51 protein-coding genes and 1 pseudogene (1 of these 52 cut by a window edge) are annotated in these 57,671 nt (G+C 66.5%); 34 read left to right on the forward strand and 18 right to left on the reverse strand.

What is annotated here, in order from left to right; translation table 11 throughout:
- From HWX07_RS14070 to HWX07_RS14100, 7 genes are all read left to right on the forward strand, one after another.
- Nucleotides 1-1,177: the 3' portion of a bifunctional 3-(3-hydroxy-phenyl)propionate/3-hydroxycinnamic acid hydroxylase gene (locus tag HWX07_RS14070; protein ID WP_244129981.1), read on the forward strand. 518 nt of this gene lie to the left of the window's left edge; only the last 1,177 of its 1,695 coding nucleotides appear in the window; its start codon lies beyond the left edge, outside the window; it ends in the stop codon at nucleotides 1,175-1,177.
- Between the two features lie 7 nt (nucleotides 1,178-1,184).
- Complete coding sequence (locus HWX07_RS14075) at nucleotides 1,185-2,255, forward strand: VOC family protein (RefSeq protein ID WP_175876608.1); 1,071 nt, start codon at nucleotides 1,185-1,187, stop codon at nucleotides 2,253-2,255.
- 36 nt (nucleotides 2,256-2,291) lie between these two features.
- Entirely contained in the window at nucleotides 2,292-3,248 is a 957-nt protein-coding gene (locus HWX07_RS14080; protein WP_175876609.1) for a fumarylacetoacetate hydrolase family protein, read from the forward strand.
- Nucleotides 3,245-5,206: an acyl-CoA synthetase gene (locus tag HWX07_RS14085; protein WP_175876610.1), complete on the forward strand. Its 1,962-nt coding sequence runs from the start codon at nucleotides 3,245-3,247 to the stop codon at nucleotides 5,204-5,206. The genes HWX07_RS14080 and HWX07_RS14085 overlap by 4 nt, the downstream gene beginning before the upstream one ends.
- 215 nt (nucleotides 5,207-5,421) lie before the next feature.
- The gene (locus tag HWX07_RS14090; RefSeq protein ID WP_175876611.1) at nucleotides 5,422-6,147 is read left to right on the forward strand and encodes an OmpW family outer membrane protein; all 726 of its coding nucleotides are present in this window, start codon (nucleotides 5,422-5,424) and stop codon (nucleotides 6,145-6,147) included.
- Nucleotides 6,148-6,577: 430 nt separating this feature from the next.
- Entirely contained in the window at nucleotides 6,578-7,069 is a 492-nt protein-coding gene (locus HWX07_RS14095; RefSeq protein ID WP_175876612.1) for a DUF2844 domain-containing protein, read from the forward strand.
- A 17-nt stretch (nucleotides 7,070-7,086) separates the two neighbouring features.
- The gene (locus tag HWX07_RS14100) at nucleotides 7,087-8,322 is read left to right on the forward strand and encodes a DUF3443 domain-containing protein (RefSeq protein ID WP_244129982.1); all 1,236 of its coding nucleotides are present in this window, start codon (nucleotides 7,087-7,089) and stop codon (nucleotides 8,320-8,322) included.
- A gap of 132 nt (nucleotides 8,323-8,454) precedes the next feature.
- Here the strand turns inward: HWX07_RS14100 and HWX07_RS14105 are convergent, their stop codons facing one another.
- The 3 genes from HWX07_RS14105 to HWX07_RS14115 are packed head-to-tail and all read right to left on the reverse strand — an operon-like array spanning nucleotide 8,455 to nucleotide 10,925.
- Nucleotides 8,455-9,189, reverse strand: a complete 735-nt coding sequence (locus HWX07_RS14105; protein ID WP_175876614.1) for a polysaccharide deacetylase family protein — start codon at nucleotides 9,187-9,189, stop codon at nucleotides 8,455-8,457.
- 24 nt (nucleotides 9,190-9,213) lie between these two features.
- Complete coding sequence (locus HWX07_RS14110; RefSeq protein WP_175876615.1) at nucleotides 9,214-9,774, reverse strand: hypothetical protein; 561 nt, start codon at nucleotides 9,772-9,774, stop codon at nucleotides 9,214-9,216.
- The gene (locus HWX07_RS14115; protein ID WP_175876616.1) at nucleotides 9,771-10,925 is read right to left on the reverse strand and encodes a glycosyltransferase; all 1,155 of its coding nucleotides are present in this window, start codon (nucleotides 10,923-10,925) and stop codon (nucleotides 9,771-9,773) included. The genes HWX07_RS14110 and HWX07_RS14115 overlap by 4 nt, the downstream gene beginning before the upstream one ends.
- A 519-nt stretch (nucleotides 10,926-11,444) precedes the next feature.
- Here HWX07_RS14115 and HWX07_RS14120 point away from each other — a divergent pair.
- From HWX07_RS14120 to HWX07_RS14135, 4 genes are all read left to right on the forward strand, one after another.
- Nucleotides 11,445-12,743 (forward strand): dicarboxylate/amino acid:cation symporter, encoded by a 1,299-nt coding sequence (locus HWX07_RS14120; RefSeq protein ID WP_175876617.1) that lies wholly within the window; start codon nucleotides 11,445-11,447, stop codon nucleotides 12,741-12,743.
- Nucleotides 12,740-12,940 (forward strand): hypothetical protein, encoded by a 201-nt coding sequence (locus HWX07_RS14125; RefSeq protein WP_175876618.1) that lies wholly within the window; start codon nucleotides 12,740-12,742, stop codon nucleotides 12,938-12,940. Before HWX07_RS14120 ends, HWX07_RS14125 begins: the two co-directional genes overlap by 4 nt.
- A 257-nt stretch (nucleotides 12,941-13,197) precedes the next feature.
- Entirely contained in the window at nucleotides 13,198-15,132 is a 1,935-nt protein-coding gene (locus HWX07_RS14130; RefSeq protein WP_175876619.1) for an SMP-30/gluconolactonase/LRE family protein, read from the forward strand.
- A gap of 279 nt (nucleotides 15,133-15,411) precedes the next feature.
- On the forward strand, nucleotides 15,412-16,242 hold the full coding sequence (locus HWX07_RS14135) for a peptidyl-prolyl cis-trans isomerase (RefSeq protein ID WP_175876620.1): 831 nt from the start codon (nucleotides 15,412-15,414) through the stop codon (nucleotides 16,240-16,242).
- A gap of 31 nt (nucleotides 16,243-16,273) precedes the next feature.
- Here the strand turns inward: HWX07_RS14135 and HWX07_RS14140 are convergent, their stop codons facing one another.
- Nucleotides 16,274-16,711, reverse strand: coding sequence for a GNAT family N-acetyltransferase (locus HWX07_RS14140; RefSeq protein ID WP_175876621.1), 438 nt, complete (start codon nucleotides 16,709-16,711; stop codon nucleotides 16,274-16,276).
- A gap of 148 nt (nucleotides 16,712-16,859) precedes the next feature.
- Entirely contained in the window at nucleotides 16,860-17,738 is an 879-nt protein-coding gene (locus HWX07_RS14145; protein WP_175876622.1) for a LysR substrate-binding domain-containing protein, read from the reverse strand.
- A gap of 161 nt (nucleotides 17,739-17,899) precedes the next feature.
- On the opposite strand from HWX07_RS14145, the gene HWX07_RS14150 reads away from it, so the two are divergent.
- Nucleotides 17,900-18,400: a lipocalin-like domain-containing protein gene (locus tag HWX07_RS14150; protein WP_175876623.1), complete on the forward strand. Its 501-nt coding sequence runs from the start codon at nucleotides 17,900-17,902 to the stop codon at nucleotides 18,398-18,400.
- 40 nt (nucleotides 18,401-18,440) lie between these two features.
- Here the strand turns inward: HWX07_RS14150 and HWX07_RS36955 are convergent.
- Nucleotides 18,441-18,557, reverse strand: a pseudogene (locus tag HWX07_RS36955) (GNAT family N-acetyltransferase); the annotation flags it as partial.
- A 42-nt stretch (nucleotides 18,558-18,599) separates the two neighbouring features.
- Entirely contained in the window at nucleotides 18,600-19,556 is a 957-nt protein-coding gene (locus tag HWX07_RS14155) for a hypothetical protein (protein WP_023474899.1), read from the reverse strand.
- Nucleotides 19,557-19,861: 305 nt separating this feature from the next.
- Here HWX07_RS14155 and HWX07_RS14160 point away from each other — a divergent pair, with 305 nt between their 5' ends.
- The gene (locus tag HWX07_RS14160) at nucleotides 19,862-21,154 is read left to right on the forward strand and encodes an MASE1 domain-containing protein (protein ID WP_175876624.1); all 1,293 of its coding nucleotides are present in this window, start codon (nucleotides 19,862-19,864) and stop codon (nucleotides 21,152-21,154) included.
- Between the two features lie 13 nt (nucleotides 21,155-21,167).
- A complete protein-coding gene (locus HWX07_RS14165; RefSeq protein WP_175876625.1) occupies nucleotides 21,168-21,983 on the forward strand; it encodes an alpha/beta fold hydrolase in 816 nt (271 codons plus the stop codon).
- Between the two features lie 7 nt (nucleotides 21,984-21,990).
- On the opposite strand, the gene HWX07_RS14170 is transcribed toward HWX07_RS14165, so the two are convergent.
- From HWX07_RS14170 to HWX07_RS14205, 8 genes are all read right to left on the reverse strand, one after another.
- Complete coding sequence (locus HWX07_RS14170; RefSeq protein WP_175876626.1) at nucleotides 21,991-23,013, reverse strand: MerR family transcriptional regulator; 1,023 nt, start codon at nucleotides 23,011-23,013, stop codon at nucleotides 21,991-21,993.
- 91 nt (nucleotides 23,014-23,104) lie between these two features.
- Nucleotides 23,105-24,571, reverse strand: coding sequence for a xylulokinase (xylB, locus tag HWX07_RS14175; protein WP_175876627.1), 1,467 nt, complete (start codon nucleotides 24,569-24,571; stop codon nucleotides 23,105-23,107).
- Nucleotides 24,568-25,509 (reverse strand): AraC family transcriptional regulator, encoded by a 942-nt coding sequence (locus tag HWX07_RS14180; RefSeq protein ID WP_175876628.1) that lies wholly within the window; start codon nucleotides 25,507-25,509, stop codon nucleotides 24,568-24,570. Before HWX07_RS14180 ends, xylB begins: the two co-directional genes overlap by 4 nt.
- Before the next feature lie 29 nt (nucleotides 25,510-25,538).
- Nucleotides 25,539-26,732, reverse strand: a complete 1,194-nt coding sequence (gene ugpC, locus HWX07_RS14185) for a sn-glycerol-3-phosphate ABC transporter ATP-binding protein UgpC (RefSeq protein WP_175876629.1) — start codon at nucleotides 26,730-26,732, stop codon at nucleotides 25,539-25,541.
- A gap of 3 nt (nucleotides 26,733-26,735) precedes the next feature.
- Nucleotides 26,736-27,770 (reverse strand): NAD(P)-dependent alcohol dehydrogenase, encoded by a 1,035-nt coding sequence (locus HWX07_RS14190; protein ID WP_126368303.1) that lies wholly within the window; start codon nucleotides 27,768-27,770, stop codon nucleotides 26,736-26,738.
- Between the two features lie 10 nt (nucleotides 27,771-27,780).
- A complete protein-coding gene (locus HWX07_RS14195; RefSeq protein WP_023474891.1) occupies nucleotides 27,781-28,608 on the reverse strand; it encodes a carbohydrate ABC transporter permease in 828 nt (275 codons plus the stop codon).
- Nucleotides 28,596-29,555, reverse strand: a complete 960-nt coding sequence (locus tag HWX07_RS14200) for a sugar ABC transporter permease (RefSeq protein ID WP_226210441.1) — start codon at nucleotides 29,553-29,555, stop codon at nucleotides 28,596-28,598. Before HWX07_RS14200 ends, HWX07_RS14195 begins: the two co-directional genes overlap by 13 nt.
- Entirely contained in the window at nucleotides 29,539-30,813 is a 1,275-nt protein-coding gene (locus HWX07_RS14205; protein WP_175876630.1) for a sugar ABC transporter substrate-binding protein, read from the reverse strand. Before HWX07_RS14205 ends, HWX07_RS14200 begins: the two co-directional genes overlap by 17 nt.
- Nucleotides 30,814-31,085: 272 nt before the next feature.
- On the opposite strand from HWX07_RS14205, the gene HWX07_RS14210 reads away from it, so the two are divergent.
- Nucleotides 31,086-31,772, forward strand: a complete 687-nt coding sequence (locus HWX07_RS14210; protein ID WP_175876631.1) for a hypothetical protein — start codon at nucleotides 31,086-31,088, stop codon at nucleotides 31,770-31,772.
- Nucleotides 31,773-31,798: 26 nt separating this feature from the next.
- Here HWX07_RS14210 and HWX07_RS14215 read toward each other — a convergent pair whose 3' ends face one another.
- Nucleotides 31,799-32,884, reverse strand: a complete 1,086-nt coding sequence (locus tag HWX07_RS14215) for an ATP-binding protein (RefSeq protein ID WP_175876632.1) — start codon at nucleotides 32,882-32,884, stop codon at nucleotides 31,799-31,801.
- Nucleotides 32,881-33,618, reverse strand: coding sequence for a response regulator (locus HWX07_RS14220; RefSeq protein ID WP_175876633.1), 738 nt, complete (start codon nucleotides 33,616-33,618; stop codon nucleotides 32,881-32,883). The genes HWX07_RS14215 and HWX07_RS14220 overlap by 4 nt, the downstream gene beginning before the upstream one ends.
- Nucleotides 33,619-34,058: 440 nt before the next feature.
- Here HWX07_RS14220 and HWX07_RS14225 point away from each other — a divergent pair, with 440 nt between their 5' ends.
- From HWX07_RS14225 to HWX07_RS14315, 19 genes are all read left to right on the forward strand, one after another.
- Nucleotides 34,059-35,543 carry an FAD-dependent oxidoreductase gene (locus HWX07_RS14225; protein WP_175876634.1) on the forward strand — a complete coding sequence of 495 codons (1,485 nt, stop codon included), beginning with the start codon at nucleotides 34,059-34,061 and terminating at the stop codon, nucleotides 35,541-35,543.
- A 10-nt stretch (nucleotides 35,544-35,553) separates the two neighbouring features.
- Nucleotides 35,554-36,213 (forward strand): c-type cytochrome, encoded by a 660-nt coding sequence (locus tag HWX07_RS14230; protein ID WP_175876635.1) that lies wholly within the window; start codon nucleotides 35,554-35,556, stop codon nucleotides 36,211-36,213.
- Between the two features lie 35 nt (nucleotides 36,214-36,248).
- Nucleotides 36,249-36,923: a hypothetical protein gene (locus HWX07_RS14235; RefSeq protein WP_175876636.1), complete on the forward strand. Its 675-nt coding sequence runs from the start codon at nucleotides 36,249-36,251 to the stop codon at nucleotides 36,921-36,923.
- A 73-nt stretch (nucleotides 36,924-36,996) separates the two neighbouring features.
- Nucleotides 36,997-37,599, forward strand: coding sequence for a TetR family transcriptional regulator (locus tag HWX07_RS14240; RefSeq protein ID WP_175876637.1), 603 nt, complete (start codon nucleotides 36,997-36,999; stop codon nucleotides 37,597-37,599).
- Between the two features lie 244 nt (nucleotides 37,600-37,843).
- Complete coding sequence (locus tag HWX07_RS14245; RefSeq protein ID WP_175876638.1) at nucleotides 37,844-38,677, forward strand: phytanoyl-CoA dioxygenase family protein; 834 nt, start codon at nucleotides 37,844-37,846, stop codon at nucleotides 38,675-38,677.
- A 16-nt stretch (nucleotides 38,678-38,693) separates the two neighbouring features.
- Nucleotides 38,694-39,107 (forward strand): RidA family protein, encoded by a 414-nt coding sequence (locus tag HWX07_RS14250; protein ID WP_175876639.1) that lies wholly within the window; start codon nucleotides 38,694-38,696, stop codon nucleotides 39,105-39,107.
- A gap of 215 nt (nucleotides 39,108-39,322) precedes the next feature.
- Nucleotides 39,323-40,690, forward strand: coding sequence for a DUF1329 domain-containing protein (locus HWX07_RS14255; RefSeq protein WP_175876640.1), 1,368 nt, complete (start codon nucleotides 39,323-39,325; stop codon nucleotides 40,688-40,690).
- A gap of 78 nt (nucleotides 40,691-40,768) precedes the next feature.
- Nucleotides 40,769-42,613, forward strand: coding sequence for a DUF1302 domain-containing protein (locus tag HWX07_RS14260; protein ID WP_175876641.1), 1,845 nt, complete (start codon nucleotides 40,769-40,771; stop codon nucleotides 42,611-42,613).
- A 47-nt stretch (nucleotides 42,614-42,660) separates the two neighbouring features.
- On the forward strand, nucleotides 42,661-45,021 hold the full coding sequence (locus tag HWX07_RS14265; RefSeq protein ID WP_175876642.1) for an efflux RND transporter permease subunit: 2,361 nt from the start codon (nucleotides 42,661-42,663) through the stop codon (nucleotides 45,019-45,021).
- Between the two features lie 31 nt (nucleotides 45,022-45,052).
- Nucleotides 45,053-45,337: a hypothetical protein gene (locus HWX07_RS14270; protein WP_175876643.1), complete on the forward strand. Its 285-nt coding sequence runs from the start codon at nucleotides 45,053-45,055 to the stop codon at nucleotides 45,335-45,337.
- A 32-nt stretch (nucleotides 45,338-45,369) separates the two neighbouring features.
- Nucleotides 45,370-46,338 carry a YCF48-related protein gene (locus HWX07_RS14275; protein WP_175876644.1) on the forward strand — a complete coding sequence of 323 codons (969 nt, stop codon included), beginning with the start codon at nucleotides 45,370-45,372 and terminating at the stop codon, nucleotides 46,336-46,338.
- Between the two features lie 43 nt (nucleotides 46,339-46,381).
- Entirely contained in the window at nucleotides 46,382-47,863 is a 1,482-nt protein-coding gene (locus tag HWX07_RS14280; RefSeq protein WP_175876645.1) for an FAD-dependent oxidoreductase, read from the forward strand.
- The gene (locus tag HWX07_RS14285) at nucleotides 47,864-48,535 is read left to right on the forward strand and encodes a c-type cytochrome (protein WP_175876646.1); all 672 of its coding nucleotides are present in this window, start codon (nucleotides 47,864-47,866) and stop codon (nucleotides 48,533-48,535) included.
- Nucleotides 48,536-48,708: 173 nt separating this feature from the next.
- Nucleotides 48,709-49,839, forward strand: coding sequence for a DUF5938 domain-containing protein (locus HWX07_RS14290; protein WP_011548639.1), 1,131 nt, complete (start codon nucleotides 48,709-48,711; stop codon nucleotides 49,837-49,839).
- Nucleotides 49,840-49,881: 42 nt separating this feature from the next.
- Nucleotides 49,882-51,435: an AMP-binding protein gene (locus tag HWX07_RS14295; protein WP_175876647.1), complete on the forward strand. Its 1,554-nt coding sequence runs from the start codon at nucleotides 49,882-49,884 to the stop codon at nucleotides 51,433-51,435.
- Between the two features lie 25 nt (nucleotides 51,436-51,460).
- Nucleotides 51,461-52,702: a thiolase family protein gene (locus HWX07_RS14300; protein WP_175876648.1), complete on the forward strand. Its 1,242-nt coding sequence runs from the start codon at nucleotides 51,461-51,463 to the stop codon at nucleotides 52,700-52,702.
- An 11-nt stretch (nucleotides 52,703-52,713) separates the two neighbouring features.
- Nucleotides 52,714-54,198 carry an FAD-dependent oxidoreductase gene (locus HWX07_RS14305; protein WP_175876649.1) on the forward strand — a complete coding sequence of 495 codons (1,485 nt, stop codon included), beginning with the start codon at nucleotides 52,714-52,716 and terminating at the stop codon, nucleotides 54,196-54,198.
- 167 nt (nucleotides 54,199-54,365) lie between these two features.
- Nucleotides 54,366-55,043, forward strand: coding sequence for a TetR/AcrR family transcriptional regulator (locus HWX07_RS14310; protein ID WP_244129983.1), 678 nt, complete (start codon nucleotides 54,366-54,368; stop codon nucleotides 55,041-55,043).
- 173 nt (nucleotides 55,044-55,216) lie between these two features.
- Entirely contained in the window at nucleotides 55,217-56,506 is a 1,290-nt protein-coding gene (locus tag HWX07_RS14315) for an acyl-CoA dehydrogenase family protein (protein ID WP_175876651.1), read from the forward strand.
- Between the two features lie 62 nt (nucleotides 56,507-56,568).
- Here HWX07_RS14315 and hchA read toward each other — a convergent pair whose 3' ends face one another.
- On the reverse strand, nucleotides 56,569-57,450 hold the full coding sequence (gene hchA / locus HWX07_RS14320; protein ID WP_175876652.1) for a glyoxalase III HchA: 882 nt from the start codon (nucleotides 57,448-57,450) through the stop codon (nucleotides 56,569-56,571).
- Nucleotides 57,451-57,671: the final 221 nt, after the last annotated feature.

Here is a 57,671-nt window from a genome sequence, read left to right on the forward strand (position 1 = left end):
CGCGCGGCACGTCGTGCGCGCTCGCTACGTCGTCGGTGCCGATGGTGCCAGCTCGATCGTGCGCCAGTTGATCGGACAGGATTTCAAGGGCAAGACGTTCGCGGAAGACTGGTTGATCGTCGACGCGCGAAACGTGCGCCGACCCATCGACCATGTCGAGTTCATCTGTGACCACCGGCGGCCGACGCCTCATATGACCGCTCCCGGTGGGCGTGAGCGTTGGGAATTCATGCTCCATCCCGGCGAGACGCGAGAGGAGATGGAATCCGACGAACGCATCCGCGAGCTGCTCGCGCCGTGGGGCGGCATCGAGGACATCGTGATCGAACGCAAGGCCGTGTACCGTTTTCATGCCCGAACCGTCAGGACCTTCAGCAAAGGACGCGTTTTTCTTGCAGGCGACGCCGCCCATATCACTCCGCCGTTCGCTGGCCAGGGGCTCGTCGCCGGTCTGCGTGATGCCGCGAATCTCGGCTGGAAACTGGCGTGGGTCGTCAAAGGCCGCGCAACCCAGAAAATTCTGGACTCCTACGATCGGGAACGCCGACCGCACGCGAAGGCGATGATCGGCGTCGCGAAATTCATGGGGAAGCTCGTGATGCCGCGAAATGCCGGGATCGCGTTGTTCACGCATGGTCTGATGCGATTGACACGGCTCGTTCCGCCGCTACGGAATCACTTCGACGAGCTCGGGATCAAGCCGAAGAATGCGTTCCGGAGCGGTCTGTTCGTCCCCGGCCATTCATCCACGCGGCTCGTACGCGGCGCAGCGCTGCCGCAGGGATGGCTGCGCAGCCACGATGGAGCGATCCGCCTGAGCGACGACGTGTTCGGTAGCGGTCTCGCGTTGATCGGATTCGGACGGGACCCAGGCGTCGAACTCGACGCCGGCGCGCGAGCCGCGTTCATTGCGGCGGGTGGCGTCGTGGTGCGGGTCGCGCACCGCGGGCAGCGCCTTCATCGCGTCGACAACGACGGATGGGAGGACCTGGACGGTACGTTCATGCCGCGTGTCGTGCGGTTTGGCTGGGCGGCCGTGATTCGGCCGGACAAAACGGTCCTGAACGAAGGCCCGGTAGCCGACTCGACCCGTCTCGTTCTCGAATCCCTGCGATTGCTTGGTGCGCGCACGTCGTTGTCGTCGCTAACCGATCACATTGCCCAGCCGATTTCCTGAGGCCCCCATGAAGCTCACTACTGCACAACCCGCACGGAGTCCCCAGCCGACGACGAAGGCCTGGGCGCTTTCCTATCTGATGTTCGAGCGTCCCGATCTCGAGCGGGCCGAACGATTTCTCAACGATTTCGGCCTGCGGACAGTATCCCGTGACGGCGACCATCTGTTCCTTCGGGGCACGGCCGCGACACCGTTCTGCTACGTCGTCCGGCGGGCGGAAAAAAGCCGCTTCGTCGGCTTCGGGCTCGAAGTCGACGGCATCGACGCACTGCGAAAGCTTGCCGACGTGCCGGGCGCGTCGGACGTGGAGCCGTCGCCGTGGCCCGGTGGCGGGCATCGCGTCACGCTCGTCGATCCGTCGGGTTTTCGTGTCGATGCAGTCGCGGGACAAGCGCGGGCCGGCGCCCTGCCGCACCGGTCGGCGTTACCGTTCAACTCGCCCGATTCCGTCGTTCGCGTGAACGATACCCAGCGTCCGCCGCTGGAGGCGCCGGAAGTGATTCGCCTCGGTCACGTCGTGCTCGAACTCGCCGATTTCCAGGCGACCTGCGCGTGGTACACGTCTCACTTCGGCTTCATCCCGAGCGACGTTCAGGTGTTGCCGGATGGATCGCCCGCCGTCGCGTTCTTGCGACTCGACCGCGGAGCGACGCCCACGGATCACCATACCCTGGCATTGGCACAGGGATTCGCAGCGCTGTACAGCCACTCGGCATTCGAGCTCGTTGACGCGGATGCCGTGGGGGTCGGGCAGCGTGTGCTGAGCGAACGAGGATGGACGCACGCATGGGGCGTGGGTCGCCACATTCTTGGCAGCCAGGTCTTCGACTATTGGCAGGACCCTTGGGGCGACAAGCACGAACACTATTGCGATGGGGACATGTTCACGGCGGACGTGGCGACGGGCATCCACGAAGTCAGCCGTGAAGCGATGTCGCAATGGGGCCCCCGGATGCCGCGCAGCTTCACTAAACCGAAGATCACCGCCGCGAGCATCGCATCGCTCATCCGAAACCTCCGGACCAGTCCGGACGTCACGTTCGCGAAGCTGCGCACGCTCGCGAAGCTGTTTGCGTGACCTTCATCTTCACTCAGACCCGTTCGAGGCATCTTCATGGCATTGCACGTCTTGCACTACCGGCATCAGGGGCGCGCCCAATGGGGCGTGGCGAGGAATCACCGGATCACGCCGATACCGGGCGACTACCCGACCACCGGCGAATTCGTGCGCGCACATCGGATCGATGAACTCGCCGCACTCGGCGGAGAAACGATTTCCGAGTCGGACGTCGAGTGGCTGTCGCCGGTTACGCGCAATCAACGGTTCGTTTGCCAGGGCGCCAACTATCGCCAGCACATGATCGAGTCCGGCATGAACCCGGATGCAAAGTCGTTCAACATGATCTTCACGAAGGCGACCAGCTGCATCGTCGCCGCCGATTCCGACGTCGTCCGACCGCAACATGTGCGGTTTCTGGACTACGAGATCGAACTGGGGCTCGTGCTTCGCCGCGATATCACGTCCCGGCAAGCCATCACGGACAAGAACCTGCACGAGTACGTGGCCGGCCTCGTGATCGTCAACGACTATTCCGCACGCGATATCCAGATTCCCCAAATGCAGTTTTACAAGGGAAAAAGCTATCGAACGTTCGGGCCGGTGGGGCCGTATCTGTGCCTGCTGGAGGCAAGCGATGTCGCGCGGCTGCGCGCGCTGACACTGACACTGACCGTGAACGGGGAAGTGCGGCAGAGCGATTCGACCGGGAACCTCGTATACGGTCCGGCCGAAACGCTCACGGAGCTTTCGGGTGTTCAGGATCTGAACGCCGGCGACTTGCTTGCGACGGGCACGCCGTCCGGATGCGCGCTCAGCATTCCGTCGCCGGCGAAGCAGCGGATTGCCGCGTTGCTGCCCGAGCACATGAAGTGGCGGATGTTCACGAAGGTTCAGGCCGCGCGCCCGCAGTACCTGAAGGCCGGGGATCTGGTCGAATCACGGATCCGGAGCAGGGACGGGGCGATCGACCTCGGTGTGCAACGCAACCGAATCGTGGACGAGATCGCATGAACGCCATCGCAACCGAAGCGGACGTGCTTCGGATCGAAAACCAGGGGCCGCCCGCCGACCTTCCGGCCAGCACCTACGAGATGATCGGCCGTGGTGCGGCGATCGACCCGAGCGCGCCGGCCTTGTCTTTTTTCCTGCGCGCCGACGATCATCGCAAGCCGTTGCGCTGGACCTATTCGGCGCTTCTGCGGGATATCACCCGGGCCGCGAACCTGTTTTCGCGCCTCGGCATCGATCGCCACTCGGTGGTCGCCTACGTGCTGCCGAACTTGCCGGAGACGCATTTCGTCATCTGGGGAGGCGAAGCGGCCGGGATCGTATGCGCGATCAATCCGTTGCTGGAGGGGCCGGCGATCGCATCGCTGCTCAAGGCCGCCAACGCAAAAGTGCTGGTGACGCTGGCGCCCTTTCCGGGAACGGATATCTGGTCGAAGATCCATCCCATCCTGAGCCAGGTGCCGTCGCTGCAAAGCCTCGTCCTGATCGATCTGGCCGAGCGCGTGCAGGGGTGGCGCCGAATTGCCGCACGCGCGATGCAGCGTCGCGAATGCAAGCGGTTGCACGGGCGCGCGGGCGTGCGCGGCGCCGTTCCGCGCCACATCGAGATCCACGATTTCGACTGTGCGATGTCGCGTGAATCCGGCGATTCGTTGCTGATCCCCCGGCGTTTCGAAGCCGACGACATATCGTCCTACTTCTGCACGGGCGGCACGACGGGATTGCCGAAAATCGCGATTCGCCGGCACGGCAACGAGGTGGCCAATGCCTGGAGCGTCGGGCAGGTCGTCGGCGCCGGGATGGGCCCGGGGAAGACCGTTTTCTGCGGACTGCCGCTGTTCCATGTCAATGCCGTGCTGGCAACGGGCCTGGTGCCGTTTTCGCGCGGCGCACATGTGGTGCTGGGTACGCCACAAGGCTATCGCGGCGACGGCGTCGTCAAACGATTCTGGGAAATCGTCGAGCACCACAGGATCAATTTCTTCAGCGCGGTGCCGACCTTGTATTCGGCATTGCTCGACGTGCCCGTCGACGGCCGGAATATCGACTCGCTCGAGTATGGGCTTTGCGGCGCCGCGCCGATGCCCGTGGAAGTATTCCGCACGTTCCAGGATCGCACCGGGGTCCGGATCCTCGAAGGTTACGGGCTCACCGAGGGCGCATGCGTGAGCAGCGTCAATCCGCCAGGCGGCGAACGGCGTCTCGGTTCGATCGGTCTGCGCATCCCTGGCCAGATGATGAAGGCGGTGATACTCGACGACGCCGGTCGCTACGTGCGCGACTGCGTCGAGAACGAGGTCGGTGTACTGACGATTTCCGGGCCGAACGTTTTCGCGGGCTATCTTCAGGAAGATCAGAACGAGAGCCTGTGGCTCGATCTCGGCGACGGCCGGCAATGGCTCAATACCGGGGATCTCGCGCGGCGCGATGCGCAGGGCTACTTCTGGCTCACGGGGCGCCGCAAGGAGCTCATCATCCGGGGCGGACACAACATCGATCCGGCGACGATCGAAGAACCGCTGCACCGCCACCCGGCAGTGCAGATCGCCGCGGCAGTCGGACGTCCCGACGTGCATGCAGGCGAGCTGCCGGTTGCCTACGTGCAACTGAAAGCCGGCGCAACGGCAACCGAGACGGAGCTCGACACGTTCATACGCAGCTCGATCGGCGAGCGTGCCGCGATTCCGAAGCGGATTCATATCGTCGATGCGATGCCGCTCACGGCGGTCGGCAAGATCTTCAAGCCCGAACTCAAACGATGGGAGACGTTCGACGCGCTGATCTCCGCGCTGAAGGATGCCGGCGTCGAGGGGGCGCGGGTGAGCATGGTGGACGACCCGTCGCGCGGGCTCACCTTGCATGTGGCGCTGAGCGATCGCGCGCAGATAGCGACGACCAATACCGTGATGGGGCGCTTCCCGTTTGCCTTTTCGACTTCTGTCGAACCCGAACATCACTGATCGTCGATTCTCGGGGTATTTGGGGTTGAAGTATGAAAATAATTTTGGAATCCGAAGTGAATGAAAAATGGGATTTTGATTAACGAAGCAGCGCCCGATGCTTTTGGCGTCGCGCGTCACAAGCGCAGGACCGGCCCGTAAGTCATGCCTGGCGCACGGGGATGAAGACAGGTTTCACGATTCTTGAACACCGACACCAAAATATGGAGACAATCATGAAGCGAATCAGCGCAGGAACCGTCGTACTGCTCGCGGCCATCTCTGGCGCGCATGCTCAATCAGCCGGTCAGTGGGTAGTCAATGCCGGGTGGTCCCATTTCGCGCCGCAGGGGTCGGCTGATCCGCTGACCGTCAATGCGCTCGGCCAGTCACAAGTGATGACCGGCAGCGGTGGGGAGATCGCAAGCGGCGATACGTTCGGACTGACCGCAACGTACTTCCTGACCGACCATATCGCGGCGACGACGGTCATGGGTTTTCCGCCGACATGGCACTTGAACGGCGCAGGTACGCTCAGCGGTTTCGGCGAGCTGGGGACCGCGCGGGCCTGGAGTCCGGCGATCATCTTCAACTACTACTTCGGTCAGCCGAATGCACGGTTCAGGCCGTATCTGGGCGCCGGCGTCACCTACACGTGGTTCAGCAACATCAAGCTCAGCAACCCCGTTTCCACCGGCCAGATCTATTTCTCGCCCACCGTCGGGACAGCGCTCCAGGGACCGACATCCGTGTCACTCAGTCATTCCTTCGCGCCCGTCGTCAACGGCGGCTTGACCTACAACATCGATTCTCACTGGTCGATCAACGCGTCGGTGGCGTATTCGTGGGTATCGACACGCGCCACGCTCACTACCCGGTCATCCGTCGGCACGGTCACGAGCACCAGCAAATTCCGGGTCAATCCGATCGTGACGTTCCTGTCGGTCGGATACCGCTTCTGAACCGCGTTGGCCAGGACACGTCGCACGCATGTTGCAGTGCCGCCCTGCGGGCGACGTGACGATCGCCGTCGAGTTTCAGCGGCGCATGGCCGGACCGCGGACGTTTCGTGATCGTGGTTCACGACATGCGTCGAGTGCGGCCGGAACATTGAGGACGACTAACCCGAGTGATGGATATGACCCACGTGGTGCCGATGATGAATGTGACACCGACGTTAGGAATGTTCGAGCACGCGCTCTATCGGCATAAGTGACAAAAATATCAGTATTGAGTTTAATGTCACGAAATGTTGTGGCCGGCCTCCTCGTGGGGCGCCTGGTTACCGATCTCGGCGACGAAGGGCGTCGAGTGGGACTTGATTCCAAGGGAGCGCACTCGCAGCGCAGGCGCCCCGAACCGTCTTACGCGGGTGTTATCCGGGAGGGAGATGTGAAGTCGATTAACTGTGTTTACGCCGCCGCGCTCATCGCGGGATGGGCAACGCCCCATGCGCACGCCGAACTGGGCGGCGCGCCGATATCGCTGTTCGCCGCCGATCATGCGGCGAAAGTGCGTGTGATGCGGCCTGCGAATCGGGCGGCCGATGGCCTGACGACGAATCCCGCCGTTTACATCGTCCGTGAATCCACGCTCGAATCTGGAACCGTGATTCGCGAGTACACATCGGGCGACGGAATCGTCTTCGGCATCGCGTGGCAAGGGCCGACGGTTCCCGATCTCGCGTCGGCGCTCGGCGGCTATCTTCGCGATTACAGCGCGGGCGTGGAGGCCGCGCATGCACGTCGTGGCTGGCGTACGCCGGTATCTGTTTCGACGCGCAATCTCGTGATCAAGACAGGAGGGCACATGGGGGCATTTTCCGGGCAAGCCTGGTTGCCGCCCGCGCTTCCGTCCGGCCTGACCGGCAACGATATCCTGTAACTCTCATGCAAATGATCATGAGCATTTTTCGTGCGGTCGTCCGGTGGTTCGGCATATTGAGCTTGATGACCGTTTCGACAGCTTTCCTCGTTGCGTGCGGCGGCGGCGATTCAGGTTCCGGCGAAACGGGCGCCAGTAATTCTGGCGCATCGGACGGCAACACCGGAAATACCGCAATCGTTACGGTTGCGCGAGGCGTTGCACGCGTCGTCAACATTCCGACCGTCAACATCAAGATTTGTGCGCCCGGAACGTCACGCTGCCAGGTGGTGTCCAATGTGCTCGTCGACACGGCATCGTATGGCTTGCGGATCGTACGTGATGCAATTCCGAGCGTTATCGACAGCCTGCCTAAAACGACCACAACCGACGGATCGACGCTTTCCGAATGCGGCAAGTTCGTTTCGAGCTATACGTGGGGCACGGTTCGAACGATTGACCTCGCCATTGGCGATGAACGTGCGAGTTCCTTGCCGGTGCAGATCATCGGCGATCTCGGAACGGACAACGTGCCAAGTTCCTGTACAAACGGGAATGAATCGGCGAACTCGGCCACGGCTCTTGGTGCAAACGGCATTCTTGGAATTGGCCCGGCGCCCTATGATTGCGGCGCAACCTGCGTACAGGTCGCGTCGTTGAGCAACTACTACGCGTGCGCGGACGGAAACGCGAGTTGCGTACAAGTCACCGTGCCGCTATCGCAACAGATCAGCAATCCTGTCGGTCAGTTTGCCGTGGACAACAACGGCGTGCTTGTACAAATGCCGCAGATTTCGGAAGACGGTCGGGAAAGCGCGACCGGCTCGTTGATTTTTGGCATCGGCACGCAAAGCAACAATGCGTTCGGTGCCACCACGAAGCTGATGTCGACGACGACGGGTGATGTGCCGGGAGCATTCCTTTCCAGAAAGGTCACCGCATTCTTCGATACCGGATCAAATGCGTATTTCTTCGATGACTCATCGCAGATTACGTGTACCAGGAACACGCAATTCTATTGCCCGTCGACGACGACCACTTATGCCGCGACCCTGGTTGGGCTCGACGGCACGGTGAGCATGATTTCCCTGTCCGTGGCAAACGCGGATACGTTGTTCTCGAGGAGTTCGACATATGCATTCAATGACGTCGCCGGTCACTTCGGATCCTCCTCCTGGCTGGATCTCGGGCTGCCCTATTTTTACGGTCGGACCATTTATTTTGGCCTGGATCGTTCGGCGGAAGGCGGGTCCGCGCCTTACGTCGCATACTGATGCCTCGAGCAGGGCCGGCAATCCATCAAGATACTTGTCATTGATCTGCAATCGGTCGGAAATTGAGTCACCGAAGGAGATGGGGATTGGATCGGGGTGATACCGGCCGCTCCAGTCGGTCTGCCCAAGCGCTTATTGGCACCCCGCCATTCGCCCCTTCATGCACTTGAACCACAGCCTCACGGCCCCGACCCCGCCCGCCACCGGAATCCGCGGCAACAGAAACGGATCGTCGGCCGCACCGGCGCATCCGCGCCGGGTCGTCGTCGCGTTGCCGTAACCGGCAGCGATGACCTGATCGCGCACGCGCGCGTCGAGATCACCGTACGGATAGCAGAACGATTCGACGCATTGCCCGCTCAGCATTTCGAGTTGCCGCTTCGATTCGGTAAGCTGAAAGGCCGAAACAGGCACCGGCACATACGACAGCGCAACGTGATCGAGCGTATGCGAGCCGATTTCATGGCCGTGATCGCGCCACGCGAGCATGTCCTCGCAGGTCATCAGCGGCGAGCGCGTGGTCGGCGCGCCCGCGTCCCAGTCGTTCGCGCCGCCGAACCGGCCGGCGACGAAGTAGCAGGTCGCGGTGAATCCGAGCGCATCCAGCACGGGCATCGCATGCGTCAGCACGTTGAGAAAGCCGTCGTCGAACGAAATACCGAAGACCTTGCCCTGCCGCTCGCCGCGCAGGTACGGCTGCAGTTCGCGCACGCTCAGGCCGCGGTAGCCGAGTTGCCGGAACAGCGTCATCTGGCGGCGGAACGCGTCGGGGGCGACGCTCAGGCTGCGCAGCCGGTCGGTCGGCGGCGGCAGCGGGCGGATCTGGTGATACATCAGGATCGGATAGCGTGGCGTGCGCGCAAGCATCGGGCGGATCGCAGGAAAGCGGAATTACGCGGCCTTGCGGAAAATCCGCAGGGTCTTGAAGTCGCCGACCTCCGCGAAATCGGCACGAGCGGCCCATTGCGCGATGATCGGCTCGGCCTTCCGGTAGGCCGCCGAGCCCTTGTAGAACAGCAGGTGGCCGTTCGGCGCGGTATGACGCGCGAACAGGTCGAGCACCGCTTCGTCCGTCTTCGCGCCGTAGCGGCTGTTCGCTTCGTCGCGGAACTCGCACAGATGAAACAGCGTGACGGCGTCGAACGTCGGCAGCAGGTTCGAATTGCTCGTATAGATGTCGCCGAAATAGGCAAGGTAGGTCTTGCTCACCTCGGGCTGCCGCGTGACGAGATCGACGTACGACTTGTATTCCTTCGGCGATGCCGTCACGCCGAAGACGGTGTTGTTCAGATGCGGCCGCGCGCATTCGACGCCGACATGGTGATGCCCGCCGGTACCGAAATGATAGATGCGGATGCCCTTGAGGCGCACGGATTCCAGCCATTCGACGAAGTGCACGTCGCACGGACATTCCTGCGTGCGCAGGTCCCAGTACTTCTTCCAGATATTCATTGGCATTTCGTGGATCTCAAGGAGGTCACCCAGCGGTACGGGTTGTGTCGAATCGATGTGTGATAGACGGACAAGGTCGCGTCGACGAACGCGTCGAACGAGAATTCGCGCTTGCCTTTCAGCCGTGCGCTGCGCCCCATCGCCCGGACGCAGCCGGGCTCCTGCACGATCGCGCGCAGGATCGCTTCGATCGCCGCCGGCTCGCGCGGCGGGACGACCCAGCCGTCCACGCCCGGTTCGACGTTCTCGGGCAACCCGCCCACGCGCGTCACGATCGCGGGGCAGCCGAGCGACATCGCTTCGCGGCACGCATACGACAGGCTCTCGTGGTACGACAGCACGAACGACACGTCGATGATCGAGAACGGCGCCCGCACATCGTCGAGGCGCCCGGTGAACGCGGTGCGCGACGCCATGCCGTGCCGCGCGAGTTGCGCGCGCTGCTCGCCGGACGGCTCCGCGCCGACCAGCAGCACGCGAAACCGCTCGCGCTCGGCTTCGGGCAGGCGGCCGAGCGCGGCGATCAGGTCCATCCAGCCTTTTTCGGGCGCGGTGCCGGCGCTGCTGCCCAGCACGATCGCATCCGCGCCGGCCGTGCCGAACAGCGCGATCTTGCGGCGGCAGATCTCGTCGGCCGCGAGTCGTTCGGCAGCGGGCCGGCGCACGCCGTGCTTGACCACCGTGACGTTGCCGTACGGCGAGCGCAGCGCGAGCATGCTGGCGACGTAGTCGCTGACCGCGATCGTGTGGTCGGTGGCCAGCCGGGCACGCAGCAGGTTGCCCAAGCTGTCGGCGCGATAGGTGTTGTGCTTGGTCAGCACGACCGCCGGCCGATACCGGCAGCCGAGCAGCGCCAGCATCACCTGCCGGTGATCGGCGGACCCGTTCACGTGGATCACGTCGAAGCGCTCGGCGGCGATCCGCTGGCGCAGCCGGAGAATCTCCCGGCACAGCCGGTTCCAGCGCGGCTTGAATTCCATGTCGAAGATCGCCACGCCGGGACTGTCCTTCAGCAGTCGCGACAGGCGGCTGCCTTCCGGCGACGCCACGGTCACGCGGTGACGGCGGCTCATCGCGACGGCGAGATCGCGGACATAGGTGTCCTGGCCGCCGCCGTAATCGCCGTGGAAGTTGGTGTACAGAATGTTCATCACGATGCCGCTGTTTCTCGATGCTTCATTTCAAAGGAATACTGATGAAATGACGGAGTCGACCAGATGGAGCAATGACGTGAACGCGGTGCCGCGTTTCCGGCTCGAGATTGCGTGTTGCCGCCAGGCGTCGGCGGCAACGCGAATCATTTCCAAATATTACAGATCGTTTACGTGCCGTAGTGTCGAGGTCTGCGCATCTTTGTGAGAATGTGTCGCGATCGCTGGATCGTGTCGCCACCGTGAGTGGTGACCTTTCGCGGGACCTCACCCGGGATCGAAGCGGCGCCGAGCCGCGACACAGAGCGTTTCCCGACGACATCAGGACGCAAATCAACTCGCGGGGCTTTCAGATTTGAAAGCCGGTGCACCATTTGCGTTAGAATGCCCCCCCTTGTCCGCCCTGGCGGCCGCCCGACGCGGACAGGTACCCGCATGGAGACACAGGTTTCGATTCGCAGCCGGACGCGAATGATCGACCCGCCGTCAGCAACATACGCCTTGTAATTTGGATCACTAATGAAGAAGAAGCACAACATTACCAAGTACATCGTTGTCGCGATGATGCTTGGTATCGCCGTGGGTTACGCCTGTCATAGCGCGTTTCCCGACCCGAAGATGGCGAAGGAAGTCGCCGGTTACGTATCGTTGCTGTCCGATGTATTCCTGCGCCTGATCAAGATGATCATCGCGCCGCTGGTGTTCGCGACGCTGACCGTCGGCATCGCGCAGATGGGCGACGGCGGCGCGGTGGGCCGCGTGGGCGTCAAGGCGTTCGGCTGGTTCTTCATCGCGTCGTTCACGTCGCTGCTGCTCGGTCTGCTGACCGCGACGCTCCTGCAGCCGGGCAGCCACCTGAGCCTGCCGCTGCCGCCGTCCGATGCGGCGCTCAACCTGAAGACGGGCGCGTTCACGCTGAAGGATTTCGTGGTGCACCTGGTGCCGAAGTCGATCGCCGAGGCGATGGCGAACAACGAAATCCTGCAGATCGTCGTGTTCTCGATCTTCTTCGGTACCGCGCTGTCCGCGCTCGGCGAATCGGGCAAGCGCCTGACCGGCGTGATCGACGATCTCGCGCAGGTGATGCTGAAGGTCACGGGCGCGGTGATGGGGTTCGCGCCGGTAGCGGTGTTCGCGGCGCTGGCGTCGACGATCACGACCGAAGGCCTCGGCATCCTGCTCACGTTCGCGAAGTTCATGGCGAGCTTCTATCTGGCGCTGGCGCTGCTGTGGGCCGTGCTGACGCTCGCCGGCGTGACGTTCCTCGGCAAGCGCGCGTTCACGCTGATCCGGCTGATCCGCGAGCCGTTCCTGCTGTCGTTCGCGACGGCGAGCTCCGAGGCCGCGTATCCGAAGCTGCTGGACGCGCTCGACCGCTTCGGCGTGAACCGCAAGATCTCGAGCTTCGTGCTGCCGATCGGCTATTCGTTCAACCTCGACGGCTCGATGATGTACTGCACGTTCGCGGTGCTGTTCATCGCGCAGGTGTACGGCATCCATCTGCCGCTCGGCACGCAGATCACGATGCTGCTGATGCTGATGGTGACGTCGAAGGGGATGGCCGGCGTGCCGCGCGCGTCGCTGGTCGTGATCGCGGCGACGCTCAACCAGTTCAACCTGCCCGAAGCCGGGTTGCTGCTGATCATGGGCGTCGACATGTTCCTCGACATGGGGCGCTCGGCCACCAACGCGGTCGGCAACTCGATCGCCGCGGCCGTGGTCGCGAAGTGGGAAGGGCAGCTCGGCGCGCCGCGCGACGACGACGATTCGGACGGTGCGCGCGTGGCCGAGGTGAAGGTGCGGGAAACGTCGGCATGATGCAGCGCAACGCGGCGGCGCAACGCCGCGTTGCCCAACCCGCGGCAAATGACATTCGCCGGCCCGGATTCGATACGGATTCAGGCCGGCGATGTGTTTTCGGGCAGTGGCTTTTCCCGATGTTTCCGAAATGGCATTCGCCGTTTCAATTGATCGACGTCGAATCGGTGGCGATATTCCGGCAGGCGCTCGCCTGATTTTCCCGATTCCCGATCCGGCGCGTAAGTGACCATTCACTGACGCGCGGCGGCGTTCGCCGCAAGCATGGGGCGATTCGCAATTTTTTTCGATTTATATAACGCTATTCTCGCCCTGCGCATTATCGAAGGCATGCCGTATGTCATACCGACTGCGCCGGATGATTCGGGGAAGAATTTACATCTCGCGGGCTTCAAGCCATCTGGCCGGCCGATCCCTCATGTGAATGACTACCCTGTTCAGGAGAGCATCCGTCATGGTCGCCAGAAAACGCATCCACGCCGCGCTCGTTGCCGCGGCGATCGCCGCATTTGCGCCCGCTGCTCCCGCAGCCAACACTACCGACTGGATCGCGAACACGTACGGCACGCTCGCCGCGCACGTCGGCAACGTCGCACGCGCGATGTGGGTCGCACCCGAAGGCGTGATCTACACGGCGTCGATGTGGGACGAGGATGAAGGCGGCGTCGCGATCTACCAGAACGGCAAGAGCATCGGCTCGATCGGCGCGCACGCGGAATTCCAGGGCAGCGCGATCACGGGCAACGCGACGTCGCTGTTCGTCGCGCTGCAGCCCGGCAAGACGTACGGCAGCGGCGCGGTGGGGCGCTACAACCGCGCGACGAAATATCGCGACCTCGTGATCCAGATCAGCGCGGCGACCAACCAGCCGCGCATCGACGTCGTCACCGGGCTCGCGACGGCCGGCTCGCTGCTCTATGCGAGCGACTTCTACGGCAATCGCGTGCGCGTGTTCACGACCGATGGCGTGTGGCAGCGGGATATCACCGTGTCGGCGCCGGGTGCACTCGCGGTGGACGGTGAGGGCAACGTGTGGGTCGCGCAGAAAAGCGCCGGCTCGATCGTCGGCTTCAGCCCGACCGGCGCGCTGCTCGAAACGATCCGGATGCCGGCGGGCTCGCATCCGTCGGCGCTGTATGTCGATGCGGCGGCCGGACAATTGCTGGTGGGCGACGAAGGGCCCGACCAGAACATCAAGCGCTATTCGATCTCGGGCCGCCCCGTGCTGGCCGGCACGTTCGGCGTGCGCGGCGGCTATCTCGACACGACGACGGGCATCAAGGGGCAGGTCGGCCCGCAACGCTTCACGCGCATCGTCGGAATCGGCAAGGACACCGGCGGCAACCTCTATGTGCTCAACAACCCGTGGGGCGGCAGCTGGGATCTCGGCCGCAACGGCGCGACCGACATTCATGCGTACGGCAGCAACGGCAATCTGCGCTGGACGCTGCAGTCGCTGAACTTCGAAGGCATCGCCGCGCCGGACCCGGTCACGGACGGCGCGCTGTTCTACGGCGCCACGCATATCTACAGCGGCAGCGCGGGCGGCAAGTTCGTCGCGAACACCGTCGATCCGTTCACGTATCCGTCGGACCCGCGCATCAACATGAACGATACGCAGCGCGACGAACACTTCGGGCTGCTCACGTCGGTCGGCGCGAACCGGATTCTCGTCGCGGGCGGCCAGAACCCGCCGGTCTTCTACTTCTATCACTTCAACGCGGCGAACGGTTACATCGCGATTCCGGACGGCTCGATTCCCGGCCCCGCCTTCAACACGACGCAGCGCGTGACGGGCGGCTTCAGCCTCGACAGCCAGGGCGGCGTATGGGCCGGGCTCGACAAGACCGGCGCGATCACGCATTACCCGCTGGCCGGCTTCGACGCAAACGGCAAGCCGTCGTGGGGGCCGGGTGTCGCGACCCGCATTCCGGCCAGCATCGTGCCGCTGACGCGCATCGTCTATCTCGCGGACAGCGACACGATGGTGCTCGCGCAGGGCGCGGTCGGCAGCAACGACTGGACGTCGATCGGCACGCGCATCGAGGTGTATCACGGCTGGCGCGCGGGCAACACGACGAAGCCGGACCCGGTGATCACGCTGCCGCACAGCGGCGCGAAATCGATCGACGCGGCGGGCAACCATCTGTTCGTCGGCTACTGGTTCAGCAGCAGCGGGCCGCTGTGGCCGAACGTCGACGCGTTCAACCTCACCACCGGCAATCTCGACACGACGCTGGTCAATGCGAGCCCCGCGACCGTCGACACCAGCAGCGCGATCGATGCGATGTACAGCATCCGCGCGTACCGCCGGTCGAACGGCGAGTACGTGGTGATGAAGAACAACGTGAAGGGGAACAGCATCACCGTGTACCGGTGGACGCCCTGACGGTTTGAGCGTTCGACCGCTTCGGGCAGCGGCGCGTGCTCGCGTGCGAAGCCACGAAGGAATCGAAGCGTTTTCGCGGGATTGTTGCGCAACGCGCATGCAATGAACGGCGGGCACAATGCGCGCGGCGCCGCGTCGTGCCCGCTTTCCCAACCTCCCGACGTGGAAATGCGGTTCCGTGCACAATGGCTGCGGCTCCCGCAGACGTCTTGCGGGCGTGCACGATGAACGGACGCGGCTGCCTCATGCCGCGTTCCTTACGCTCGAACCGACAACCCGATGAAGATGAAAAACACCCCGAACTGCCTGTTGACGATCGTCGCGCTGGCCGGCGCACTGAGCGGCCCTGTCCATGCGCAGACGGCGGAGACGGTCGCGACGGTCAACGGCACGCCGATCACGCAGACCGACGTCGATACGCTGCTGCGCGCGTCCGGGCAGCCCGATTCGCCGCAGATCCGCCAGGCGATCAAGAACCAGCTGATCACGCGCGTGCTGGTTCAGCAGGCGGCCGAGAAGGCGAACTACGCGGACAAGCCCGAGGTCAAGGCGGCGATGCAGCAGGCGAAGGTGACGGCCGAGGTGCAACTGTACCTGCGCGACCACGTGAAGCCGGAGCCGGTGACCGACGAGCAGGTCAAGGCGCGCTACGACGAACTGGTCGCCGCGCTCGGCAAGAACGAATACAAGCCGCGCGTGATCGTTGTCAAGGATCCGGTCGCGGCGGCGACCGTGCTGAGCGAGCTGAAGGCGGGCAAGTCGTTCGACGGGCTGGCACGCCAGTACAGCCTGGCGCCGAGCCGCGATACCGGCGGCGAGCTGCCGTGGGTGAGCTTCAACACGCCGGCGGCGGAAGGCAAGACGGCCGGGCTGCCGCTGCCCGTTGCGCAGGCGCTCGAGAAGCTGACGGTCGGCGCGACGACGAAGGATTCGATTCCGGTCGATGGCGTGCGGGCGATCGTGAAGCTGGATGCGAAGCGACCGACGCAGGTGCCGGGTTTCGAAACCGCGAAACCGACGCTTCAGCAGCAGTTGCAGGCGATCGCGGCCGAGAAGGCGAGCGCGCAGATGATCGGCAATCTGCTGAAGGACGCGAAGATCACGCAGTAAGGGCCATGCGATGGCGTCGACATGACGCGCGTCAAGCGTGCCAGACCATGCTCGCGCTCGTGTCGGTTTCCGACGCGACGCGAAAGCCGAGCCGTTCGTAGAGCCGCCGCGCCGGGTTGCCGTGCAGCACGCTGAGCGACACGGGCACGCGCGCGTGCGCCGCGTCGGTCAGCAATGCGTGCAGCACGGCTTCGCCGATTCCGTGGCCCTGGCGCGCGGGGAGAATCTGGATCTGATGGACGTGCCATTCGCTGGCGGCGCGCGTCACCTTCAGCAGGCCAATGGCATCGGCGCCTTCACAGACGATCATCGCGTCGTCGAAGTTCGCGCGGATGCGGCGGTCGTGCGCTTCATCGTCGGTCGGCGCGCAGACGCGCTGCAGATGCTCGGTCATCGTGAGTCGACGGAGCGTCAGCAGGAAAGGGAGATCGGCCGCGGATGCGGGGCGCAGGCTGATCGCGTGTGTCATGGTGCGGACTCGTTCGTTCGGAAACGTTGCAGGGAAGGTCGAACCCGCAGCCCACGATTCCCGATCGCGTGACGCCGGTCAAAGGGCATGGTATCGATCCTGTGGCGCAGGCTTGATCGTCCTGCCCGATGGGTGGGCCGGATGTCGATTACGCGTCGCCAAGATTGGCGGTCAGGTTGTCGATCACGACGCGTTTCAGGCTGGCGAGTGCGGAGGGCGCATTGCCGCCGGCACCGTGGAGGCATACCTCGACGGACGGTAACGGCGGGAGGCCGTCGCGCTCGCCCAGCAGGCGCAGCGTCGGCGGTACGCCGACCGTCGTTCTCGGCGTAATGCCCAGCCCGCCCGCGACGCCGGCCCACAGGCTTTGCAGGCTGCCGGTCGTATAAGCGACCCGCCACGGGATGCCCGCCTTGTCGAGCGCATCGGTCCCGGCCTTGCGGAACAGGCACGGTGGCTTGTACAACGCGAGATCGAGCGAGGCACCGGCGCGCGGACGCACGTCGAAACCGGACGGTCCGATCCACGCCATCGGCAGCATGGCCAGGTGTTCGGCGTCGGCGCGATGGCCGCGCCCCATCGCGAGAACGAGGTCGAGCCCGCCGCCGTCGAGCTGCTCCAGCAGCGCACCATTGCCGTCGACGACGATGTCGACCCGCACGCCCGGATGCGTGCGCTTGAACTGGCCGAGCGCGACGGGCAGCCATGATTCGGCGAAGTCGCCCGGCAACCCGAATCGCACGGCGCCTTCGATGGCCGAGCCGCGGATCGCACTCACCGCCTCGTCGTTCAGTTCGAGGATACGGCGCGCATAGGACAGCATCAGTTCGCCGGCATCGGTCGGCACGAGGCCGCGCCCCTGTCGGCGGAACAGCGGCTGGCCGATCTGGGTTTCGAGCTTGCGCATCTGCTGGCTGACCGCCGATTGCGATCGGCCGATCGTGTCGGCGGCGCGATTGAGGCTGCCGAGCCGATCAGCGGCGAGCAGCGTGCGCAGCGCATCCATGTCGAGATTCGGGCGTGTCATGATTCAGTTTTTCTTATAAATCGGTTTCAAATTATCGTATTTATTGCACATTTGTGCCGCTACCATCAAGTGAACCGTTCGTAGCGGTTCACGGGGATGCGCGCGTAGGCGACCGCGGATTTTCGTGACGTCTCTTTTCCTCTTTCTGACAAGGACTCCGAATGAAAATGGGCGCGATGTTCCGTCAAGGCTTCCCCGGCATGCTGCTGGCCGCATCGATGGTTCCCGGCAGCGCATCGGCTGAACCGTCGCTCGCGGGGACATGGACCCTGGTCGCGGCGGACGTTCAGCATCCCGATGGCACGATCGGCCGCGACTTCGGCGCCGATCCGAAGGGCCTGCTGCTGATCGACATGCACGGGAATTATTCGCTGCAGATCTTCAAGTCCGAACGCCCGCGTTTCATGTCGAACGACAAGGCGACCGGGACGCCGGATGAATTCCGTGCGGCCGTGCTCGGGTCCAGCACCCATTACGGCACGCTGACGGTCGATCCCGCGCGGCACAAGCTGGCGTTTCACATCGTCGACGCGTCCTATCCGAACTGGGTCGGGCAGACGCAAATGCGCAGCTATCAACTGAAAGGCGGCGAACTGAGCTACCGCGTTCCGCCGCGCCCCAACGGCGATATACCGATTTCAGTGTGGCGGCGCGTCGATTGAGACGGGCGCAGACCCGAAGCCGATCGCGAACGGCCGGCGCGTCGTCGGTCGGCGCGCCGACGCGCTGCAGATGCTCGGTCATCGTGAGTCGACGGAGCGTCAGCAGGAACGGGAGATCTTCCTGAGACGCAGCACGCAGATGGATCGCGGGTTTCATCAGTGATGAGAGGTTGCGTCGGGCGCGACGCTTCGGTGCGGATCACATGCCCGGCAACCGAATTTGCAGGCCGGCCGGGCGATGTTCAAGGACATCCGTGACCTCGTATTCGGTTTTCGCCCCGTCCGAAGTTTGCCACTGCTGCATACGGACATTGCACAAGAGCACGTCTCCCTTGCTGAAACTGATCTGGCTGTTGTTCACGCGCGACAAGAAGCCGGCATCGGTGATCGTCGCGTGAATCGTCGACGTGCCGTCGTACAGACGCCACTTGTTGTCGTCCTTGAACGCGAGCGACACGATCGAGAATGCCATCTTGCGATGCTCGTCGAGCAGGAGCGAATCGGTTGGCTCCGGCGCGTGAAACCATGCGATCTCGTTGTGGGCGACCGTCTCGTATACCTCGGTATCGGTGCCGGCAGCGAAAATCTCGATGCCTTCGCGAGCGAGCGGCGCAAGCACTTGCGCGATGGCTTGGCGAACGCGGACGTCACTCAGCAGCGTGAGGACGGGCAGGTCGATTTCCAGTTCGTCGCCGTCGACGTCCAGCACCGCGGTGTTGTTCTGCATCCGCACGTGCGTGATCTCGCGCCCACGCAGCCATTTGAGGACGGCGAAAAGCCCCTTCCTCGCCCTGGGCGCGGCGATGCCGAGCGCGGTCAGGATCGTCACCGCATTGGCGAGCGCCGTGCCTTCGCTGCCGCTCAGCATGTCGCGCATGCGGCCGAGCAGCGAGGTCGCGAGCGTGAAGTCGATGCCGAAGCTGCCGGTCTTGAAGCTGCCGCGCACGTTCACCTGCGGCCGGACCTGAGCGCCGCACAGTGCGCGCGTCGACGCGTCGAGCAAATCGCCGAATGCCAGCAGCGCGGGCGCGAGTTCGCGTACGTCCATCTCGGACGAATCGAGCGTGGGCCCGTCGTACGTGATGCGAAATCGGCTCATGGTGTCGAAGGGGCCGATATCGGCCGGGCCGGTACTGTTTTCATCGTGTGCGGTCATGTCGAGTGGTGGCAAGAGAGCTGGACGATACCCGAAGCGAATGCTTTCGGATACCTTTCATCGTGGGGCCGAATGATCGGCCGCAGGCGATTTTGGCCATCAGGACAAGACGGTTTGCAGACATGTCCCGATAGCGCCCGGCAAGCAGCGAACTTTTCCGATACTTTCCCGGTCACAACCGCCAGCTTGCGGGGGCGCGCCGGCGCCCCGAACGGCCTATCGCCTTCCGGTATTCCGCCGTTCCACCCGCCCGCCTATCATGCGCACATCGCTCGCACGCACGGCGCAATACACAGGGATTCTCGATGGACACCAAACGATCGCGGCCGGGGCTCGTCGCCGCGCTGCTCTGGGCGGCGTTGTATCTCGCGACCGGCTACATCTCGCACGAATTCAACGGCCCTGTCCGGCTGACGGGCTACATCTGGCTGCCGGCCGGCGTGACGGTCGGCGCGTTCATGCTGCGGCCGATGCGCGAATGGCTGGCGCTAGCCGGCGCATTCCTCGTCGGGCAGCTCGCGCTGACCGCGATCGAGCACGGCAGCCTCGTCAACGCGGTGCTGTTCACGGTCGACGAGGTCGGCGCGGCCGCGCTCGCGGTCTGGCTCGTGCAGCGCGTGCGTTTTTCGCTCGAAGGGCTGTACTTCCTGCGCTCGGTGATCCTCGCCGGGATGATCGCGGGCGTCGTCGGCGCGATCGGCGGCGCCGCGTGGTACACGACGCTCAAGGGCGCGCCGTTCTTCGACGTGTGGTCGGTGTGGGCCGCGTCCGATTTCGTCGGCGTGCTGCTGGTCACGCCGGTGCTCGCGTCGTGGTCGCGCTTTCGCGCGCACCGCTCGGGCGACCACGAGCGCTTCGACCTGGTGCTCGGCATCGTCGCGTTCGCGTTGCTCGCGGTCGTCGCGCTCGTGATCTTCGACGGCGATACGTCGCGGAAATTCGGCACGGGCGCCGGCTTCGCGCTCACCTATGTGCCGCTGTTCCTGACGGTCGCGGTGACGCTGCTGCTCGGCGGCCGTGCGGGCTCGTCGTCGGTGCTGGTGCTCGCGCTGATCGTGATCGAGCAGACCGCGCAGGGCGACGGCCCGTTCGCGTCGCTCCACGAGCATTACGGTAGTGCGCTGCTCGAAGCGCAGCTCTATCTGGCGGTCGCGTCGCTGCTGGTGCTGACGGTGAGCACGCTGAAGACCACGCGCGAGCGCGTGCACGAGCATGCGGCCGTCCTGCAGAACAACATGGAGCTCGCGCTCGCGAGCGCCGGCCAGATCGCGTACGTGCTCGATCCCGAGTCGGGCCGGATCGAATGGAGCGGCGACGTCGAGCGCGTGTTCGGCGTCGGCGTCGACGCCGCGCAGATCGCGAGCGTGCCGCTCGTGCTCGAACGCGTGCAGCCGGGCGACCGCGACGCGCTGCGCGACTACTGGAATGCGGAGATCGCGGGCGAGGACCGCGCGTCGCTGTCGCTGCGCATCGTGCTGCGCGACGGCGGCACGCGGACGATCACCGACCACGGCGCGCCGTTGCTCGACTCGAACGTCGACGTGACGGTGGTGGCGGGCGTGTGGCAGATCGAACGCGTGTGGCCGGCGGACGAATGAGCGGGCGCGCGTCATGACGGGCCGCACGGGCGTGCTGCTGATCCACGGGCTCGGCGGCACGCAATACGATCTCGGTTCGCTGCACAAGGCGATGCGGCGCGCGGGCGCCGAGCCGCACATGATCACGCTGCCGGGGCACGGCACGCGCCCGGAGGATCTGGTCGGCGTGCGCGCGGAGGCGTGGCTCGACGCGGTGACCGCGCAGTACCGCGCGCTGGAACGCGAGTACGACACGTTGCACGTCGCGGGGATGTGCATGGGCGCGCTCGTCGCGCTGCTGCTGTGCCATCGCGTGCAGCATGCACGCGGCCGGCTCGCGTTGCTGGCCGCGCCGGTATTCATCGACGGCTGGTCGACGCCGTGGTACCGGTCGCTGCGGCACGTGCTGTACCGCGTGCCGGGTGTGGCCGAACGAATGCGGGTGGAGGAGGGCGATCCGTTCGGCATCAAGAACGCGACGATCCGCGCGATCGTGAAGAAGAAGTTCGAGCGGCAGGACAGTTTCCACTATGCGTGGGTGCCGCTCGCGTGCGTGCGGCAGGTGGACCGGATGCGCGACTGGGTGCGCGATGCCGCGCCCGGCACGCCGTGCCCGACGCTCGTGCTGCATGCGCGCGAGGACGAGCTGACGAGCCTGCGCTCGGCCGATTTCCTGCTGGAGAAGCTGCCAGATGCGCGCGGCATCGTGCTGGAGAACAGCTATCACATGATCTGCGCGGACAACGATCGTGACGACGTCGCGCGGCACGTGCTCGAATTCTTCGGCTTCGATCCCGTGCATGCGGTGAGCCCGGCGATGGCGCGGCGGATGGGGTGGCCGGCGCCGTGACGACGGCTCACGCCGTCATCGGCCACCGCGCGATCCGCTCGCGGACTTCCGGCGCCGCCAGGCACGTGGCCACGGCTTCATACCCCGGCGCGCCGGGGTAAGGCGCCACGCGCGCAGGCGGGCTGTGATTGGCCGGGCACAGCAGGATGGTTTCGTCGGGGCCCACCGCCGCCAGATCGAGGATGGCCGACGAGCGCGTCAGCAGGAACAGCGGCCGCATGCCGGCGGCCGCGCCTTCGCGCAGATGCGCGATCAATGCCAACTGCGTGGGCCGGTCGAGGCCCTGTTCGATCATGTCGACGACCCGCACGCGCGGGCCTTGCGCTTCGAGGCTGACGAGGAGTGCCGTCAGCGCTGGCGACGGCGTCGCGCCTTTGGCGGCGAGCAACGTCGACGCGCGATCGACGCGCGACTTCAATTCCGGATCGGCGTGCACTGCGTCGGATGCCGCGGCACAATCGTCGTCCAGCCGATCGAGGCCGACGAACACCGCGCCGGGCAGCGCTTCGGCCAGCCGAAGCGCGAGCCGCGTCTTGCCGCTCCCCAGCGAACCGATGATGTAGTTCAACGGCCGGATATCGCGACACTCGAACCATTCGCCGCCCCACGGCCACGGCAGGCTGAATGCGACGCCGGCACTACCGGTGTCGACGAGCCGCGTGAGTTCTCCATCCGTCGGCATCCGCCCCCGTGCCAGGCCGGCGCGCATCGCGCGCACACGGTCGAGCTTGCCGACGAGATCCCGAATCCCGCGATCGAGCGCCGCTTCGTGAGTCGCCAGCGCTGCGTCGAGACCGCGCGCATCGCCGTCGAGCACGTTTGCCACCTGCGCAAGACCGAGGCCGAGCTTGCGCAGTGCCGCGATGTCGGCGGCGCGCGCGAGGTCATCGGGGCCATACGCGCGGTATCCGGCCGGTGTGCGCGCCGGCGTGACGAGGCCGTGCCGCTCGTACAGCCGCAGCGCCTTGATCGAGACGCCGAGCCGCGCGGCGGCGGCCGATGCGTTCAAACGCGGTGTGGCTGTACCCATTCGTCACCTCTTGGCTGTCGATTCGTTGCGCTCAGCATAAAGGCGATCCCAAGGGTCGGGTCAAGCGCGATCGCGCGGCCGTTCAGTCCGCTCAGTCAGCGGCCGCGAACTCGTCCCGCAGCGCGCGATACAACCGTCGGTAGCGTGCGAGCCGCCCCGCCAGCAGATCGACCGACGCGGCATCGGGCGCGACCGTCTCCGTGACGGGCGGCGCGATGCAGACTTCCTCCAGCGTATCGTCCGTCGCCGCGAGCCGTGCGAGCCGCGCCGCGCCGAGTGCCGCGCCGACCGCGCCGTCCGCATGGCGCTGCATCGAGAGCCCGGTCGCATTCGCGCATAGCCCTGCCCAGAACGCGCTCTTCGAGCCGCCGCCGATGAACGACACCGCGTCGAGCGTCGTGCCGGCCGCGCGCAGCGCGTCGTAGCCGTCGGCCATCGCGAACGCGACGCCTTCCATCACCGCATACGCGAGATCGTCGGCATCGTGTTCGTTCGACAGCCCGAAGAACACGCCGCGCGCATGCGCGTCGTTGTGCGGCGTGCGCTCGCCGCCGAGATACGGCAGGAACAGCGGCGCGCGGGCCGGATCGGCGTGTTCGGCGCGCGCCGCCAGCACAGCGGGCGTCGTGCCGTGCGCACGCGCGAGCCAGTCGAGGCTCGCGGCGGCCGACAGGATCACGCTCATCTGGTGCCAGCGCCCTTCGACGCAGTGACAGAACGCGTGCACGGCGGCGTCCGGGTTCGGCGCGAAGCGGTCGTTGCCGGCGAACAGCACGCCCGACGTGCCGAGCGACAGGAAGCCGCTGCCGGCACCCGTGACGCCCATGCCGATCGCGGATGCCGCGTTGTCGCCGGCGCCGCCGGCGATCGTCACGGGCCCGTCGATGCCCCATCCGCGCCGCAGCGCGTCGCGCAGCTGCGCGGCGGGCGCGTTGCCTTCGACGAGGCGCGGCATTTGCGCGCGCGACAGCTCTGTGGCGGCAAGCATCCGGTCGGACCAGTCGCGGCGCGCGCAGTCGAGCCACAGCGTGCCCGACGCGTCGGACATGTCGGACACGAATTCGCCGGACAGGCGCCAGATCAGGTAGTCCTTCGGCAGCAGCACCTTGTGCACCGCGCGAAACACGGCCGGCTCGTATTTCGCGAGCCACAGCAGCTTCGGCGCGGTGAAGCCGGGCATCGCCATGTTGCCGGTGATCGCGCGCGATTCCGGCACCAGCGCTTCCAGCTCGACGCATTCGGTGCCGGCGCGCGTGTCGTTCCACAGGATCGCGGGGCGCAGCACCTGGTCCGCGCGGTCGATCAGCGTCGCGCCGTGCATCTGCCCGGACAGCGCGATGCCGCGCAGCGCGGCGAAGCCGGCCGGGTGCGCGGCGCGCACCGACGCGATCGCGTCGAGCATCGCGTGCCACCACGCCTGCGGGCTTTGTTCGGACCAGTGCGGATGCGGCCGGCTGATCGACAGCGTGGCCGCGCCGGTCGCGAGGGGGACCGATCCGGAATCGGTGAGCAGAACCTTGACCTCGGACGTGCCGAGATCGATGCCGAGGAATGTCACGTGTGAAGCGTCCTGTGTGGGGTGCGCGACGGCGGCGGCGCGCGTCGCACGGGCGGCGCGTCGTCGCGGCCGTGCGGTTCGTTGAGCCGGTGCAGCGCGCGGAACTTCGACGGCGGCACCTGCTTCATCGCGAGAAACTGACGGTTGAAGTTCGACAGGTTGTTGAAGCCAACCCGGTAACAGATGTCGGTCACCGTCAGGTCGGAAAACATTAGCAGCTCGCACGCCTCGTTGATGCGCAGCCGGTTCAGGTAGCGCACGAACGACGAGCCGGTGTGACGCCGGAAAAACCGCGTGAAGGTGCTGACGCTCATGCCGGCGAACGCGGCGACGTCGGCTTCGCGCAGCATGCCGGGCAGGTTCTGCTGCAGGTACGACAGCACCTGGTTGATGGTCGACGACATGTAGTGCTGCGCGTCGCTGCGGTAGCCGGGCCCCGCGAGCACGCGCCGCTCGCGGCACGACGAGAGCCGGTCGAACAGCGACATCAGGATCTCGACGCGCCGGCAGCCGTGCGCGTTCGCGAGTTCGAGCATCAGCGGCGCGACTTCGACGCCCACGCGGTCGGGAAACTGCACGCCGCATGCCGCGTCGTCGATCAGCTCGATCACCGGCTGCAGCTCGCTGAACGCGCCGACCATCTTCTCGATCGCATCGCGCGAGAACTGCAGCACGACGTCGCGCGACGCCACGCGTTCGCCGTCGGCGAGCTCGCTGACCCAGTTGTGCGGCAGGTTCGGCCCGGTGACGATCAGGTTGCCGGGCCCGAAATCGCCGATGTGGTCGCCGACGAACACCTTGCCGCGCGACGCCTGGATCAGGTGAATCTCGTACTCCGGATGAAAGTGCCACTTCGCGACCGAATGCGGATAGTCGTGGACCCACGCGCGAAACGATTCGTCGCGGTGAGTGGGAACGATCTCGAGATCCGGGTTCATCGTGTGCTCCGTCGGGGCGTGCCGGCGTGCTAAGGACGGGACATCGACCAACCCGTCGCGGCGGGCGGCGTGGCGCGCGTCGCGGCCGTCGGCGGCACCGCGTGCGCGATCGGGTTCGCATCCGGCAGCGTGACGTTGCGCTCGGTGCCGGCGTCGAACAGATGCAGGGCTTCTTCGTCGAAGCGAAACGCTACCACGGCGCCGGGCGCCGGGGCCATCGGGGCCGGCACGAGGGCCGCGCACGGCTGGCCGCGCCAGTCCAGCGTGACGAGGGCCTCGGCGCCGAGCAGCTCGACGAGCTCGACCGTGCCGGTCAGCGTGAGCACGCCCGGGGTCGGATCGCCTTCGGCGACGAGCCGCAGGTGGTTCGGGCGGATCGCCGCCTTGACCTGCTGACCGTCGTGCAGGTGCGCGAAGCGCGGCGACGCGAGCGGCCAGCGCGCGCCGTTGCAGTCGACCCACACGTTCGCGCCGACGCGCTCGATCGTCCCGTCCGCGAAGTTCATCGCGGGCGTGCCGACGAACCCGGCCGCGAATACCGTGTGCGGCTGGCCGTACAGCTCGGCCGGCGTGCCGATCTGCTCGATGTGGCCGCCGCGCATCAGCACGACGCGGTCGGCGAGCGTCATCGCTTCGAGCTGATCGTGCGTGACGTACAGCGTGGTGGTCTTCAGTTGCCGGTGCAGCCGCTTGATGTCGGCGCGCAACTGCGTGCGCAGCTTCGCGTCGAGGTTCGACAGCGGCTCGTCGAACAGGAACACGGCGGGCGTCTTGATCATCGCGCGCGCGATCGCCGCGCGCTGCTGCTGGCCGCCCGACATCGCGCGCGGGCGGCGGTCGAGCAGCGCGTCGAGGCTCAGGATGCGCGCGACGTCGCGCACGCGGCGGTCGATTTCGTCGGCCGGCACCTTCAGCCGCCGCAGGCCGAACGCGATGTTGTCGTACACCGTCATGTGCGGGTACAGCGCGTAGTTCTGGAACACCATCGCGACATTGCGCTCGCGCGACGGCAGGTCGTTGACGACCGCATCGCCGATCACGAGCTCGCCGCCGGTGATCGCCTCGAGGCCCGCGATCATCCGCAGCATCGTCGACTTGCCGCAGCCGGACGGGCCGAGCAGCACGATGAATTCGCCGTCGGCGATCTCGAGGTCGAGCGGATGCAGCACGGCGGGGCCGCCGTCGTAGTGTTTCGACAATGCGTGGCAGACGATTCGGGCCATGGCTCAATCCATTTCGATCTGAATCTTGACGTCGCGCGGGTGCCCGCTCGCCGCTTCCTCGAACGCGCGCACGCCTTCGGAAAACGGGAACGTGCGCGAGATGAACGGTTTCACGTCGATCGCGCCGGATGCGATCAGCGCAAGCGCGCGCGGAAAGATGTTCGCGTAGCGGAACACCGATTCGATGCGGCCTTCCTTCGCCTGCAGCGCGACCACGTCGAGCGGCACCGGCGCGACCGGCATCCCGATCAGCACCGCGCAGCCGCCCGGGCACATCAGGTCGACGAGGCCCGCATACGCGTTCGCGCTGCCGCTCGCCTCGAACACGACGTCCGCGCCCCAGCCGCCGGACGCCTCGGCCACCGCGTCGGCCAGCGGCCGCGTACGCACGTCGACGGTCGTGACGGCCGGGTTGCCGGCGAACAGCGCGAGCTTGTCCGGCACGACGTCGGCGAGGATCACGCGCGCGGCGCCGCCGGCGAGTGCGGCCAGCGCCGTCATCGCGCCGATCGTGCCGGCGCCGATCACGACGGCAAGGTCGCCCGGCTTCATCGCCGCCTTCTTCGCGGCTTGCAGGCCGATCGACAGCGGCTCGACGATCGCGCCTTCGGCGAACGACACGTTGTCGGGCAGCCGGTACGTGAACGCGGCCGGATGCACGACGAACGGCGTCAGGCAGCCGTGGATGGGCGGCGTCGCCCAGAAGCGCACGTCGGGATCGAGGTTGTAGAGGCCGCGCAGCGTCGCGGGCGAATCGAGGCGCGGCACGCCGGGCTCCATGCATACGCGGTCGCCGACGCGCAGGTGCGTGACGTCGGCGCCCGTCTCGACGACGGTGCCGGATGCTTCATGGCCGAGCACCATCGGCGCGTCGACGCGGAACGGGCCGATGCCGCCGTGAACGTAGTAATGCACGTCGCTGCCGCAGACGCCGACCGTATGCACCTTGATCCGGACGTCGCCGGGGCCGACCTGTTGCGGCAGGTCGATGTCGCGCAGCGCGAGTTCGCGCGTGCGTTCGAGGACGAGTGCTTTCAACGTGTTCTCCTTATTTTCCCTTGACCATCGAATTGAGCAGCCGGCTCAGCATGCCGACGAAGACGAGCGGCGGCAGCGCGAGCAGCACCGTCGACGCGTTGATCACGCCCCACGGCACTTCCTGGCCGAGCGACGTGAACGCGGACGCGACCACCGGCAGCGTCGCGCTGCGCGACGACGTGAGGGCGAGCGCGATCATCAGTTCGTTCCACACCAGCACGAAGCTGAACACGATGCCGCCGAGCAGCGTGCTCGCGCACACCGGCAGCGCGATATGCCAGAACACCGCGTACGGGCCGTAGCCGTCGAGCGCGGCGGCTTCCTCGATCTCGCGCGGCAGCCGGCGGAACACCGGGATCGACAGCCACGTGATGGTCGACAGCGTGACCAGCAGGTACGTGACGATCATCGACAGCTTCGTGTCGTACAGCCCTAGATCGACCCAGATCGCGATCAGCGGCAGCGCGACCGCGACCGGCGGCAGGAAGCGCAGCGACAGCAGGAAGAACTGGATGTCGCGCTTGCCGCGTATCGGGTAGCGCGCGATCGCATACGCGGCCGGCACGCCGAGCACCGCGCCGATCAGCACGGCCGCGCCGACGATCGCGATGCTGTTGCCGAGCCCGATCAACACCTCGGGGCTCGACAGCACTTGTTCGTAGTTCGCGAGCGTCGGCGTGAAGAAGAAGCGCGGCGTCGGCGTGACGATGTCGAGCAGGTGCTTGAGCGAATTGAGCACGGCCCAGAACAGCGGGAACGCAGCGACGAGCAGGATCGCGCCGGCGATCGCGACGGTGGAAACATTGGCGGCACCGCGCCGGGCCATCAGTCGTCCCATTTGTTGACCCTCTTCCAGATGAGCGTGAAGACGAGCGTGGTCGCGACCATCATCAGCACGGCCATGGCCGACGCATACGACACCTTGCCGGCGAGGCCGATGCCCTGCTGGTACGCATAGAGATCGAGCGTCTCGGTCGCGATACCGGGGCCGCCCTTCGTCATCACGTAGATCAGGTCGAACGAGCGAAGCGACTCGACCATCTTGATGAACACGAGGCTCACGAGCGGCGCCTTCAGCATCGGCAGTGCGATGTACGCATGCACCTGCCACGTCGTCGCGTAGTCGAGCCGCGCGGCTTCGAGCGGCTCGGGCGGCAGCGTTTCCAGCAGCTTCAGGATCACGACCGCGAAGAACAGCCCCCACTGCCACACGTCGACGAGCGCGACCGCGTACAGCGCGAGATGCGGATCGGCGAGAAACGCGGTGTGCTCGACGCCGAGCGTGCCGAGCAGCCAGCTCAGGATGCCGGTGAGCGGCGCGTACATGAACTTCCAGATGAACGCGGCCGACACGCGCGGCAGCAGCACCGGCATGATCAGCACCAGCGACGCCAAGCGGCGCCAGCGGCCGTGCACGCGCTCGAACAGGAACACCGCGAGTGCGATACCGACCAGCACCGCGCCGGCGACCGTGACGACTTCCCACAGCACCGATACCTCGATCGCGTTCAGGAAACGCCGGTCCGACGCGAGCCGGACGAAGTTGCGCAGGCCGACGTATTCGCTGTCCGGGTAGCGCAGCACACGGTTGCGCAGCGCGAGGTTGACCGCGGCGATCGTCGGGACGAGGCTCAGGACCGCGAGCAGCGCGAGCGTCGGCGCGAGGAATACCCACGGCAGGCTGGTGCGGTCGCGGCGTGCGCGGCCGCGCGGGGCCGACGTTGCGGAAGGAGCCGGGCGGACGCCGAGCGCGCGTCCGCCCGTGCCGTCATTTGCGAGCGCCATGTTCGAGCGCGTCCTTCGCGTACTGGTCCGCGTCGTCGAGCGTGCCGCGGATATCCGTCTGCGTGCCGGTGAACACCTGTTCGAGCGCGATGCCGAGGTTGTCGCCGATATCCGGCCACTGCGGCGTGCGCCAGATCGTCACCTGCGTGACGGGATTCGTGTCGTTCAGCCCGGCCTGGATCTGCGGCGCGACATGCTGCTTGAAGTACGGGCTGGCGATCGTGCTCGAGCGGTTGTAGTCGCTGAACACGCCATTGCGCAGCCGTGCCTGCTCCTGGTCCTTGCTGGTCGCCCATGCGATGAAGCGGCCGGCGGCCATTCGCGTGCAGTCGTCCTTCGCGCCGACCGCCGAGATCGCGAAGCCGTGGCCGTACGCGGCCGACGGCAGCGGCGCGGGCGGCCGCGTGTAGCCGACCTTGCCGGCCACGCTCGACTTGCTCGCGTCTTCCATCCAGTCCGCGAACGGCGTCGATTCGATCATGAACGCGACCTTGCCCGAGCGGAACGCTTCGAGCGCATTGCTCCAGTCGTAGGTCGCCGAGCCCGGCGGCGCGTACTTGAACAGGTCGCTGTAAAGCTGCGTGGCCTTCACCGCGGCCGGCGAATTGAACGCGGGCTGGCCGCTCTTGTCGGTCCACGCGCCGCCCATGCCAAGCATGAACGGCGACCAGCGCCACACGTTCATCCCCGAGCCGCGCTGGCCGCGCGCGACCCAGCCGTACAGTTTCGGCGGCGCGTTGAGCTTCTTGATCGCGGCGACGAGCTGGTCGAGCGTCTTCGGCACCGGGATGTGCGCGGCGTCGAGCAGGTCGCGGCGGTAGAACAGGAAGTCTCCGCCGCCGATCAGCGGCGCGAAGTATGCGACGCCGTTGTAGCTCGCGACCGCGCGGCGGCCGGGCAGGAAGTCGTCGTAGTCGTAGTCCTTCGGGTAGTACTTGAGAAGCGGCACGATCCAGTTGGCCGACGCGAATTCGGCGACGTTCGCCTCGTCGACGTAGTAGATCTGGTAGGAACCCGCGCCGGTCGACGCGTCGAGCCGCGATTTGGCGCGGCGGTCGTTCTCGCCGAAATAGCTGATCTCGACCTTCGTGCCGCTCTTCTTCTCGTAGTCGGCCAGCGATTTCTCCATCACCGACAGGCCGAGGCTTTTCTGCGCGAGCACGCGGAGGGTCGGCACCTTGCAGGTTTGAGCGGCCGTGACGCCCGGCAGACAGGCGCCGAGCAGCACGCCGGCTGCGACGATTCGCATCTTGTTCACCCGTGTCTCCTTGATTCTGCTTGTTCGAATGCCGCCGATGACGGCAGGAACAATGGTGTGACGCGGGCGACGCGATCACCACATCAAAAGGATTCGTGAGCCGATACTTTTTGCTCACGGTGGGTCGTGCGATGCACAAAATGTGGTGGTGGGGCAGTGGCGGTCCTTTCTCCCCGCGCCGTGCATCTGGGAGAATGCGGCTGCGGCCGTGCCGATTCACGGCCGGCGTGCCGGCCGTCGCCGACACGGTGCGTGGTCCGACAGGGGGGAAATTGACCGACGACGACGAACTTTCGCTCCGCCCGGAGAGCCGCTTCTGGCAGCTCGCGCCGGTGAAATGGTGGGTCCGCGGGCACGGCCGCGACGGCTATGCGTTCCGCCTGCTGCTGTGCCCGCTCGCGATCGTGTTCGTGCTCGAATTCGTCTGCGTGATGGCTGGCGCGCTGTACACCAGCATCGCGATCAGCGCGGTCGCGACGCTGTTCCTCGGCATCGCCGGCTTCTACGGCGCGCAGCGCGAATGGCTGATGACGTCCGAGACCGCGCGTGCGCTCGTGAAGGCCCGCATGAAGAAGGCGGCCGAGCGGCTCGCGTCGCTCGGCGTCGGCGCGACCGTGCTCGCGATCTTCGTCGCCGCGACGTCGCTGTCGCTCGTGATGTCGGGCCAGCCGGTGCTGGACAGCGTGTCGAAGGACGCGGTGTCGATCTTCATCGCGCTGGCGTTCCTGCCCGTGTACGTGTCCGGCGCGGTACGCAAGCTGGCGATCGCGCGGATCGAGGAGCTGGAGGCGTTGCGTAATGCGACCGTCGGCACGCAACTGAAATTCGACCGCGCCGGCGCGGTGCGCGCGGTGGTCGTGCAGGGCGCGGCCGGGAAAGGGACGGTATCGGTGATGGAATACACGGTGCTCGGGTTCAGCCCGCCGCTCGACCAGGTCGGGCGCGAACCGCGCGCGTGAGGGCGTAGCGGTGTAACGGCGGCGGGTTACGCCGGGAACCGCTCGCTTTCGGGCGCCGGCACGAGATCGTCCGGCCACTGTACCTCGAACCGCGTGCCGCCGGCCCCGGTCGGCACGCACAGCGCTTCGCCGCGGTGGGCATGCGCGATCGCCGCGACGACGGCGAGCCCGAGGCCCGTGCCGCCGGGTTGCGACTCGTCGACGCGCCGGAACGCCTGGAACACGTGCGGCGCGAACTCGGCCGGGATACCGGGGCCGTCGTCCTCGACGCGCAGCCGGCACATGCCGTCTTCGATGCGGGTCTGGATTCGAATCGCGCCGGGCACCGCGTGGCGGCGCGCGTTTTCCAGCAACGCGAGCAACGCCTGGCGGATGCGCACCGGGTCGCAGCACATGCGCCGCGGGTCGAGATCGAGCACCGGATGCTGGCCGGCGGCCTGCAGCGCGTGCGCGAACCCGTCGACCACGGCGCGCACCTCGGCGGCAAGGTCGGTGTCGCGGATCTCGATGCTCAGGTGGCCGCTGTCGGCGAGGCTGACCACGCGCAGATCCTCGATCAGCCGCGTCAGCCCTTCGACCTGCACGAGCAGGCCGCGGTACAGCGCATCGCTCGGCGTGAACACACCTTCGGCGAGCCCCTGCAAGCGCCCGCGCAGCACGGTCACGGGCGTGCGCAGCTCGTGCGCGATCGCCGCGTTCCAGAAGGCTTGCTCGTCGGTCACGCGCTGCAACTCGCTTGCGAGCGCGTTGAAGTTGTCGGCGAGCAGCGCCGCTTCCTTCAACGAGCGGTCGCCGGCGACGGCGCGCGCTGCGAGATCGCCGCGCGCGACGCGGCGGATGCTGTCCGTCACCGAATTCAGCGGCACGAGGATGCGGCGCGACAGGTTGATCGCGACGACGACCGCGATCAACAGGCCGACCAGCGTGGTCGAGGTGATCCACACCCACTCCGGCCCGCTCGGCAGCCAGCTCTCCGGCTGGAACGACTGCGGCGAGTACTGGTACAGCAGGTAGTAGAACGCATAGGCCGTCACGACGATCAGCACCGTGACGCCGAAGGCGATCGCGCCCATCGTCAGCGCGATCTGGCGGCTAAGGCCATCGAGTCTCACTCGGCGCTCCACAGTTTGTAGCCGACGCCGCGCACGCTGGCCGGCACGCCCGCGACACCGAGATCGTCGAGCTTCTTGCGCAGCTTGCTGACGTGGCTGTCGACCGTGCGCTCCAGCGCGTCGCCTTCCGGCAGGCAGGTGGCCATCAGCTCGGCGCGGCTGAACACGCGGCGCGGCGCGCGCGCAAGCTGCGCGAGCAGCTTGAATTCGGTGAGCGTCAGCACGAGCGTGTGGCGCGCGCCGTCGACTTCGACCGTCGCTTCGTGGTGCTCGAGATCGATCTCGAACGGCGCGGCGCGCAGCACGCGCTGCTCTTCCTGGCGCGAGCCGGCCATCGACCGGCGCAGCACGGCCTGCGCCCGCGCGACGACTTCGGCGGGGTTGAACGGCTTGACCACGTAGTCGTCGGCGCCGATGCGCAGCCCGGTCAGCTTGTCGATGTCCTGGTCGAGCGCGGTCAGCATGATGACCGGCGTGTCGCCGCGATGGCGAATCTCGGCGAGCACCTTCCAGCCGTCGACGTGCGGCATCTGCACGTCGAGCAGCACGAGGTCGGGCTTCAGCGACAGGTGGAGTTCGAGCGCGCGGCGGCCGTCGGCGGCGTGCACGGTGCGCAGGCCGTTGCGCGCGAAATAGGCGGTCAGGATCTCGGCGATCTCGGGTTCGTCCTCGGCGATGAGGACGAGCGCTTGCGCGCCTTGGCCGGCGCCGGGAGATAAAGAAAATTCGGGCATGGCCACTCGTTCGGATTCAGCGGGGTTCCATCGAATCGCCATACTACCGTACGGCCCGCGCAACCGAACGCAGACGCGCGGGCCGCACCGGTGGCATCGCGTGCGCGGTCTTTCCCCGGCCTGTCGGGCGCGCCGCAACGCCCCGCCCGACAGGGGAATACCCTGTCTTTTTTTTTCGATCCTGTTTTATGTATCATGACCTATCTTTTGCAACATGTACTAATTAAGGGCGCCGGAAAATCCTTATCGATACAGGGTAGTACGGCACGTGTACAGGCCGGAATGCGAACCGGATTCGCGTGCCTCGTGCGGGGCAGGCGTGCCGGCGGCAGGTGAAGCGGATCGGGATCGCATCCCGTCGTCAGATTCCGCGCGAGCGAAGGCAGCACGCCGCCAGGGCAGCCGCCGTTCGCGCCCATTGCAGGCGTCATTCACAGATCATGTCCAGGAAGTCATCCATCAGCGGGGCGGCCGACTTGCAGCGCAGGCAGTGGCTCAAGGTCGCGGGCGCGTCGGTCGCGGCGGGCGGTCTTGCGCTCGGCGCAGCGCGGGCGAAGGCCGATGCGGCGCCTGCCGCCGGCCATGAAGGCGACGTGCTCGATGTCGCGATCGTCGGCGCCGGGCTGGCCGGCCTGACGGCCGCGCGCGACCTGCGCTACGCGGGCTGCGAATCCTTCGTCGTGCTCGAGGCGCGTGACCGCGTGGGCGGCCGCACGCTGAACTACGACGTGGGCGGCGGCTTCGTGACCGAAGTCGGCGGCCAGTGGATCGGCCCGGGCCAGACGGCGGTCGCCGATCTCGCCCGCGAGCTGGAAGTCGGCACGTTCCCGAGCTACTACGCGGGCAAGACGGTGATTCTCGGCGGCGACGGGCGCGCCGAGATCGACCTGGAGGGCACCTTCGGCACCGACGAGGCCGTCGCGGCGAAGCTGAGCAAGCTGTCGCGCGACGTGCCGTCCGGTGCGCCGTGGACGTCGCCGAAGGCCGGCGAACTCGACCGGCTGTCGGTCGGCAACTGGCTCGCGACGCAGGGCATCAAGGCGGAAGACCGGATGGGCTGGAACGCGTCGATCTCGCTGTCGGGCGGCGTCGCGTCGGCGAAGATGGGGCTGCTGCACTTCCTGTCGATGATCAACTCCGCCGATTGCGACTACGCGCAGCTCGACTCGATCAAGCACAGCGCGCAGGAAACCCGCTTCGTCGGCGGCTCGCAGCTTCTCAGCATCCGGATGGCGCAGCAGCTGGGCGACAAGGTGCGGCTGTCGTCGCCGGTGCGGCGGATCGTCGGCTGGGATCGCGACGTCGTCACGTTGCAGACCGATCGCGGCACGGTGCGCGCGAAAAAGGTCGTGATGGCGCTGCATCCGGCGCTGTGCCACCAGGTGCAGTTCGACCCGCCGCTGCCTGACAAGCGCGTCGCGCTGCAGCGCGCATGGCCGGCCCATTCGCCGGCGCGCAAGACGGCGATGGTCTACCGCCGCCCGTTCTGGCGCGACAAGGGCTTGAATGGTCACATCTTCCAGACCGACGGGCCGGTGTTCTGGGCTTACGACAATTCGCCGCCGGGCGGCGAGATCGGCGTGATCAACGCGTTCGTCCGGAATGCGCTGGTGCCGTCGGACCCGCAGGCCGCGAAGCAGATGCACATCGATCTCTATGCGCAGGCGTGGGGCGACGAAGCGCGCGCGCCGGTGTCGTACCACGATCGCGACTGGGGGCTCGCCGACCCGTGGACGCTCACGTGCGTATCGGCGATCCCGCCCGGCTTCTGGAGCGCGCACGGCGACGCGCTGCGCGCGCCGTGCGGCAACCTGATCTGGTCGGGCACCGAGACGGCGAACATCTGGGCCGGCTACATGGACGGCGCCGTGCGCTCCGGTCACCAAAGCGCGCTTCAGGCGCTCAATGCGCTGCGTCGTGCCTAGGAGAGCGAAGATGAAGAAACGCATGCTGCTGGTCGCGGCGCTCGTGGTGATCGGCGCGGCGCTGGCGCTCTACGGCCCGACGCTGCTCGGCTTCTATCGCCTGCAGCGCCATATCGATACGGCCGCGCAAGCCGATGACGCCGACGGCGGCCCGTGGCCGCGCGTGACCGACGCGTGCATGGGCTGCCACGGCGTGAAGGGCACGTCGCTCAGCCAGGCGTATCCGAGTCTCGCCGGCCAGCCGGCGCAATACGTGGCCGCGCAGCTTCGCGCATTTGCGGGTGGCCAGCGCACGAACCCGACGATGGGCCCGCTCGCGATGACGATGAGCGAGGCCGAGATCACCCGCCTGGCCGGCTATTACGCGAAGCAGGCGCCGCTGGACAACCGCTATTTCAAGCCGGATGCACGACTGCGCACGAAAGGCGAGCAACTGGTGACGGGCGGGGCATGCGCGGCCTGCCACGGCGCACGGCTGACCGGGCAGGCGCAATTCCCGCGTCTGGCCGGGCAGGGCTACGACTATCTGCTCGCGCAGCTCGACGCATTCGCGACGGGTTCGCGCAGCGAGGCGACCGGCACGATGCAGCGCGTCACGCGGGCGATGTCGGCGGACGACCGCGCGGCGGTCGCAACCTATCTGGCGAGCCTCAGCCCCGCGAGGCAGTGAATCAACGGCACTAACCGACCTCGGGAGTTCGAATCATGGATCACAGATCACTTGTCCTTTGTCTTTCCAGCGCGACGCTTGCGATGACGACCGGCGTCTATGGCTTCAAGTTCGTGCGCAAGCGCAACTTCCTGATCGGTATCGAGTGGTGGATCGTGACGATCTCCGCGTCCAATGCCGTGATCTTCTTCGCGACCGAATCGCCGGTGTCGTACTTCATTTCGCACTTTCTCGACGCGTTCTCCCGCGGGTTCGGGATGCCGGTGATCGCGGTCGCCGGCCTGATGGCCGTCACGCACGGCTACCGGCCGTCGATGCGGCAGGACGTGACGCTGTTCGTGCTCGCGACGCTCGGGACGGTCGCGCTCGTGGCCGGCGTGTTGCAGCACGCGCTGCCGTACTTCTACGTGGCGATGTGGACGTTGATGTCGATCTATCTCGCCGGTTTCGTGTGGCGGCTCGTGCGTGCCGGCCACGCGCTCCATGCGCTGACGACGACGCTCGCGCTCGTCGCCTCGCAGGCGATCGCGTGCATCTACGATTTCTACAAGATTCCGGGCGAGGAAACCAACGTCGTGTTCAATTTCTATGTACTGGCGCTGCTGACCTGGTCGTACCTGACCGTCGCGCTCTATTACGCATATTGCGCACTGGAGCGAGACGCCGGGCGCAGCAGTGCGAACGCGAGCGTCTTGTCGTATCCGAAATGAGTAGCTGTACTGAGGAAGTGGAAGGGGATCGAGCCGGTTGCCGGTCCGGCCGCGGCGAACACGGAGCGCACGGATGGACCGGGTTCGCCTGACCCGCGCCGAGCAGCGCGAGGCGACGCGCGAACGCCTGCTCGCCGCCGCGCGCACGATCTTCGTGGAGAAAGGCTATGCGGCCGCGAGCGTGGAAGACATTGCGGCGGCGGCCGGGCATACGCGTGGCGCGTTCTACTCGAACTTCCACGGCAAGGCCGACGTGCTGTTCGAACTCCTGCGACGCGATCGGGACGAGGCTGCCGCGGCATTGCACCGCATCGTCGATTCGCATGACCCGGCCGACGACGCGCAGCGCGCGATGCTCGCGTACTGGCGACAGGGCACGACGCCGCCCGCAGCGCGCCTGATGTGGCTCGACGCGCAACTCCAGGCGGCGCGCGATCCGCGGTTCCGTGCGCGGTTCGGCGCGTTGCTGCGCGACCGGCAGGCGCTCGCGGCCGCGTGCATCGACGCGTATGCGGCGCGGGCCGGCGTGTCGCTGCCGTTGCCCACGCCGGTACTGGCGCTCGGCTTGACCGCGCTGGGCGACGGCATGCAGGCGCACGGCGCGGCCGACACGCCGGCCGACGCGGTATGGGTCGAATTCATCATGCACACGGTGTTCGACCGCGTGCGCGAATGACGGCGCGAAGCAGCGGCCGCCGTGCGTTGTCGTGCGCTTGTATGAAGGTCGAAAGCGGATTGTCATGACGGGCCGGCAGCGGGTGGCGACGCCCGTTCGATCATGCAGACGAAACAGGGAATACCCCGTCTTTTTCTTTTAATTATTTTTATCATGATGACCTAACATAGTCATCATGTTCTACTGATGTACCGGCGGTGAAGACGAGCCGCCGGTTGTGGCTGAACGAATCGGGAGATAGACGATGGATGCAATGAAGCGAAAGGCGTTCTTCGAGGACGGAGCCGTGCTCATCGAAGGGGTGCTCAACGACGAACAACTCGCGCAATGCCGCGCGGTGTTCGACTGGGGAATGGAGAATCCGGGCCCGATGGCGACGACGCTGCTCGACGGCACCGAATACAAGTCGCACAACGACAACGCGAACCCGTATGCGAAGGAGCGGCTCGACGCGCTGGTCGGCACACTGCCGTTCGGGCAGTTGTTCGCCGACCTGTGGGGCTCGAAGCACGTGTGGTACTTCGCCGAGGAGCTGTTCATGAAGGCTGGCGGCAAGAGCGCACGCTCGCCGTGGCACCAGGACACGTCGTACCTGCCGTGGCAGGGGATGCATTTCGGCAACGCGTGGATCAGCTTCGAACACGTACCGAAGCGCAATGCGCTGGAGATCGTGCGCGGCTCGCACCACGGCGTGCGGCATGACGGCACGACGTTCCAGAACGCCGAGGATCCGACCGACCCGCTGCATGGCGGCGACGTGTGGCCGCGCCTGCCGAACATCGAGGCCGAGCGCCGCGCGGCGCCGGATGCGTACGACATCCTGTCGTGGGAAACGAAACCGGGCGACGTGCTGCTGCTCCATCCGGGCGTGCTGCACGGCGGCGGTGCGGTCGATGCGGAGTTCCCCGATCGCCACACGCTCGTGCTGCGCTTTTTCGGCGACGACGCGGTGTTCAGCCCGCTACCCGACGAAAGCCGCTCGGGATTCACGCCGGCCGGCGTGCTGTTCGTCGAGGAACTCGCCGGGCTGAAGGCTGGCGATCCGTTCCGCGCGCCGTGTTTCCGTCAACTCGTCTGAACCGGGAGAATTCGTCATGACAGCAACTCCGAAGCGGCAATCGATCGTGCCGGCTGCATTCCAGCCGTGGTACGACGCGTATCATTTCTCGCCGGCGACGCGCGTCGGCGACACGATCTGGGTGTCGGGCCAGGTCGGCCTCGACGCGCGGATGCAGCCGGCCGACGGCGTGCAGGCGCAGGCACGGATCGCGTTCGAGTGCCTGAAGGCGATCCTCGAGGAAGCCGGCGCGAGCCTCGCCGATGTCGTCGAGCTCACGACTTTCCACACGGATCTGCAACGCGAGACCGAAGGCTTCGCGGCGGTCAAGGACGTGTATTTCCCCGACCGTTACCCGTCGTGGACGGCGGTCGGCGTCACGCAACTGGCGCTGCCGGGGCTGTGCGTCGAGATTCGCGCGGTGGCGGTGGCCGGCTCCGGCAAGGGCTGACGGAAGGCACGAGGGTTTTTCGCGGGATTTGCGTTCTATATGAATCGCAGTCCTGATGAAAAAAGCAACGGGACGGCAATCGATTGGCATGCGGCCGGCCGGAACCCCGGCCGGCCGCGATCAGGGCGCGATGTCGTCGTCGATTGACGACGACGATCGAAACAAACGCGTTTCGTCCGGGATGGGCGAGCGAAGGCGGAGCAGGAAGGAGAACCATGATGAAGAAGCATCGTTTCTGGACCACGTCCGCGATCGCGGCCGCTGCATGTGTCGCGATCGGCACCGCCGTTGCGGCGGACGACCTGACGCCGGCCGGCGCCGACCGCTCGGCGAGCAAGGACGGCGCGGTGCCGGCTTATGCGGGCAAGCAGTCGCCCGACGCCGGCTGGGAGTGGGGCAAGGTTCGCGGCGATTTCTGGAAGCATCGCAACGAGAAGCCGCTGTACTCGATCGACGCGGCGAACGTCGACAAGTATGCGGACAAGCTGTCGCCCGGCCAGGTCGCGCTGATCAAGCAGAAGAAGGGCTACCGGATGGACGTCTACCCGTCCCACCGCGAATGCCAGTTGCCGGATGCCGCCGAGCAGAACTCGAAGGCGAACCTTACGGCCGCGAAGCTGGATTCGACCGGCGAGAACCTCGCGGCGGCCGCTTTGCCGGGCGTGCCGTTCCCGCAACCGAAGAGCGGCATCGAAGCGATCCTGAACTACGAGATGCGTTATCGCGGCGAAGGCGTCGAATGGGCGCAGGTCGCCACGAGTATTTCGCCCCGCCCCGGCAGCAGCGAATGGATCGACGCGGTCGGCCCGCAGACGTTCTACTTCCCGTCGGCCAAGCTCGGCAAGACCTCGCCGCAGGACGTCGACCAGTTGAGCGCTGCCGTCTACTTCCAGATGAACTCGCCGGCCGCGCTGGCCGGGCAGGCCTTCGTCCAGCGGCAGTACTTCAACAAGGACTCGGAAACCTACTACTACTTCCCGGGCCAGCGCCGCGTGCGACGCATGCCGGCCTATACGCACGATGCGCCGTTGATCGGCTTCGAGAACCAGTACCTGATCGACGAGGCCAACATGATCAACGGCTCGCTCGACCGGTTCAACTGGAAGCTGGTCGGCAAGAAGGAAATGCTCGTCCCGTACAACGCGTTCGGCATGTACCGGTTCAAGAGCAAGCTGCACGACGTCGCGACGCCCGACGGCCTCGCCGCGGCGAACCGTCGCTACGAGACGCATCGCGTGTGGGTCGTCGAGGCGACGCTGAAGCCGAGCGCGCGACACGTCGCGTCAAAGAAGGTGTTCTATCTCGACGAAGACAGCTGGCTCGCGCTCGTCGGCGAGGACTACGACGCGCAGGGCAAGCTGTGGAAGGTGCGGGAAAGCTACCCGATTCCGGTATGGGAACTCGGCGGCACCTGCGACAACGAACCGCTCGCGCAGTACGACATGATCAACGGCCGCTACGTATTCGATGCGTCGTCGATCGGCCAAGGCAAGGACATTCGCTGGTTCGGTCAGGCCGACGATCCGCGCTTCAAGCAGGATTTCTACACGGCGGAATCGCTGCGCTCGGTCAGCGAACGTTGACGGCGACCGGCTGACGGACACAAGGACCGGCGCGCGCAACGATCGTGCGCCGGCATTGAACAGGGGCGGAGGTGGATCATGGAACCGGCAAGATTGTTCAGGAATGCTACGGTATCGGCGGCGATGGCGGGCGCCGCGATGTCGAGCGCGTACGCGTATGACTTCACGTTGAACGGCGGGGCCCTACAGGGCTCGTGGGTGTCGAACCTGACGGGCGGCGCCGGTATCCGGACCAAGAACCCGAGCTGCTCGCTCACCGGCGATCCGAATGCATTCGGGTGCGGCGGGGCCGCGAACACCAACCAGTGGGGCTATGCGGACAACGGCGATCTGAACTACCGCAGGGGCCAGCCGTTCAGCACCTACGTCAGCGCGACCAGCGAGCTGTTGCTGAAGATGCCGAGCGAAGGGTTGAAGTTCATGGTGCGCGGCACCGGCATGTACGACTTCATGGCCAAGAACACGAACCGCACGCCGTTGTCGAGCACCGCAGCCGCGCAGGTGGTCTACAACGCGCAACTGCTCGACCTGTGGGCGCAGAAGGATTTCACGATCGGCGGGCGCAACGCGCACGTGCGGCTCGGCAACCAGGTGATCAACTGGGGCGAGAGCATGTTCGCGCAGAGCGGCATCAACGCGACGAACTCCATCGACACGCAAAAGCTGCTGATTCCCGGCTCGCAGCTCAAGCAGGCGCTGCTGCCGGCGCCGATGGTGAGCCTGGTGGCCGACCTGTCGCACGGCTTCAGTACCGAGGCGTACTACCAGTTCCAGTGGAACGGCAACCGCTATCCGCCGGTCGGCTCGTACTGGTCGGTGACGAACGGTTTCGGCCGCGGCGCGGAGCCGTTTACGATCAATACGAATAACCTGAACGTGATCGGCCCGAGCGCCGGCACGATCGCGAACGCGATCGGCGGTTCGGGTGCGGCGGGCAACCAGGACACGCTCAATGCGATCAAGAACGGGCTCGTGAACGGCGCCTACGCAGGGCCGCCGTTCAACGACATCGGCCTGCCGAGCACGACGAACCTGCCGGCGAAATACAGGCCGCAGTTCGGCGTGAAATTCAACTATTCGCCGCGCTCGTTCGACGCGAACTTCGCGTTCTACTACCTGAACTACACCGACAAGTCGCCGGTGCTCGCGTCGCTCGCGAACGGCACCGAGCAATGGTCGTATCTCGGCCGGCGCCAGTTGTTCGGCGTCAGCGCGAACTTCGGCGTCGGCCCGTGGGCGATCGGCACCGAATTGTCGTACCGGCCGCGCGATGCGGTCGCGCTGTCGAGTTGCTACGGCGCGGGCGGCCCGCTCGACCTGAACACGAACGGCGTGGCCGGCGTGGATTGCCCGCAATGGGTCGACAAGAAGAAGTTCCAGTACGACATCAACGGGCTGCTCGCGCTCACGCGCAGCGAGTATCCGTTCCTGAAACTGCTCGGCGCCGATTCGGCCGCGCTGACGTGGGAACTGACGTGGATCTACTACCCGGGGCTGAGCCCGAGCGGCGTGACGCGCACGGTCGGCGGGCAGACCGTCACGCAGGTGCCGCAGGCCGGCTACCTGCCGTGGCTGAACAACGGTTCGGCGGCCGGCTATCCGATCGGGATGGGCCAGGGCACGTCGAGTTCGGTGGGCGCGACGATCGACTTCAACTGGACCTATGACGGCTCGCTGATTCCCGGCTGGCAGGTCACGCCGGGCGTGACGTTCAGCACCGGCCTGTACGGCTACACGCCGACCTTCACCGCGAACTACATGCAGGGTGCGAAGTCGCTGAACGTCTACGTGCTGTTCAACCAGAACCCGCCGAACTGGCAGGCCGGCATCAACTTCACTTCGTTCTGGGGCGGCCACAACACGGTGGGGCAGCCCTATGCGGACCGCAATTTCGTCGGCTTGTTCGTCACGCGGAATTTCTGACGGCGGCAGGTGGCGCGCGCCACCGCAATACATGAAGGGGTAACGTCGTGCTCAATCGTCTGGTCAGTCGCCTGGAAAGGCTCTTCTTCGGTCACCGCGCGATCGTGCTCGCGGCGATCGCGCTGTTCACCGTCGCGATGGCCGTGTTCGCCGTGCAGCTGCGTATGGATGCCGGCTTCGAAAAGCAGATGCCGATCGGGCACGAGTACATCCGCACGTTTCAGCAATACCGGAACGACCTGCTCGGCGCGAACCGGATCACGGTGGTGGTGCGTGCAAAGCATGGGTCGATCTGGTCGAAGGAAGGCTTGACGCGGTTGTACAACGTCACGCAGGCGGTTACATACCTGCCGAACGTCGACCGCATCGGGGTACGCTCGCTGTGGACGCCGAACGCGTTCGTCAACGAAGTGACCGACGAGGGCTTTCGCGCGGAGCCGATCATTCCGGGCACGGTCACGCCCGACCAGTTGACGCCGGAGCGCGTGCAGGGCATTCGCCGCGCGACGACGCTCGGCGGCTACGTCGGCACGCTCGTGTCGCACGGCGAGGACAGCGCGATGATCACGGCCGAGCTGAACGAGCGCGACAGCGCCGGCAAGGTGCTCGACTACGTGGCGTTCAATCATCTGCTCGAAGAGAAGATCCGCAAGCCGTTCGAGGATGCCGGCTACGAGATCCAGATCATCGGCTTCGCGAAGCAAATTGGCGACATCGCCGACGGCGCGACCGCCGTGCTCGGCTTCTGCGCGGTCGCGCTGCTGCTGACCACGCTCGCCGTGTACTGGTACTGCCATTCGGTGCGCTTCACGGTGCTGCTGGTCGCGTGTTCGCTCACGTCGCTCGTGTGGCAGTTTGGCACGCTGAAGCTGCTCGGCTTCGGCCTCGATCCGCTCGCGGTGCTCGTGCCGTTCCTCGTGTTCGCGATCGGCGTGTCGCACGGTGTGCAGCAGGTGAACTTCATCGTCCGCGAGATTGCGCACGGGCAAAGCTCGTTCGATGCGGCGCGCCACAGCTTCAGCGGCCTGCTGATCCCCGGCGTGCTCGCGCTGATCACTGCGTTCGTGTCGTTCATCACGTTGTTGCTGATTCCGATTCCGATGGTGCGCGAGCTGGCGATCACCGCGTCGCTCGGCGTGGCCTACAAGATCGTGACGAACCTGATCCTGCTGCCGGTCGCGGCATCGTGCTTCAACTTCACGAAAACCTACGCCGACAACTCGCTGAAGCGCGCGCAGCAGCGTGCGAAGCCGCTGCGTCTGCTCGCACGTGTGGCGGAGCCGAAGTATGCGGGCATCACCGTCGCGCTGACGGTGGCGATTTTCGCGCTCGCCGCATGGCAAAGCCGCGATCGCGTGATCGGCACGCTGCAGCCGGGCGCGCCGGAGCTGCGTGCCGACGCGCGCTTCAACCGCGATGCGACGTCGATCGCCGGCAACTACGACATGGGCCTCGACTGGTTGACGGTGGCGATCGAATCGACCGGCAAGGCGTGCGACAACCCGGCGGTGGGCCTGTACGAGGACGACTTTTCGGCCGCGATGAAGACCGAGCCGGGCGTCGTGTCGGTGCAGTCGTACTCCGCGATGCTGCGCGCGTACAACCAGGGCTACAACGAGGACTTCCCGAAGATGAACGTCGTGCCGATCGCCGCCGAGAACTACGGCGCGGTGTCGGTCGACGTGTCGCGCCTGAAGGGCTTCATGAACCGCGATTGCGGGATGACGGCCGTGCACCTGTTCCTGACCGACCACAAGGCGACGACGATCAACCGGATCCTCGACGACGTGAAGCAATACCGCGCGTCGCATCCGTTCCCGGGCATCACGGTGCGGCTGGCCGCTGGCAACGCGGGCGTGCTCGCCGCGACCAACGACGAGGTCGAGAAGAGCGAGCTGCCGATGATGCTCTACGTGTATGCGGCGATCCTGATCCTCGTGTTCCTCGCCTATCGCGACTGGCGCGCGATGCTCGCCTGTTGCGTGCCGCTGTCGGTCGCGACGTTCATCGGCTACTGGTTCATGAAGGAGCTGCAGATCGGGCTGACCGTCGCGACGTTGCCGGTGATGGTGCTGGCCGTCGGCATCGGCGTCGATTACGCGTTCTACATCTACAACCGGCTGCAGGTGCATCTCGCGGGCGGGCAGGACATCGTGAAGGCCGTGCAGCACGCGATGCTCGAAGTGGGCGTGGCCACGATCTTCACCGCGATCACGCTGGCGATCGGCGTCGCGACTTGGAGCTTCTCGGCGCTCAAGTTCCAGGCCGACATGGGCAAGCTGCTCGCGTTCATGTTCATCGTGAACCTGGTGATGGCGATGACCGCGCTGCCGGCGCTCGCGTCGCTGCTCGAACGCTGGTTCCCGCGCCGCAAGCCGGCTCGCGCGCCGGGCTTGTTCAGTCACTGACGCGCACGAACATTCCGACGGAGATCCAGTCATGGTCAAGACCTTCGCTGTTTGCGGCGCACTTTGCCTCGTGGCGGCCGCCTTCGCACGCTTTCATGAAACGGTCGCGCTGCAGCCCGCGCCGGTCCACGCGTTCGCGACCGACGTGAAACGCGTCAGTGTGCGCCACACCGCGGTCGACGGAGCGGCGATGACCCCCTCGTCGAACGACGGCGACGCCGGGCGTCAGACGGCGGCCGCGCAGGCTGCCGACAAGCCGCCCGTCGTCGTGCTCGGCGTCGCGCATGCCGGCTGGTCGGTGCTGTTCAGCCACTGATACCCGCGCACACCCACTACGGAGGTTCATCCATGATCAAGACGCTCGTTGCCGGTGCCGCGCTCTGCGCCGCCGTGGCGGCCTTCGCGCAACCGCAGGACGGAACGGTGGCGGCCTGGGCCGCGAAGCCCGCGCATGCGTGGGCCGCGCCGACGCACCGGATGCTGATGGATGCGGCGCATGCCGGAGCGCGGATCGTCGCGGTCGGCGAGCACGGCATCGTGCTGCTGTCCGACGACGACGGCAAGACCTGGCGGCAGGCGCGGCGCGTGCCGATCTCGGCGACGCTGTCGGCCGTGTCGTTCGCGGATGCGAAGCACGGCTGGGCCGTCGGCCAGTGGGGCGCGATTCTCGCGACCGACGACGGCGGCGACACGTGGGCCACGCAGCGGCTCGATACGTCGGTCGACCAGCCGCTGTTCTCGGTGCTGTTCACGAATGCGCGGGACGGCATTGCCGTCGGCCTGTGGTCGCTGATGCTGCAGACGCATGACGGCGGCAAGACGTGGGCGCGCACGACGCTGCCGAAGCCGCCGGGCGGCGGCAAGGCCGACCGCAATCTCTGTCACGTGTTTGCCGACCCCGCCCATGCGCTCTACGTCGTGTCCGAGCAGGGAATGGTCCTCAAGTCGGCCGACGATGGCGCGAACTGGGTCTATCTGCCGACGGGTGGCAAGGGCACGTTGTGGTCGGGCGTCGCGATGCCCGACGGCCGGATCGTGGTCGGTGGGCTGCTCGGCAGCCTGTTCGAGAGCCACGACGGCGGCACGACGTGGACCGCGCTGAATACCGGCGCGCACAGCTCGATCACCGATCTGGTCGCGACCGGCGGCGGGCTGGTGGGCGTCGGGCTCGACGGACTGACGTTCACGCAGCGCGTCGCGGGCGGCCCGTTCGACGTCGCGCAGCGCGCGGATCGCGCGACGCTCACAGCCGCGCTGATCGACGCGCGCGGCAAGCCGGTGCTGTTTTCGCAGGACGGCGTGCTGGCCGCGCCGTGAATTGAATCCGTCGAGAAAAACGAGAAAGCATGGAGTACTCGGAATGAAACGCAAGCACAAGCCGGACATGCAGGCCCGGCGGCAAATATTGCGCGTCGCGGCCGCGGGCGCCGCGACGCTCGCTACCGGCGAGGTGTCGTTCGCCGAAGGCGCGGCGCCGGCATCCGCCGATCGCGGCGTGTTCGACGTCGTCATCATCGGCGCCGGGCTCGCGGGGCTGACCGCCGCGCGCGACCTGCAGCGCGCCGGATGCGAATCGTTCGTCGTGGTCGAGGCGCGCGATCGAGTCGGCGGGCGGACCTACAACCACGATCTCGGGCACGGCGTGGTGTCCGAAGCCGGCGGTCAGTGGATCGGCCCGGGGCAGACGGCGATTGCCGACCTCGCCCGCGAACTCGGCGTCGATACGTTCCCGACGTATTACGCGGGCAAGACCGTCGTGCTGGCCGGCGACGCGCGCGTCGCCCAGGATTTCCACGGCGGCTCGGGCGGCGACGACGCGCTCGGCGCGAAGCTCGGCGCACTCGCCCGCGGCGTGCCGTCGCGCGAACCGTGGACCGCGCAGCACGCGGCGGAGCTCGACAAGCTGACCTACGGCGACTGGCTGCGCAAGCAGGGCGTGACTTATGAAGACGGCTACTTCCTCGGCCTCGCGGCGAAGCTGTCGCTCGGCGGCGCACCGGCCCAGCTCGGGCTGCTGCACTACCTGTCGATGATCAACAGCGCCGATTGCGACTACGCGAAGCTCGAATCGACCAAGGGCGGCGCACAGGAAACGCGCTTCGTCGGCGGCTCTCAGGTGTTGAGCATGCGGATGGCGAGCGAACTCGGTGCGTCGAAGGTGCAACTGTCCTGCCCGGTGCGCAAGATCTCGGGCTGGGATCGCGACGTGGTCGACGTGCAGACCGATCGCGGCGTGCTGCGCGCGCGGCGGGTGATCGTCGCGCTCAATCCGGCGCTCTGCCAGCAGATCGTGTTCGATCCGCCGCTGCCGGACGGCCGTGCGCAGTTGCAGCGGAACTGGCCGGCGAACGCGCCGATGCGCAAGACGGTGCACGTATACGACCGGCCGTTCTGGCGCGACGACGGCTACAACGGACAGATCTTCGAAGTCGGCGGCCCGGTGTTCATGGCGTACGACAACTCGCCGCCGGACGGCTCGGTCGGCGTGCTCGCCGCGTTCGTCGCGCCGGGCGCGCTGCCGGCCGAGCCGAAGGCCGCCGAGCGGACGCTGTCGGCCATCTTTGCGCGCGCGCTCGGCGACAAGGCGCTGCATCCGACGCAGTTCCACGACTACGACTGGGGCCGCGTCGATCCGTGGACGCTGCAGTGCATCCACCCGTTGCCGCCCGGGTTCTGGACGAAATGGGGCAAGTTCCTGCGCCCGGAGGCCGGCCGGCTGATCTGGTCGGGCACCGAGACGGCCGACCTGTGGGCCGGCGCGATGGACGGCGCGGTGCGCTCCGGACACCGCGCGGCGTTGCAGGCGCTCGGCAAACTGGCCGGCCGCGGCCGGGAGGCCTGAATGAAACGAACCTGGATGATCGGCGCGGTGCTCGTGATCGCGGGCGTGGCGGCAGCCGGCACGCTGTATGGCCCCGACTTGGTCGACGGCATGCGTTACCAGAAGTCGATGGCCGCGATCGACGAAGCCGACAAGGCCAACGGCGGCGCGTGGCCGCAGCCGCAGGAGACGTGCTTCTTCTGCCATGGCGTGCACGGGCAATCGCAGAATGCGTGGTATCCGTCGCTGTCCGGCCAGCCGGCCACGTATATCGCCGCGCAACTGCGCGCGTTCGCCACGGACCAGCGCCGCAACGCAACCATGGGGCCGCTTTCGCGCGAACTCGACGACGCGAAGATCGCCGCGCTGGCGACCTACTTCGCGCGACAGGCGCCGGCGCGCAACGAGGCCGTGCCGGCCGACGCGGCGCTCGACAAGCGGGGAATGGCGCTCGTGGAGGCGCGAAGCTGCCGCGCTTGTCACGGCGCGGCGCTGACGGGCAAGGACCCGGCCCCGCGCCTCGCGGGCCAGGGGCAGCTTTACCTGGAAGCGCAACTGGCGGCGTTCCGCTCGGGCGAGCGGCACGATCCGACCGGGGCGATGAATGCGTTGGCCGCGACGTTGTCTGGCGACGACACGCGTGCCGTTGCGCACTATCTGGCCGGCCTGTCGCCGGACAGGGCAGCGAAGTGATGCGCGAAACACGTCAGGGCCGGGAATACCCTGCCTTTTTCTTTACGCTTTACTTTGTCATAGTGACCTAAGATTGGTAATGTGTTCTACAAAAGAACGCGCCGGATACGAAGCAGCAGTACCCGACCTCGAACCGAACCGGTTCTCGACAATTCACGTTTCAGGAGACAACCATGGCTAAGCACCCCGTCGTCGTTTATGGCGCAAGCGGTTACACCGGCATGTTGATCATGGACTGGCTGATCGACCAGAACATCCCGTTCACGGCGGTCGCGCGCAATGCGGCCCGCGCGAAGGAAATGATGGCGCAGCGCGTCGTGCGGCTCGAATCCGCGCAATACGAAATCATCGAGGCGGAGCACGACGTCGATGCGCTCGTGAAGGCTTTCCGCGGGGCGAAGGTGGTGTGCAACACGGTCGGGCCGTTCTCGAGCTTCGGGCTCGTCGGCGTCGAGGCCGCGCTGAAGGCCGGCTGTCACCACCTCGATACGACCGGCGAACAGTCGTATATCCGTGCCGTCCGTGACGAATTCGGCGAGCAGTATCGCCAGGCCGGCCTGCTGGTGTCGTCGTCGAACGCGTACATGTACACGTTCGCCGAGATCGCCGCCGAGCTCGCGCTCGAAACGCCGGGCATCGATGCGCTGGAGACGGCCACGCTGACCCGCGGCCCGCGCGGCGCGGCCGGCGTGAGCATCGGCTCGACCGCGACGATCTTCGACGGCGCGCGCCACGAGTCCTGCTACCTGTGGGAGAAGGCGCTCGTGCCGCACGCCGCGGACGCGTCGTTCACCGTCGCGACGCCGGAGCTGATGCAGCCGGTGTTCTGCCTGCCGTGGGGCGGCACGTCGCTGCCCGTCTATTTCGAACACGATGCGCGCGTGCGCAGCTGCATCTCGTGCGTGGGCTTCTACGACAACAACGTGATGAAGCTGGTGCATCAGTTCGGACAGAAGTGGGAAGCCGAATACAAGCACCTGCCGCGCGAACAGCAGGACGAGGTGCTGAAGCAGGTCGTCGCGTCGACCACACCGACGATGCCGCCGCGCGAGCGCACGACGATCCAGCGCAGCGTCGACTTCGCGATCGGCCGCGGCCAACTGGCGGCGGTGCGCGCGACCGTGCACGGCGTCACGCCGTACATCTCGACGGGCGCGATTCACGCGGCCGGCGTGCTCAAGCTGCTCGACGGCGATACCGCGCGCACCGGCTTCGCGTCCGGCTCGAAGGCATTCGGCCATCGCTACCTGCTCGGCTTCCTCGAACAGCGCGGGCTCGCGCGCGCGACGGTCACGCAACTGTGACGGCCGCTGCCGCACCGGTACACACCCAACGGAACCTGTGACATGGCCATTATCGATTTCTACGACCGCGGCTGGCGCCTCAATCCCGACGGCATCGCGTACATCCAGGGCGATCGCAACTACACGTTCCAGGAGATCGGCGAGTTGTCGTGCCGCATCGCCAATGGGCTGCTCGCCGCCGGCTTCGCGAAGGAGGCGAAGGCGGCGGTGTGGGCCGACAACGACGTGATCGGCTGGAGCTGCGCGCTCGGGATGTGGCGCGCCGGGCTCGCGTATATCCCGGTGAACGGCCGCAACGCGGTGGCCGAGAACCAGTACGTGCTCGATGCGTTCGACTGCGAGGTGCTGTTCTTCCATCAGGCGTTCGCGGCCGCGATCGATGCGCTGCGGCCGAGCCTGCCGAAGGTCCGGCTGTGGGTGTGTCTCGACGCCGACTTGCCGTGGGCGCCGTCGCTGGCCGCGTGGAGCGAGCGCCAGCCTGCGACGCCGCCGGCCGTCGATTACGCGATGGACGACGTCGTCGCGCTGTCGGCCACGGGCGGCACGACGGGCGCGCCGAAGGGCGTGATGAACACGCACCGTTCGCTACAGACGTACTTCGCGCAATTCATGATCGCGATGACGTACGACGATGCGCGCCCGGTCAATCTGGCCGCGGCGCCGATGACGCACACGGCCGGCATGATGTCGCTGCCGTGCACCGCGCGCGGCGGCACGGTGGTCGTGCTGCCGAAGCCCGACCCGGCATTGCTGCTCGGCGCGATCGTCAAGCACCGCGTGACCGAGTTCTTCCTGCCGCCGACCGTGATCTACCGGCTGCTCGACATCCCCGGCATCGAGCAGGTCGATTTCTCGTCGCTGCGCTATTTCCTGTACGGCGCCGCGCCGATGTCGGTCGAGAAACTCAAGCGGGCGATCGACGTGTTCGGCCCGGTGATGACGGGCGGCTACGGGCAGACCGAGGCGCCCGCGTCGATCTCGTACCTGACGCCGGCCGAGCATTTCGTCGACGGCAAGCTCGCGTCCGACACGCGGCTCGCGTCGGTCGGCCGCCCGAACCCGCTCGTGCGCGTCGAAATCGTCGGCGAGCGCGGCGAGGTGTTGAAGCAGGGCGAAACCGGCGAGATCTGCGTACGCGGCGACCTCGTGATGAAGGGTTACTACCGCGCGCCGGACAAGACGGCCGAGACGATCGTCGACGGCTGGCTGCACACCGGCGACATCGGCCATTTCGATCGCGACGGCTATCTGCACATCACCGACCGCAAGAAGGACATGATCATCAGCGGTGGCTTCAACGTCTATCCGAGCGAGATCGAGCAGGTGATCTGGGCGCATCCGGCCGTGCAGGACTGCGCGGTGATCGGCGTGCCCGACGACAAATGGGGCGAGGCCGTGAAGGCCGTGGTCGAACTCAATGCCGGGCAGCAGGTGAGCGCGGAAGAGCTCGTCGCGCTGTGCAAGGAGAAGCTCGGCTCGGTGAAAGCGCCCAAGAGCGTGGACTTCGTCGCGGCGCTGCCGCGCAGCACGGCCGGCAAGGTGCTGAAGAAGGACCTGCGCGAACAGTACTGGCAGGGTCGGCAACGCAGGATCTGAACCTGCTTCATATGGATTCCATACGATGAGCAACATCTACATCGCCGGTATCGCGATGACCGTGTTCGGCCGGCATCTCGACCGTAGCCTCGACGATCTGGCGAGAGAGGCGCTGCAACGCGCATTGCGGGACGCCGGTTGCCACGCCGATGCGATCCGCGCCGCGTTCTATGCGGGCATCACCAATGGCCCGCTGCAGGGGCAGTTGTCGATCCCCGGCCAGGTCGTGTTCAGCAAGATCGGCCTCGAAGGCATTCCGGTGTTCAACGTCGAGAACGCGTGCGCGTCCGGCAGTACGGCCGTGCACCTCGCCGTGCGCGAACTGCAGTCGGGCGCGTGCGACGTCGCGCTCGCGCTCGGCGCGGAAAAGATGAATGTCGCGGACAAGGCGAAATCGTTCGCGCTGTTCGACGCCGGCTGGGACGTGTCGCGTGTCGACGAGAATTTCGCGACGCTCGCGCGGCTCGGCGAAGGGATCGAGCCGCCGCCCGGTTCGGAGTCCGAGCGCCCGTACAGCCGCTTCATGAAGATCTACGCGGCGATGTGCCGGCACCACATGCACACGTACGGCACGACGCAGCGGCAGATCGCCGCCGTGTCGGCGAAGAACCACGGGCATTCGGTGCACAACCCGTATTCGCAGTTCCGCCAGCCGTTCACGATCGACGAGGTGCTGGCGGCCGCGCCGATCACGTACCCGATCACGCTGCCGATGTGCGCGCCGCTGTCGGACGGGGCGGCGGCCGCGATCCTGTGCACGGAGGATGGGCTGGAGCGCATCGGCGCCGATCGCAGCCGCTGCATCCGGATCGCCGCGAGCGTGATCCGCAGCTTCACGCGGCGGCGCATCGACGAGCCGCACAAGCACATCGGCCGGCTCGCCGCGTTGCAGGCCTACGAGCAGGCCGGCGTGGGGCCGGCGGACATGGACGTGGCCGAAGTGCACGATGCGTCGGCGATGGGTGAAATCATCCAGGCCGAGAACCTCGGCTTCGTGCCGCTCGGCGAAGGCGGTCCGGCCGCCGAGCGCGGCGAGTTCACGCTCGGCGGGCGCATCCCGATCAACACGTCGGGCGGCCTCGAATCGAAGGGCCATCCGCTCGGCGCGACCGGCATCGGGCAGTTGTACGAGCTGGTCACGCAGTTGCGCGGCGAAGCGGGTGCGCGGCAGGTGGACGGCGCGCGTCATGCGATCCAGGAGAACGGCGGCGGCTTGCAGGGCGTCGAAGAGGCCGCGCTGGCGATTCACATTCTCAGCAGGGACTGACGGAGGCGGACATGGGCGATGCACACGGCGCAATGGCGCTCGGGCAGGGAGCACAGGTGGCGCAGGCGACGCGATCGGCATCGGGCGGGGTCGGCGCGGCGGCGGCGATGCAGGCGGCGGGCGCCGCGGCGGCCGGGCCGCTCGCGCGCTGGGGCGAGGAAATGCGCGCCGATGCCGCGTTGCGGAAGTATCGCCCCGTCGGCGGCTGGATTGAGCCGCCCGAGCGTGCGCAACCCGAACTCGAAGGCGACGTGCAGGCGGACGCGATTGTCGTCGGCGCGGGCTTCGCCGGCCTGTCCACGGCGCTGGAACTGGCGGCGCGCGGCGCGAGCGTCGTCGTGCTCGAACGCGAGTTCGCGGGCTTCGGCGCGAGCGGGCGCAATGCAGGCTATCTCGCCGGCGGCCAGGGCCTCGAATACGAGCTGTTTCTCAAGCGGGTCGGCCACGAGCAGGCCAGGCGGATCGTCGGCTTCTACGACGAAGGCGTCGCGTACGTCGAGCGCAAGCTCGTCGAATACGCGATCGACTGCGACTACCGCGCGTCGGGCATCATTCGCGCGGGTGTGCATCCGTCGCAGGAGAAGCGCCTGCGCGAAAGCATGGCCACCGGCATCGAACTCGGCTCGCCCGCGCAGTTTCTCGACGGCGCGGCGATGCGCGAACGCGGCATTCCGCCGGCCTTCCTGTTCGGCGCATACGTGCCGGGCGGCGGCACGCTCGATCCCGGCAAGTACGTCACGGGCTTGCGGCGAGCGGCGCTCGCGGCCGGTGTGAAACTCTACGAGAACACTGCGCTGCTCGACTTCGACGCGGGCGAGACGGTGCGCGTGCGCACCGCCCGCGGCAGCGCGAGCGCGCCGGTGCTGGTGCTCGCAACCAACGCGTACACGCCGCAACTCGGCCTGCTCGGCGACAAGGTGATGCCGCTGCGCGTGTCGGCGCTCGAAACCGAGCCGCTGTCCGATGCGCAGCTCGCGGCACTCGGCTGGCCGAATCGCGAGGGCATCGTCACGTCGCACCTGACGATGGAGAGCCATCGCCTGACCGCGCGCAACACGCTGCTGCTGACGACCAAGCGGCTGCATTACGTGTACGGCTCGCAGACGCCGAACGTGCCGGACGACGACGCGTATCGCGCACTGCTGAAGGCGCTGCACACGCGCTTTCCGCAACTCGGCAACGTGCCGGTGCGCGCGTGCTGGAGCGGATACATCTCATTCGCGGGAGACGCGTTGCCGGTGGTCGGCGCGGCCGGCGCGCATGGCAACGTGTTCTATACGGCCGGGTGTTCGGGGCATGGCGTCGGCACGCAATCGCTGATCGGGCGCGTGATGGCCGAGCGCATTCACGATGGACGATCGCCGCTGCTCGACGCGTTGACGCACAAGACGCCGTCGGTGCCGCCCGAGCCGCTGCGCTGGTGTGCGATGACCGCGATGCTCGGCGTCGCGAACCTGCTCGACGAACGCGTGAACCGCAAGGTGCGGCCGGTGTAGCGGCGCTTGCGATCGTCGCGACACGCAAACGTGGATTCGGCCGGGCCGCTCGACGCAGGGGCGGCTCGATGGAAAATGCAGCGCGCATCGGGTATAGTCGTTGGCGCTCCGTAAGGCACGGAGCGTCCATTCGACGAAGCCGAAACGCCATCTTCACGACGAACACGATGACAGTGTCCAACGAGCAGCGCAGCACCCGAAAGCGGCGCACTTCGACTGCCACCGCCGCAGCGAGCAACACCGACGGCTTGCGGGCGCAAGGCCTGCGCACGCGCAACACGATCATTCGTGTCGCACGCAAGCTGCTGCTGGAAGGCGGGCCGCTGGAGTTCTCGCAGCGCGCGGTTGCGGCGGCCGCGGGCATCAGCGTCAGCAATCTGCAGTACTACTTCCCGACGCGCATCGCCGTGTTGCGGGCCGTCATCGAGCCGGTGATCGAAGCGTATCTCGACGACATGAAGCGCGCGATGAGCAGCGATGCGTCGCCGCGCGACGTGTTCGAAGAGATCATCGTGCGCTCGATCGCCGATGCGAAGGATGCGAAGTACAACGCGTTGTTCCGGCATTTCCTGTCGTTCGCGGCCACCGACCCCGAATGCCTGAAGCTGTGCGAAGAATGGTATTCGGCGCTCACGCGCGATCTCACGCAGTTGGTGCGCGCGCTCACGCCAACATTCAGCGCGGCCGACGGCCGCCATGCGGCCACGATGCTGATCGCGCTGGCCGATGGCCTCGCGATGCAGTACGGCACCATCGGGCGGCACACGCAGGCGCTCGACGCGTATTTCGCGGCGACGTCGCGCGCGATCGCCTACGGCACGCTGGCGGCGCCCGCGAGTAAATAACGGCGCGATCCGCCGCAGCGGCCACGCGAACGGAGACAGGGGAATACCCTGTCTTTTTTTTGCTTCCTGTGTTTGTCATGATGACCTATGTTTGGTATGTGTTACTAGATGTGGGATGGCCGGGCGCGTCCGCTGCCGGGCCGACATGATTCGAGTCCAGGAGGAGAACGGAGATGATTCGTCTGAACAAGTCCGCGGCGCTGCCCGTGGTCGGCATGACAGGCTTCGAGACGCCGCTGAGCGAAGAGGAAAGCGCAATCCAGCACACGGTTCATCGTTTTGCGCGCGACGTGCTGCGGCCGATCGGCCGCGAGCTCGACCGGATGACGGCGGAGGACGTGATCGCCCCCGGCTCGCCATACTGGGCCGCGATCGTCGAGAGCGCGAAGCTCGGGCTCGATCCGCAACTGATCGCGCAGTTTCCGCCGGAGACGGCCGTGCGCATCGAGTCGCTGATCGGCGAGGAACTCGGCTGGGGCGATTCGGGCCTCGCCGTGTCGATCGGCGCGGCCACGATGCCGCTGATGATGGCGCACACGGTCGGCAACGCCGAACTGGTCGAGATGTGCGCGGGCAAGGTCGGCTGCTGGATGAACACGCAGCCTGACCGCGGCTCGGACGCGGCGATCCTGTATCGGCAGGAACTCGCCGGGAACGGCCGGCAGCCGGTCGGCAACGTAACGGCGAAGGTCGGCGCCGACGAGATCGTGATCAACGGGCAAAGCTCGGCATGGATCTCGAACGGCTCGGTCGCGCAGGTCGCGCTCGCGTACATGGCGGCCGATTACGGCGACGGCTTCTACGGCGAAGGCGAGCGCAGCGCGTTCACGAACGGCATCGCGATGATCCTGCCGCTCGATCTGCCTGGCGTGTCGCGCGGCAAGCCGCTCGACAAGATCGGCCAGCGCTCGCTGCCGCAGGGCGAGATCTATTTCGACAACGTGAAGGTGCCGAAGCGCTTCGCGGTCGCGCTGAAGGACGACTATCTCGGCAACCTCGCGTCGACGTGGTCGTACGCGGGCACGCACATGTGCCAGGTGTTCGTCGGCGCGGCGCGGGCCGCGTTCGAACTGGCGCTCGCGTATTGCCACGAGCGCAAGCAGGGCGGCGCGCTGCTGATGGATCATCAGATGACCCACCTGCGTATCGGGGAGATGCTGCGCCGGCTCGAGATGGCGCGCGCGATCGCACGCCGCAGTCTCGCGTTCTCGCGGATGTCGCCGCAAAGCCATCCGTATGCGACCGCGCAGGCGAAGGTGAGCGTGACCGAGGAAGCGATGAAGATCACGCACGAGGCGTTCCAGCTGTTCGGCGGCAACGGCACCACGCGCGAATTCCCGATCGAGAAGCTGTTCCGCGACGTGCGCTCGGCGCTCATCGAGGACGGTGAGAACTACATTCTGGCGTCGCGCCTCGGTGTGCTGGCCGGCAAGCTTTACGAGAACGGCTGGACGCGGGAGTAAGTGGTGCCGTGCCGCGCCGCGGCCACGCCCCGGCAGAACATCGCAGGGGCGCGGACCGACCGTCAGTGCCCGACTTCCTTCAGCAGCGCGGCGGCCGCGAGCTTGCCGATGCCGTTCGACGCGAGCGGGCTGTCGCCCGTGATCAGTTTGCGGTCCTGATGGCAGCGCCCGGTCATGTCCTTGTTCAGCACGCGCGCGCCGAGCTTTTCGAGGCTCTGCGCGACGAGCCACGGCAGCGGGCCCGGCATGTAGCCGATGTCGAGGTTCGGCCCCGTGTCGAGCGCATCCGGAAACACGCAGAGCTCGTAGTCCTTGAACGGGTAGTCCTCGGGATCTTCGTCGACGGCGGCCGACAGCAGGCATGCGGGCCCGTGACACAGCGTGATGATGTGCCGGTCCTGGTCGAGCGCCCAGCGCAGCGTGCGCTTGACGTCCTTGCTGTGCGGAATGCCGGCAAGCACGCCGTGGCCGCCGGGAATGAACACCGCGATATACGGCGAATCGGCGCCGGGATGCTGGTCGAGCACGTCGGACAGCTTGAGCGGCTTCTTCAGCTTCGGCAGGTACTTGCGGTAGGTGCTCTGCACGGCCTCGTCATCGCTAGGCATCGCCCAGAGTTCGAGCTTGGCCGGATTGCCCGACAGCGTCGCGATGTCGATCTCGAAGCCGGCCTTGTCCATGTGGTGCATCGGCAGCAGCATCTCGACCGGATGGTTGCCGGTCGAGAACATCTTGCCGTTCGTCATCAGGATGTAGCGCTCGTCGGTCGCGATCATCAGGACCTTCCACTTGCCGCCGGTGTACGGATTCGGGTAATCGGCGCCGTCGAAGTCGGTCTTCGACGACGTGTACTGCGACAGCGAATACGGCGACGGGAAATACGCGTTGTTCTCCGCCGGGTCGGCGGCGGGCGTGCGGTCCGTCTGCGTCGTGTCGGAAGTCATGGCTGCTCCTTGCTCGGGGGATGGGTTCGGATGGGGCGGGCGTGGCCGGTGGGCGCCTGCGTGAGTCGTCGCGGCGATTCCGCGGCGGCGACCTGGCGTTCCGGTCATGTCCCGGTCGTGCGGACGGGTATCTCGCAGGGACGATACGTGCTGCGATGAATCCTACAACGCCGTTCCGCGGCGAACGCCTCCCCGAACGGGTGGGTATCCCGTATGCATCG

The sequence above is a fragment of the Burkholderia sp. BCC0097 genome, assembly GCF_902832985.1.
Classification (GTDB): domain Bacteria; phylum Pseudomonadota; class Gammaproteobacteria; order Burkholderiales; family Burkholderiaceae; genus Burkholderia; species Burkholderia orbicola.

Coding starts and splice junctions, on each gene's coding strand:
- HWX07_RS14075 (WP_175876608.1), top strand. CDS start 1,185: ATGAAGCTCACTACTGCACAACCCGCACGGAGTCCCCAGCCGACGACG.
- HWX07_RS14080 (WP_175876609.1), top strand. CDS start 2,292: ATGGCATTGCACGTCTTGCACTACCGGCATCAGGGGCGCGCCCAATGG.
- HWX07_RS14085 (WP_175876610.1), top strand. CDS start 3,245: ATGAACGCCATCGCAACCGAAGCGGACGTGCTTCGGATCGAAAACCAG.
- HWX07_RS14090 (WP_175876611.1), top strand. CDS start 5,422: ATGAAGCGAATCAGCGCAGGAACCGTCGTACTGCTCGCGGCCATCTCT.
- HWX07_RS14100 (WP_244129982.1), top strand. CDS start 7,087: ATGAGCATTTTTCGTGCGGTCGTCCGGTGGTTCGGCATATTGAGCTTG.
- HWX07_RS14105 (WP_175876614.1), bottom strand. CDS start 9,189: ATGCTTGCGCGCACGCCACGCTATCCGATCCTGATGTATCACCAGATC.
- HWX07_RS14110 (WP_175876615.1), bottom strand. CDS start 9,774: ATGAATATCTGGAAGAAGTACTGGGACCTGCGCACGCAGGAATGTCCG.
- HWX07_RS14115 (WP_175876616.1), bottom strand. CDS start 10,925: ATGAACATTCTGTACACCAACTTCCACGGCGATTACGGCGGCGGCCAG.
- HWX07_RS14120 (WP_175876617.1), top strand. CDS start 11,445: ATGAAGAAGAAGCACAACATTACCAAGTACATCGTTGTCGCGATGATG.
- HWX07_RS14125 (WP_175876618.1), top strand. CDS start 12,740: ATGATGCAGCGCAACGCGGCGGCGCAACGCCGCGTTGCCCAACCCGCG.
- HWX07_RS14130 (WP_175876619.1), top strand. CDS start 13,198: ATGGTCGCCAGAAAACGCATCCACGCCGCGCTCGTTGCCGCGGCGATC.
- HWX07_RS14135 (WP_175876620.1), top strand. CDS start 15,412: ATGAAGATGAAAAACACCCCGAACTGCCTGTTGACGATCGTCGCGCTG.
- HWX07_RS14140 (WP_175876621.1), bottom strand. CDS start 16,711: ATGACACACGCGATCAGCCTGCGCCCCGCATCCGCGGCCGATCTCCCT.
- HWX07_RS14145 (WP_175876622.1), bottom strand. CDS start 17,738: ATGACACGCCCGAATCTCGACATGGATGCGCTGCGCACGCTGCTCGCC.
- HWX07_RS14150 (WP_175876623.1), top strand. CDS start 17,900: ATGAAAATGGGCGCGATGTTCCGTCAAGGCTTCCCCGGCATGCTGCTG.
- HWX07_RS14155 (WP_023474899.1), bottom strand. CDS start 19,556: ATGACCGCACACGATGAAAACAGTACCGGCCCGGCCGATATCGGCCCC.
- HWX07_RS14160 (WP_175876624.1), top strand. CDS start 19,862: ATGGACACCAAACGATCGCGGCCGGGGCTCGTCGCCGCGCTGCTCTGG.
- HWX07_RS14165 (WP_175876625.1), top strand. CDS start 21,168: ATGACGGGCCGCACGGGCGTGCTGCTGATCCACGGGCTCGGCGGCACG.
- HWX07_RS14170 (WP_175876626.1), bottom strand. CDS start 23,013: ATGGGTACAGCCACACCGCGTTTGAACGCATCGGCCGCCGCCGCGCGG.
- HWX07_RS14180 (WP_175876628.1), bottom strand. CDS start 25,509: ATGAACCCGGATCTCGAGATCGTTCCCACTCACCGCGACGAATCGTTT.
- ugpC (WP_175876629.1), bottom strand. CDS start 26,732: ATGGCCCGAATCGTCTGCCACGCATTGTCGAAACACTACGACGGCGGC.
- HWX07_RS14195 (WP_023474891.1), bottom strand. CDS start 28,608: ATGGGACGACTGATGGCCCGGCGCGGTGCCGCCAATGTTTCCACCGTC.
- HWX07_RS14200 (WP_226210441.1), bottom strand. CDS start 29,555: ATGGCGCTCGCAAATGACGGCACGGGCGGACGCGCGCTCGGCGTCCGC.
- HWX07_RS14220 (WP_175876633.1), bottom strand. CDS start 33,618: ATGCCCGAATTTTCTTTATCTCCCGGCGCCGGCCAAGGCGCGCAAGCG.
- HWX07_RS14225 (WP_175876634.1), top strand. CDS start 34,059: ATGTCCAGGAAGTCATCCATCAGCGGGGCGGCCGACTTGCAGCGCAGG.
- HWX07_RS14230 (WP_175876635.1), top strand. CDS start 35,554: ATGAAGAAACGCATGCTGCTGGTCGCGGCGCTCGTGGTGATCGGCGCG.
- HWX07_RS14235 (WP_175876636.1), top strand. CDS start 36,249: ATGGATCACAGATCACTTGTCCTTTGTCTTTCCAGCGCGACGCTTGCG.
- HWX07_RS14240 (WP_175876637.1), top strand. CDS start 36,997: ATGGACCGGGTTCGCCTGACCCGCGCCGAGCAGCGCGAGGCGACGCGC.
- HWX07_RS14245 (WP_175876638.1), top strand. CDS start 37,844: ATGGATGCAATGAAGCGAAAGGCGTTCTTCGAGGACGGAGCCGTGCTC.
- HWX07_RS14250 (WP_175876639.1), top strand. CDS start 38,694: ATGACAGCAACTCCGAAGCGGCAATCGATCGTGCCGGCTGCATTCCAG.
- HWX07_RS14255 (WP_175876640.1), top strand. CDS start 39,323: ATGATGAAGAAGCATCGTTTCTGGACCACGTCCGCGATCGCGGCCGCT.
- HWX07_RS14260 (WP_175876641.1), top strand. CDS start 40,769: ATGGAACCGGCAAGATTGTTCAGGAATGCTACGGTATCGGCGGCGATG.
- HWX07_RS14270 (WP_175876643.1), top strand. CDS start 45,053: ATGGTCAAGACCTTCGCTGTTTGCGGCGCACTTTGCCTCGTGGCGGCC.
- HWX07_RS14275 (WP_175876644.1), top strand. CDS start 45,370: ATGATCAAGACGCTCGTTGCCGGTGCCGCGCTCTGCGCCGCCGTGGCG.
- HWX07_RS14280 (WP_175876645.1), top strand. CDS start 46,382: ATGAAACGCAAGCACAAGCCGGACATGCAGGCCCGGCGGCAAATATTG.
- HWX07_RS14285 (WP_175876646.1), top strand. CDS start 47,864: ATGAAACGAACCTGGATGATCGGCGCGGTGCTCGTGATCGCGGGCGTG.
- HWX07_RS14290 (WP_011548639.1), top strand. CDS start 48,709: ATGGCTAAGCACCCCGTCGTCGTTTATGGCGCAAGCGGTTACACCGGC.
- HWX07_RS14295 (WP_175876647.1), top strand. CDS start 49,882: ATGGCCATTATCGATTTCTACGACCGCGGCTGGCGCCTCAATCCCGAC.
- HWX07_RS14300 (WP_175876648.1), top strand. CDS start 51,461: ATGAGCAACATCTACATCGCCGGTATCGCGATGACCGTGTTCGGCCGG.
- HWX07_RS14305 (WP_175876649.1), top strand. CDS start 52,714: ATGGGCGATGCACACGGCGCAATGGCGCTCGGGCAGGGAGCACAGGTG.
- HWX07_RS14310 (WP_244129983.1), top strand. CDS start 54,366: ATGACAGTGTCCAACGAGCAGCGCAGCACCCGAAAGCGGCGCACTTCG.
- HWX07_RS14315 (WP_175876651.1), top strand. CDS start 55,217: ATGATTCGTCTGAACAAGTCCGCGGCGCTGCCCGTGGTCGGCATGACA.
- hchA (WP_175876652.1), bottom strand. CDS start 57,450: ATGACTTCCGACACGACGCAGACGGACCGCACGCCCGCCGCCGACCCG.